The organism is Streptomyces sp. NPDC002870 (assembly GCF_042888505.1).
Lineage (GTDB): Bacteria > Actinomycetota > Actinomycetes > Streptomycetales > Streptomycetaceae > Streptomyces.
Map to the genome: position 1 here is coordinate 1 of NZ_JBIAPW010000001.1, position 55,768 is coordinate 55,768.

Sequence of the window (55,768 nt, forward strand, 5' to 3'; positions counted from 1 at the left end):
CACGAGATCCGCTCCCAGGCGTCGTCCGGAGCACCGGTCAGAACATGGTCGATGCGCCAACTCCCCGCAGTCGACTTGACCTGCTGCGACTTGGGAACCGCCAGGACATAGCCCACACCGGCCTCCTCCAGCATCCGCCGGAAGCCCCGTTCCTGCCCGTAGGCCGCATCAGCGGTCACCCAGGCGATCGGCAGCGCGGAGCCGAGCGCCCTCAACACCATCGCACGCGCCAGTTCGGGCTTCGTCGCAAAGGACCTGTCCTCAGGAATTCTCGCCGTGCGGCACCGATCCGGGTCATCGGTCCAGGACTTGGGCAGATACAGCTCCCGGTCCACCAGTGCCCGCCCCTTCGCCGAGGTATAGGCGGCGAACACGCCGATCTGGCAGTTCTCGGTGCGTCCGGCCGTCCCCGAGTATTGGCGCTGCACCCCGGCTGAGACGGTGCCTTTCTTCAGGAAGCCGGTGTCGTCCACGATCAGCACACCGTCCGGTCGGCCGAGCCGCTCGGCCACGTAGTCCTGCAGGTCGTCACGGATCTCGTCTGGATCCCACTGGCACCACGACAGCAGCCGCTGCAGGCCGTACGGGGTGGCATGGCCTGCGTGCTCGGCGAGCTGCCAGCTGTTCTTCCGGCCCACCGGGCCGAGCAGCCCGCGCACGTAGTCCTGCATCCGACGTCGTGGCTCGATGCGCCCGAACCGCTGACCCACCCGCAGCAGCAACGACTCCAACTCGGTGGCCCACAGCCCTGCTTCGATATCCGGCTCCATAGCAGGCTCAACGCACCCCGATCGGGTGGGTCACGAACCACCACCGCCCTGATGCAGCGTCAGCCCACTAGACTCGAAACAGGCACGCTGACCAGGACAAATGGAGAAGCACAACTGGAGTACTAGGAGGTGTCAGAGGTCCAGGTAGGGGCCCAGCGTGGCGGCGGTGGCCGCGCAGGAGAGGTAGTTCTTGGCGTGGTGGAACCCGTACGTGGCGTGGATCGAGTCGGTCAGGTCCAGCGCGATGCCGGTGAAGGCGCGGGCGAGGCGGGGCGGGATGGCCACCGGGTCGCCGGGGTCCGCGATGTTCACCCAGCGGGCGACACCGGGCGGGCGGATGCCGAACGGGGGCTGTGAGCCGTCGGCGGGGCCACCGGGGCGCGGAACGAGCCGGTGGAATACGGCGTGCGGGAGGGCGAGCGGGGAGCCCAGGGTGAGCAGCAATTCCACCTGCAGCTCGGGGTGGGCGTGGAGGGCCTCGTAGGTGACGACCGTGCCCAGGGAGTGGGCGATGACTACCCGAGGCCGGTGACGGGCGATGCGCGCGGCGACCTCCTCGCGGGCTGACAGCCGCACAGGGCCGTCGTCGGTGCGTAGATACGTGGCTACTTCGCGGAAGAACAGTCGGATGAAGAGCTGGGTCAGCCGGCCGTCGAGGCTGAATCTCTCGGCCACCCACGCGGCCGTGTGACGGAGAGGTGAGGTCAGCGTGCCCATGGCGACAGGCTCGGGGGCTCCCAACTCCTTTAGCCATGCCGTCAGCAGCTCCCGGGCGAGCGGGTCGTCCAAGGTGTCGGGGTCGGCCGACCCTTGGGTAGTGGGACCCGTGTTGAGGAAGGGCGCGTAATAGGCGAAGTCGAGGTCGAGGCGGTTCGGCTCAAGCCCGAGCCCGTCGGTGATGTGGCGTGTCCAGTACAGGATCTGCGTGGCGCGTACATCGTCGGTCGAGGCGCGGGGGACGTGGTACCCCACGCCATGGACGGCGACCACGGGCAGAGGCGGGGACGCAGGGTGGGTCAACGGAGTCTCCTGAGGAGCGGTTCCAAGGTGAGGACGACGACCTCGTGGTCCATGCCGAGGACGACGGTGCCGTCGGGGGGGAACTCCGCGCAGTGGGGACTGGCGGGCAGGTCGATCACGGTCAGACAGGACGCTGTGGTGAGGTCCCAGACGCGTGCAGCGTCGTCGATGCTGGTGGTGATGGCGACGGGGCGGTTGCCGAGGTGAGCGGTGGCGACCGTCAGTACGGGGCCGGTGTGCCCGGTGAGGGTGGCGGTGGTGCGGCCGGTGGTGAGGTCCCAGACGCGTGCGGTGCCGTCGCCGCTGCCAGTGATGGCGACGGGCCGGTTACGTATGCGGTGGTGACGACCGCGTGTACGCCGTAGGTGTGCCCGGTGAGGGTGGCGGTGGTGCGGCCGGTGGTGAGGTCCCACACGCGGGCCGCTTCGTCGTAGTTTCCGGTGATGGCGACGGGCCGCTGGTTGATAACGGTGGTGGCGACCGCCCGCGGACGTCCAGCTGCGTATGGCGGTTGATATTCGCCTGAGCCCATTTCTGGGGCCAGGCGGCTCGGCACCAGGCTCTCGGGCTGTCCCTCGCACGCGTGGCTCTGTCCATGAGAAGGGACTGCACTTCGACAGTGGTCCGGGAGGTGTCTGGCCGTCGGCGCCGACGCGGAATGTTCACGGGTTCGGGCAGCACCGGGCCTTCCTCGCGGGCCGCGTGTGGCGGGGTCTCAGCGCCAGTCGTCGATCACGTAGGCGTCGGGGTGGCTGTAGCCGGGTTCGTTGGGCCTGTGCATGGTCACGCCCTGCAACCAGGTGCGGAAACCGCGGTCGACCATTCGACGGTAGGCATCCGGGCGGCCCAGGTTCATCCCGGCGTCGAGTTGACCCAGTCCGCGCTCGGCGGCCAGCTGCTCGCACGCGCCAAGCAGTCGTTCGAACCGGTTGGCGGCCTCCGGGCCAGGGCGTACGGCTCCGAACTTGACGAAGCACACGTCCTCGCCGGCCTCCGACCCGGCTCCGCAATGGCAGACGGCCAAGCCATCGAGCTCTGAGCCGGCGCCCTGGAGCAGAATGGTGTCACCGAGCCCCTGCGCGCGCGTGGCCACGATCTCGCGTTCCAGGCTCAGGCCCTCGTACACGGCCCCCGTCAGTGCGCGACAGAGGGTCAGGGCGTCGGGCTGCTCGGCGGCGGGCAGCTGGCCGTACAGCACTCGGCCGGGGACTGCGGCACTGCCTGCGACCTGCTTCTTCATGATGGCTGTGAGGAATCGGGGCCAGAAACCGTAACGGCGGTAGAGCTCAAGGTGCTTGGGACTGTGCGAGAAGGTGAACAGGCCCAGGTGGCGGTTCTCCCAGGTGTCGAAGCAGTCCATGACCGGCTCCATGAGGCGCCTGCCGACGCCCTGGTCCCACAGGTCCGGACGCACGGTCAGCGGACCGAAGTACCCGACGCTGCCCCAGTTGACGGCGAAGTTCGATCCGGCGACTTCGCCCTCGACCGTCGCTGCGAAGGCCGCCTGTGGATCGGCCGCCCAGCGAGTGCGGACGTAGTCGGCGGTCCCAAAGAACGTCTTCGGCTCGGGAGCTCCGAGGAACGTCCCGAAGGCGACCCTGAAGATCTCGTCGGCCCGATCCAGGTCCGCCTCACCCAGCGGGCGGACCGACACAGGGCCCGTGCCACTCTTGCGCTCCCCTGCCGGTGGGATCATCGTTCTCTCCTTCCCGACCCCCTGTTTCATCGCACCACGTGCGTGCGTCGCAGGCGAGGCGAAAGGTCCACCGATACTCAGGGACCGAGGACCCGGCCGGTCTGCCTTGCGTGTCCGCCGGGAACTGCAGCTGTCACCAGGCCGAATACCGACCGGTCGAACAACGGCTACTACGGGTACCGAGGCCCAGGAAGGCCCGGGCGGGGAGTCATTGGACGGGTGCTGTCCGTTCTCGTGAACATCGACCTCGGCCCCGGGCGGGCGCCTCCCAGAGTGCTGAACAATCGCCGTCGTGATCCGTAAACGAAACCACACGCGTGATCTCGATGCGGGTCGGGTAGCAATGCGGTGCTTCGCTGCCGGCGAGGTGAGGGGGACAGCAGGGTGTCGGACGAGAGCCCGCCAGACGGCTGGGAGGTGCACGAGCGACGGATGTGGGAGGCGTACCGGCGCGGCGAGTCGTGCGAGGACGTGCCGGTGGTCCGCGCTGAGGTCTTGCGGTGGCTGCTCGTCGCCGCGCCTCGCCCTGTGCGGGGGAGGCTGGCCCGGCTCAGGCTGCGCGGCGCGCACATTACCGGCGTGCTGGATCTGTCTGAGGTGGTCGTCCAGGGCGCGATACGCCTACGTGCCTGCCGCTTCGACGAGGCACCTTGCTTCGACGGCGGTCAATTCAGCGTGCTGGAGCTGACGGACTGTGGCCTGCCGGGACTGACCGCGGTGGGGGCGCGGGTCGGCCAGGAGTGCGAAATCGTGGGCTGTGCGCTCGACGGCACACTGGATTTGCGCTCATTGAGCGTCGGCACCTGTCTCTTACTCGACCGCTCGACGGTGGTTGCCCCTGATGATCAGGCCGCTATCGACGCGCAATCACTCGCCGTCGAGGAAGACTTCTCGGCGGCTCAACTGGACTGCAGTGGGCCGATCTATCTCAACAGCTCCCGGGTGCAGGATGCTCTCGGCTTTCGCGGCGCGCGGATCCGCGGCGACCGAGCCTACCTCCAGGCCCCTGAACTCACTGTGGGCGGCGGCCTCTATCTCGACCGTGGCTTCGCGAACGACGGAGGGATCAACCTTTACGGGGCCTCGATCGGCGGATCTCTGCACCTGGAGGACAGCACCCTGACCGGCACGGGCGAGAGGCGAGGCGAACCGGCGCTGCAGTTGCTCTGCGCCACGGTCGGCGGCGACATCCAAGCGGGTCAGGGGCTCGTCGTGCAGGGGTGCGTCGATCTCAGGGACACCACGGTGCGCGGCACCGTCGTGCTGAAGCGGGCCCGGCTGCACCATCCGGCCGGCACGGCGCTGAAGGCCGAACGCGTTCATGACGGCGGAAACTTCAACTGCCGTGACGGCTTCGTGGCGCAGGGCACGGTGGACCTCCGCGATGCCCGGGTCGGCGGATCGGTCCTCTTCGAGGGCGCGGAGTTGACCGGCCTTGCCGCGCCTGCCCTGCGGGCGAACGGCCCACGTGTTCCGGCTGCGAGAACGAATCACCCCGGCAGTGCGGGGCCGCTGGTCCTGGAACTGCCGCTCCCTCTTGCTGGGGCTCGGGACCGCGATCCTCGTCGGCACGGTACTCGACTTCCTCCTCGACCGGGTGGCCGGCGTCAATGTGTGGACACCGGCGGCAACGACACGCCTCAGCCGCGTGTTCCTACGCGGCTTCCTGGCCCTGTCGCTCGTCCGCGCCGTCGTCCTTCGGGGCTCGCTCCAGCCAGCCGGCTACATCGGATGCAGTGACGCGGCCGATCACGAAGCGCACCAAGGTGAGGCGCTGACGCTGATCCTCAGGTACTGCCGCGTGCAGATTCTCGACTCGGACCAGCTGCAAGCTGCCTTCGGTGCAGTGCTCGCGCAGCCACTGCTCTGCGGCAGCCGCCGCCTGCTCGGGGGAGCGCACGGGGGCTCTGATCTCCCCCAGCAGTTCGCCGTCGTGCCGAAGCCGGGCACCTACTGACCAGAGATCGCCGTAGCTCGCCGCATGGGCGTACACGACGGCCAGGCCCATCCCTGAAGGCAGGAGATCACCGGCCGCCTGCTGCACCGCTTGGCGAGGTACTTCAGCCCGAGCAGTGTGGCGAGGGTCCCTGACCAAGCGCAGAGTGGAAAGTGGACCAGAGGTGTTCACGGGCGCGCGCGGACAAGAGCGCGGGTCTTTCCGCCCGTCGGCAACCGAGGAGCGGCGTTATGCCCGTCACGACCGAAGGAACAGACATCTGCCCGTTCCGGATCGAGGTTCCGGAGAACCAGCTCACCGAGCTGCGCCGCCGGGTCGAGGCGACGCGCTGGCCTTCCAAGGAGCTTGTCACCGACCGCTCCCAAGGAGTGCAACTGGCAACGCTTCAGGCGCTCTCCCGCTACTGGATGCTCGAGTACGACTGGCGCAGGTGCGAGGCGAGACTGGACGCACTGCCGCAGTTCACGACCGAGATCGACGGGGTCGAGATCCACTTCATCCACGTCAGGTCGCCGCATGAGAGCGCGTTGCCGCTGATCATGACGCACGGCTGGCCCGGCTCGGTCGTCGAGCTGCTGGAGACCGTCGGCCCGCTGACCGACCCGACCGCTCACGGCGGCTCCGCCGAGGACGCATTCCACCTGGTGCTGCCGTCCCTGCCCGGCTACGGCTTCTCGGGCGAGCCGACCGAGCTCGGCTGGGGGAACGGGCGCATCGCGAGCGCGTGGACGGAGCTGATGAACCGCCTGGAGTACCCGCGCTACGTCGCCCAGGGGGGCGACGTGGGCGCAGCCGTCACCGACGCGATGGGCCGCCAGGCACCCGCGGGGCTGCTCGGCATCCACGTGAACCTGCTCGCCGGGGCGATCGCGATCAAGGACCAACTGCCGATGGAGTCCGAGCAGGAACGCGCGGCGTTCGACGCGCTGAACGCGTTCATGACGGACGGCTTCGGCTACTTCCTGGAGCAGACCACCCGGCCGCAGACGATCGGCTACTCCCTGCTGGATTCACCCGTCGGGCTGGCTGCCTGGATGCTGGACCACGACACGGACAGCTACTACAAGATCTCCCGCGCGTTCGTCGACCGCGAGCCCGTGGGCAATCTGACCCGGGACAACATCATCGACAACATCATGATGTATTGGCTGACGGGCACCGGCGCCTCGGCGGCCCGGTGGTACTGGGAGTTCGGACGCGAGATCGCGGCCGGCCAGGCTCCTCCGCCGGTGTCGGTTCCGGTCGGCTTCACGACGTTCCCCGGCGAGATCTGGGCCGCCCCGCGCAGCTGGGTGGAGAGTGTCTACCCGAGCCCCGCGTACTTCAACGAGGTCGGCAGCGGCGGCCACTTCGCTGCCTGGGAGGAGCCGGAGCTCTTCTCCGCCGAGGTGCGGGCCGCATTCAGGCCCCTGCGCTGACGACGTCCAGTCGTGCCAAGCCGACACCGCACCCCGGCCGGTTCGAAGGCTGGGCCCGGCACGATCGGCCCGCTCCCGGTCCTGCCCGCTTCGATGCGACAGTGCCCAAGTGGAGCAATTGTCGTACGTAGGGGCATGCTGGATATGGGTCTTCAGGACGAGGGAGCCCCCTTGCCCTCAGAGTGTTGCGCTGAGGAAGGTTATGCGCGTATGCCCATCATTTCGCCGGGATTCCACGGCCGGCGGCCCGCCGACGGCAAGAAGCTTCCGCCCGGCCAGTACGAGACGTTCGACTTTCCGGTGCTTTCCGCCGGCCCGACCCCCCATGTGCCGCAGGAGGACTGGGAGCTTGCGGTCGTCACGGAGGACGGGCGGCGCCACAGCTGGGACTGGGCGGCCCTGCAGGCGCTGCCGACGGAGACTCCCACGGTCGACCTGCACTGCGTGACCAAGTGGTCGAAGTACGACACCGAATGGCGGGGCGTGTCCTTGGACGTCCTGCTCGAAGATGTCGAGACGGCGGCGGACTTCGCCCTCGTCCACTCCTACGGCGGCTACACCACCAACATCCCGCTGGAGGACCTCCTCGACGGCAAGGCATGGATCGTGCACGACTACGACGGCCAGGAGTTGGCGCCCGAGCATGGCGGCCCGGCCCGGCTTCTCGTTCCCCATCTGTACCTGTGGAAGTCCGCGAAATGGGTACGCACGATCGAGCTTCGCCTGGACGACGAACCAGGTTTTTGGGAAAGCGCCGGCTACCACAACTACGGAGACCCATGGCAAGAGCAGCGATACCGGGGCGACTAGGTGAACGTCTTCGCTGGAGAACCGCTCAGGTGGCGGACCGGCGTACGGAGTCGGCAACGGCCACCACGCTCGTCCTGAGCGTGCCGGACTGGCCCGGCCACCTGGCCGGCCAGCACGTCGATGTCCGGCTGACGGCGGAGGACGGGTACAGCACGCAGCGCAGCTACTCGATCGCGTCGGTGTCGAACGGCGAGCATGTGGAGCTCACCGTCCAGTGCGTGACCGGTGGGGAGGTCTCGCCCTATCTGGTGGACCATCTCCTGGTCGGGGGCCTCGTAGAGATCCGCGGCCCCGTTGGCGGCTGGTTCGTGTGGCAGCCCGAGCAGCCGGAGCCGGTTCTGCTGGTGGCAGGCGGCTCCGGAATCGTGCCGCTGATGTCCATGGTCCGCACCAGGGAGTCGGCCGGCAGCCGCGTCCCGTTCCGCCTGCTGTACTCCCTACGGGGTCCGGCGGACCTTCTCTACGCCGCCGAGCTGCGTAAGGGGGCGCCCGGGTTGGACACGTCGTACATCTATACCCGGGTGACACCTGACGGATGGCGTCGGCCGGCGGGCCGACTAGCACCGGAGGACCTGGCGAGAAACGGCTGGCCCCCGGAGCTCGAGCCGGCCTGCTACGTCTGCGGCCCCACCGGTTTCGTCGAGAAGGCCGCCGACTACCTGGTACTTCTCGGCCATTCCCCTGATCGCGTCCGTACAGAACGATTCGGCTAGCGGAGGGTGACATGACGGTTCCAGACGGCCACGCATTCAGCGAGCCCACCTATACGGACGGCAACGCGCTCGCAGGGCCCCTCTCCGAGATTTTCGCGGTCGATGTCACCGCCGCGTCCAGCCGGTGTGCGCACTGCAGCCGCACGGGTCCCGTCGGCGGGCTACATGTGTACGACCGCGCCCCCGGCCGCGTCGCCCGCTGCCCGGGATGCGGGGAGGTCATGATCCGCATGGTCCACGGCAATGGAGAGGTCTGGCTCGACATGAGCGGCACCGCGGCGCTTGCCATTCCCCTGGACGACCAGTGAGCAGGAGATGAGAGTGTGCGCCGCGGCGGGAAAGGATCGCCGCCGCTGTCACCGGTAAGTCCCCCGGGATCGGGTCACGTTGATGCGTTCTTCTGCGGTGTCCCGAACAGCCGGGCATAGGCCCCGTAGCTCTCACGCTCCAGGTCGTCGAGGTGAATGAAGCGCAGGGAAGCGGAGTTGATGCAATAGCGCAGTCCGCCCGCAGACCCGGGGCCGTCGGTAAACAGATGGCCGAGATGGCTGTCGGTGACTCAGCCTTCGGCGACACGGATGATCGTCTTGCCGCGGGTGCGCCGGTCAGGGGCGAACGCGTCGGGCGCTTCGGCGAGCGGCCGCACGGCCCCGACGATCGGCTTGAGCCGTCCGTCTCGGAGCCGCCGGGCGAGGTCCATGAGCCGGACGCGATCGGGTTCGACCACGAAGAAGACAGCCCACCCGTCCTTGGGCTGGACCGTGGGTGGCATCGCGACGGCGACGAGCGTGCCACCAGCGCGTACCAGCGGGGCCGACCGGTCGAGGACTTCGCCGCCGATCGCGTCGAACACCACGTCGACCTCGCCGGCGTCCTCCACTCGGTCGGTCTGCAGGTCCAGGAAGACATCCACGCCCAGACCCAGTGCCACGTCTCTGCCGGCGGCACGGCCGGTGCCGATCACCCGGGCTCCCGCATCGCGCGCGAGCTGCACCGCGATCGACCCGACGCCGCCCGCGGCGCCGTGGATCAGGACGGTCCGGCCCGTTGTGAGGCGGCCGTGGTCGAACAGGCCCTGCCACGCAGTCAGCCCGGAGATCGGCAGCGCGGCGGCCATGACGTGGTCGACGTCCGACGGGAGCGGAGCGAGGTTGCGGGCCTCCACCGCCGTGTACTCGGCCAGTGCGCCGTTGCGGGTCCAGTCGGTCAGTCCGAACACCCGCTGGCCGACGGTGAGCCCGGTCGTTCCGTAACCGAGCTCGGCGACGACACCCGACAGTTCATGTCCGGGCACGCTCGGGGTCCGGTCGTTGCCGGCGCGGTCGGTCCACGTCCCCGGCCAGTCGAGCTCCCCGCGGGTGAACCCCGCGGCATGGACCTGCACGACGACGTCGTTCTCGGCGGCGTGGGGGTAGGGCATTTCCATCAGAGAGAGTCCACCGAGGCCGGCGGCACGGTCCCGAACAGTGATGGCTTGCATGGCAGGTCCTCTCTGTGACGGAGATTTCCAGTGGAAGCGCACAGATCATTCGGGCCTGGGTTGACGTCGGAGGATGATCGCCATGCCCTGGGGGGAGAGCACATGCACGCTCGATTTCCCCACAACCGGCGCTCGTGGAAAACCCTTACCGACCGAAAGGAACATTCTGCGGAGGGTTTCGTCGTGACCGATCCCTGATCACGAGGGAGTTTCACATCGGTTGCCGCCCCACGCGCATGTCCACACAAAGACACAATCATTGCGCTGCGACACAGGCAACTTGACCAGTTCTCACAGACCCCCCTGTGGTCGCCGACGCCGAAGGTGGACAGCCGGCGGCCTTGCCGCGCCGTTGGGCTGGTGGTGTGGTCGTCGGTCGCACCCCGTGCCGCAGCCGCCGCAGAAGGCACTTGGCCAGCACCATGGACGGCGTTGCACCGCCGTGACGGCACGGTGGCAGAATCCAGGAGCGCTCCGTGACCGCCCAGCCGCCGACTGCCGATTCGCTGCTCGACCGCTACGACGACCTCCGCGCCCTCGTCGTCAACTGCACCCTCAAGCGATCGCCCGAGGTGAGCAACACCCAAGGACTCATCGACAAGAGCCGGGCGGTGATGGAGGCACAGGGAGTCCAGGTCGACGTCGTACGAGCTGTCGATCACGACATCGCGACCGGCGTATGGCCGGACATGACCGAGCACGGGTGGGAGAGCGACGAGTGGCCGGCCCTGTACGAGCGGGTGATCGCGTCCGACATCCTCGTGCTGGCGGGGCCGATCTGGCTGGGTGACAACAGCTCCGTCATGAAACAGGTCGTCGAGCGGCTGTACGCGTGCTCGGCACTGCTCAACGACCGCGGCCAGTACGCGTACTACGGGCGGGTCGGTGGGTGCCTGATCACGGGCAACGAAGACGGAGTGAAGCACTGCGCCATGAACGTCCTGTACAGCCTCCAGCATCTCGGGTACACCATTCCACCGCAGGCGGACGCGGGCTGGGTCGGTGAGGCCGGGCCCGGACCTTCGTATCTCGACCCCGGATCGGGCGGGCCGGAGAACGATTTCACCAATCGCAACACCACCTTTATGGCCTGGAACTTGATGCATCTCGCCGCCATTCTCAAGCGGGCCGACGGCATCCCCGCTCACGGAAACCAGCGCGCCGAGTGGGACGCGGGAGCCCGCTTCGACTATCCGAATCCCGAACACCGATGAGCGGGTGGGTGGGCGGCCGTGTGACGTGGATGCCGTTGCTGCCCGTCAGGGCGGGTTTGCCGGCGGCTACTCCTTCGGCGCACCGTCGTCTCCACGATCGCCCTCCCGGCGATTCTTTTCTACGTAGCGTGCTTCGTCGCTCACCACGTGTACGGCCTCCTCGAGGACAGCCAGAACCTCCGCCCCCGGGATGATCGCCGCCCCGGCGGCGTCGGCGAACACGTAGTCACCGGGACGCACCGCCACACCCGACACCACCGCGGGCCGGTTCGCCTCGAACGGGGTGACGGCGTCCCCACCCCATCGCACGGCTTCTCCACTGCAATATGCGGCGAACTCGTACTCCGGCAGCTCTGCAAAGTCACGCAGGCGACCGTCCGTCAGGATTCCGGCGAGCCCGTGGACAGCGAGCGGGGACAGCTTGACCTTGCCGCCGAGCGACGCGTCCGGGTACCCGTTGCTCGCCAGAACCAGCACCCGTCCCTGCCCCCCCTCGCGGATGGCCTCGCGGAAGAGTTCGGCGAAGTTGTAGCGCTCGGGCGGCAGAGCCTTCTGGCACGAGGGCAGATAGGAAATGGTGACGGCCGGACCGAAGAGCAGGCGATCCGGCGTGGGGCTCTTCAGATCGGTCAGATGGCATCGGTGCCGATGAAATCGCCCCATCGCGTCGACGACGTCAGCGGTGCGGACACGAACTGCCAGTTCGCGCAGCCGCGACTCTTCCTCCACCATCGGACCTCCTGCTGGCCGGAACCGTCAGGCTCGGACATGGGCCGGAGTTCGTCCCAAGTGTGTGCCGGCAGTCAGGTGCATGCTTGGCACTCTGGCCGCAGGCCGACCTGCGGCGGCGGGAACGGCGCGCAGGCAACGTCGCCGAGCTCTTCAGCAGCACTCTCCATCTTGCGCCGCACACGGAGCGACTGCTACAGGAGAACACTCGCCCGGTGCCGGTGCCGGTGCGCGCGGGCCTCGCCGCCGTCCTCCCATCAGCCCGATGGCCGCCTGCAGGCGTACGTCCGGCTCCCGACGTGTCAGTGCGACGCCGACTGCGCCGTGAGCTCGCTGGGCCGCACGGTCTGCTCGGAGCCTTAAGCTGCTCGGCAGTTGACAGCGCTTCCGTGTATGGGGTTGGCGCGTCACTGACCTGCGCAGACGGGTCGCCCCGTGGGCTCGCGGGGTGTCGGGGCGAGCCCGGGGGTGGCCGACTCCTCGACGGCCGGTTCTTCGGCAGCAGCCACAGCTTCCGCAGCTGCCCCCTGCCTCCGGGTCATCGCCACACCCACCAGCACCACAGTCATCCCCAGCACCACCCGGACGCTGAGGTCCTCGCCCAGGACGACCGCCCCCAGCAGCACGGACACCACCGGCAGCAGATAGCCGACCACGGCGGCGTTGGTCGCGCCCTCGTCGTTGATGATCCGGTAGGTGAGGTGGAAGGTGATCGCGGTGCAGAAGACGCTGAGGACGACGGCCGCGACCAGGACCGTCGGGCCGGGGTCGATCGACTCCAGGCCGCCGATCGGCACCGCGAGGGCGGTCAGTCCGCTCGCGGCGACGAGCTGGGCGGCGGAGAGCGAGATCGTGGGCGTGCCCCTGCGGACCAGGGTGCGGCCCATGTACGTGAACGCGACGGCGTAGCTGGCGGCGGCGCCCAGGATCGCGAGGGCGCCCCAGCCGGTGGCCCCGGTCGTCTGCCAGGGGGCGAAGATGACGATCGTGCCGGTGAAGCCGAGCAGAAGACCCGCCAGCCGTACGGGCCGCAGCCCGCGCTCCGAGCCGAGGGCGAGACCGAGGGTGATCGACCAGAGGGGGGTCGTGGCGTTCAGGACGCCCGCGAGCCCGGAGTCGACGGTCTGCTGGCCCATGCTGAACAGGGCGAACGGCAGGGCGTTGCAGAAGAAGGCCGCGACGACGATGTGCCGCCAGGCGGCGACGCCCCTCGGCAGCCGGTGCCCCGTCGTACAGCAGGCGACGACGAGGACGAGCGCACCGAGGACACAGCGCGCGAGCGTGACCTGGAGCGGGGACAGCCCGCGCAGCGCCAGCTCGGTCCAGAGGAAGGTCGAGCCCCACAACAGGGCGAGCACGGCCACCCGCAATCCACCCCACGGACCCCGCGTACCGCTGTTGTCGCTCATGGCGTCTCCCCCATTCTCGTCGGTGGTTTTCCCGGCGCTGTCCTACGAAGGTGCCTCAGCTAAGCTTTGAGGACAAGCAAATGGTTCTACTCATTCTGTTAAGCTGAGCTACATGCTTGATGTGAGGCGACTGCAGGTCCTGCGCGCGGTGGTCACCAGCGGCACGGTCACCGCCGCCGCGGTCCACTTGGGCTACACCCCGTCCGCCGTCAGCCAGCAGGTGGCGGCGCTGGAGAAGCAGGCCGGTACGGCGCTGCTCGAGCGGGTCGGCCGCGGGGTGCGCCCCACGGCGGCCGGGCTGCTGCTCACCGAGCACGCGGCGCTGATCGGGTCGGCGGTGGCCCAGGCGGAGACCGCGCTCGCCGACCTCCGCGCCGGACGCACCGGCCGGCTGTCGGTCCGCTACTTCGCCACGGCCGGCTCCACGCTGGTGGCGCCCGCCCTGGCCAGACTCCGCGCCGAGCACCCCGGTGTCCGCGTCGACCTCGAACTCACCGACCCGGAGGACCCGTTCCAGGGGGTGGCGCGGGGCCGGGCCGACCTGGCCGTGGTGGTCCAGGCGCAGGACCGCACAGGCGACGGCTTCCGGCTCGTCCACCTCCTCGACGACCCGTACGCGGCTGTACTGCCCCTCGGCCATCCGCTCGCCGGCAAGGAGGTGATCGACCTGCACGAGTTGTCCGGTGAGCAGTGGGTCGGCAGCGAGCCCCCCGGCCCCTGCCTCGAACCCGTCATCGACTCCTGCGCGGCGGCCGGCTTCAGCCCCGACTTCGTCATCCAGAGCGAGGACTACGCCACCGCGCAGGGCTTCGTCGCGGCCGGTCTCGGCGTCGGTCTGATGCCGCGGCTCGGGCTGCGCAACCAGCACCCCGGTGTCGTCGTGCGCCCGGTCCGCAACCCCGAGCCGGTCCGGGTGATCTCGGCCGCCGTCCGGGAGACCACCCTCGAACAGCCGGCCCTGCGCGGCCTGTTGGACGCGCTGCGGGACGCGGCCGCCACCACCGACCCGCCCGATGAGCCCCGGTCGGAATGACCGCGGTCTGCGGGATGCGGGGCCACGAGATCGTGGAGAACGGCGTCGGCGGTCTCCCCGCCCTCCAGGACCGGCTTCAACAGGACCTTGAGTAGTCCGTTCTCCTCGACCAGATTGAGCCCCCGCTGCGAGCCCGGTTCCCCAACTGCTCGGCCAGGTCCGGGTCGGCTCGGTCAGGCTCACCAACTCGGCCCCGTGCGTACGGTGTTGGAACTCTCGCGGGGCGGGTGCGTTGGTGTCCCGAAGGGGGACCGCTGGGCGTCGGATACCTCCGGCCGGCCGGGGAGAGGCCCGAATGGCCGCTCCCCTGGGGCGACACCGACTTATCACTCGTATTGTCCGAAATGAGTGTCCCAGAGAGAGGTAGATGATGAGCAACGGCTACGATGCGGCAGCGATGGCGGATGCAGGTATTGCCAAGCCTCCTGGCCCCGAATACACCGGGCGATATCTCGTCCTCCTCGACCAGGACGACCCCCAGTCCGGGCTCGCCGCCCTCGAGTCAGGTGCGGGAGTTTCTTCGGCGGAGCACATCCCAGGTGGCGACGCCGGAATCCACGCTTTCGAGCAGGGCGGAAGCGTGGTGCTGGATGACCTGGGCGTGGCCATCGTGGCTGCGGATCCCGATCAGCGTTCGGCGTTGGAGATGACCGTCGCGTCGACGCCCAGTCTTCTGGCTGCCGAGCCGGAGCGGGTGCTCCATGCGTACACGGCAAGCCTCGAGTACCTGGACGGGTACAGGCAGGGCGTGATCGACGCCGTCGGCCGCGCCAGCGGCAACGGACAACAGGGAACCGCGCTCACCTCGGCTCCTGCGGCTCCCGTATGGGCCGAGACGCAGGCGACGTGGGGACTGCAAGCCATCCTGGCGACCGAGACGGTGCATACGGGAGCCGGCATCGGCGTCGCGATTCTGGACACCGGGGTCCATCTTTCCCACCCTGATCTCGCAGGCCGGATCGCACAAACAGCATCCTTTGTGCCGGGCGAGACGGTCGAAGACGGTCACGGGCACGGAACCCACTGCGTGGGAACCTCCTGCGGCCCCCAGAGACCTGCCAGTGGGCCGCGTTACGGCGTGGCATGTGGTGCCGACATCTACGTCGGCAAGGTATTGAGCAATCAGGGCCGCGGGAGTGACGGGCAGATCCTCCAAGGAATCAACTGGGCCGTGTCCCAGAAGGCTGTACGCGTCGTATCCATGTCCCTGGGTGGAGCAGTCGCCCTCGGCGCCGGGTATTCGCGCATTTACGAGCGCGCTGCCCGCCGCGCCCTGAAGCGAGGCGTGGTCATCGTGGCCGCCGCGGGCAACGAGAGTATGCGGCCCGGATCTCTGGCGCCTGTGGGGCAACCCGCGAACTGCCCCTCCATTCTTGCGGTGGGTGCCATCGCCAAGGACTACACCATCGCTCCGTTCTCGTGTGCCGGCCTCAATCCCAATGGTGGTGCGATCGACCTGGTGGCACCGGGGGTCGATGTCCTGTCCGCCTGGCGTGGCGGGGGGTACCGTCGTCTCTCGGGTACCAGCATGGCGACTCCCCACGTCGCCGGCGTCACCGCACTGCTCTGTGAGCAGACTCCGGGCGCCACTGCTTCGGAGATCATGAGCCTGCTTCGCACGGGCGTGCGGGACCTGGGTCTCCCGGTACCTGACGGGGGCAAGGGACTGGTGCAGGCACCCTAGGGGTAGGAGAATGGCGAACCAGCTTGGAGGCCGATATGAAGTCCGTGAGCGGCGAATCACGCACCGCGAGCAGCGAGGCGTCGCGAGTCCGCGTCATCGTCGGGCTCGACGTCGACCGCTTCGACGAAGCTGCTGAGGCCGCCCGACGCGCCGGAATGATCATCGAGTCTGAGCAGCCGGAGATCGGCACCGCAGTGGGAACGGTGGCCAGGGATGCGCTAGCGGCACTGGAGGCTGCAGACGGCGTCGAAGATGTGGAGCTGGAGCGCGTCTACCAGCTGCCCGACCCTGAGGCGCCAGTGCAGTAGTTCGGCCGATGGCTCACCGCCCTACCGCAGCGGTAGGGCGGTGAGCGGCATCCGGGGCGAAGCCCGGCTGATGGTAGGCGCGAGGCCGACCAGGTTGGCTCTCGCGGCCGAGTCGCATGCGTACGGAGCGCGGCGTAGCTGACCCGGTCCACCTCACATGATCGCTGGTATCGGGCGCTGACGTCCTGCGGTCGGCCATGGTGTCTAATTACAGTCGCGCGCGGGGTGCTCAGAGACCGGTTCACATCGTCGGCTCCGCCTTGGATTCGCGCCCCCCTCAACTCCGGACGGTTGTGTATGTCTGCTTCTTCTTCCCGTCGCGATGCCGTCCGACCCATTCAGGACTCAGCCGCTTCTCCAACTGCACCACGGCATGACGATCTGTTTCTCGAGCCGCACTTCAGCATCGAGCTACCGCCCTTGGAAGAGGATGGAGACGACCTCACAACACCTCTTCCCACGCCTGCACGGCGGCGGTCGGGGGTAACGGGAGGTCGTTGACCACCGCCCCCAGCCAGGTCATGAACCGCGGTTTGCCCTCTTGGCCCGGCGCGAGGCCATGGTGGGGGCTCTGTGATCCGTGCCCGGAGCGCCCACTGATGGAGGGCCATCCCCGCAGTATGGCGGAGGTCGACCGATCCGCAGGCCGAGGTTCTACGGCACATCGGCAGTAGAACAGACTGCTTTTCCCACGACGTGCCATCTGGAGTCTGCCCGTGGGCAACCCTGAGACCGGAACGGGATGTCCTTCTCCGTTCGCCGGCAGACGTCAGGGGGGAACAGATGGGAACGGCCATCGGTGCGAATGTCGTGGTGGACGCCTTCGACAAACTCGGCGCAGCCCCTTCGATGGCACAGAGAGGAGTCTCTGAGTACGGAACTCTGGCCGGCTGGCGCGCTTCGCAGACCGCACAGGTCGCCGCTGCCGGTGCCGCGGCGATGGCGGTGCCCGGTGCACATCTGCTCGCTCTGACTGCGGACGTGGGGTTCCTGCTGCACAAGATGTCCATCTGCGCGTGGGGCATCGGATTCAAACTCGGAGCCACGGTCGACGGCAAGGACGATCTGGCCGTCATCCTCGGGCTCTGGTCAGGGGCAATGGAGCCCGACGCGCTGAGCGTGGGTTCTGCCACCGCAGGCGCCTCGGCCGGCTGGATTGTCTTCAACGCCGCCTATCCGACGTACGGCACCGCTGTCATGGCCAAGGCGCTTGCGGCCGGGGCCGGTGCGGGGGTGTCCGCAGTCGGCGCGAAGATCGCGGGAAAGAAGAGCGGGAAGCTGGCCGCGAAACTCAGTAAACCCTTCCTCCAGAAGATCGCGCAGAAGGTCGCCGTAAAGTTCTCCGCGCTGCTCGGCTCCAAGGCCGCCACCGGTGCGGTACCGGTTCTTGGGGCTCTGGCGGGTGCCGGAATCAACAGCTATTTCATCAAGAAATTCGCCGATGCCGCTGAGACTTACTACCGCTCAAAGATCCGCGCGGGTGGCTGAAGTAGACGGACTCTCGCCGGCTGGCTCCACCAAGACATCGCGGACACCGCGCACCCGGAAGCTGTGGTCGCGGATCAGGGACGTTCTGCACTGGCCCGTGAAGAACAGCTGATGTCGCCGAGGTCCCGGTGGTGATGCTGCAACGGGACCCCCTACAGCCGGCGGTGGGCCCTTCCCGGCGGCGTTCGGGAGGGGCTTGAAAAGATCAGTAAGGCCGGGTGGGCACGCTGGTGCGGTAGGCGCCCGGGGTCGCACCGGTCCAGCGGCGGAACGCTCGGATGAATGCCGCCGCGTCGGCGTACCCGAGCCGTCTGGCGATCTGGTCGACTCCGAGTCCGAGAGTGGCCAGCATCTCGACAGCGCGAGCGTGCCGCGCTCCGTCGACGAGGCGCCGGTAGGACGTGCCCTCCACCGCCAGGCGCCGGTGCAGTGTGCGTGTGGAGACGTGCAGCGCGGCTGCGGCAGCACCCATGTCGGGGATCCCGTCCGGCCACTGCATGAGCAGTTCCCGTACCCGCGCTGCGAATTCGGTGTGGGCGCGCCGGGCCAGCAGGAGGCCGCACTCGCGTTCGCACACCTGCATGGTGTGCCGGTCCGCCTGCGGCAGTGACTGCTCCAGTACCGCCGCGAGGGTGACGATCGCGTTGCGAGGCGCCCCGAAGGTGATCGGCGCGTCGGCGAACGCCTCGTACGGTGCGGGCCCTTCAGGCCGTGGGAAGCGCAGATCCAGCCGGAGGGGGGTGAAGGGCCGACCCAGGATGGTGTCCAGGATGGTCCGGATGTTGGCCATCTCCCGCTCGACGAAGAAGTGCCGGACCGGCTGGGGCACAAACCCGTCGTCCAGGACGAGGCGGACCTCGTCCCCGTCTTCCTGAAGGTGGATCCCGACCATGGTGAAGGTGAGTTCCAGGTAGCGCAGTCCCACAGCCGCCGCTTCGCGCAGCGTCGGGCTGGCGAGCAGTGCGAAGCCCCACACGCTGTACGTGCGCAGCGGAATCCGGCTGCCGACCTCCAGCCCCAGGCCGGGAGCATCGCCCGTGGCGCGGACCAGGTTCTGCGCCACGACGAGCTCCTGCCAGGCGCGGACGTGTGCGGCATCGTCGGCGAGAGCGTTCTCGTCCACACCGCTGCCGTCCAGGCACGCCAGTACGGGAACCCCGCGCTCGACCCCGACATCCACCATCGCGCGTACGCCGGCGATGCCTCGCGGGAACTGCCGCGGAGGTGTGGAGACTTCGTCGGCCGCCGCCCTGTGTCCGGAACGGCCAACAGCATGGCCGCCATTGCCAAGAACCAGCACTGCCAATCCCCCTAGCATCGGAAGGGATCGATGCGGCGAATCCCGCCGCAGGCTGCCATTCAGCCTAACCGGGATGTGCATGCGGGCCAGGGGGGCGTATGCGGTATCAGCCACGGTCACCAGGGGGACTCGGCGCGCCCCACCATCGCGTGTGCAACCGCTGTACCGGAAAGCGTTCCTGAGCATCCGAATCGCACAGGCGGAGTGATTGATGGACGACTTCAGCTCGTTGGAAGTAATGCTTGTCGACAATGAGGACCTTGTGCGCCGCGGTTTCCGGCATGCACTCGGGGAGGTGCCGGATATCACCGTGGTCGCCGACACGAGGGTCGGCGAGGAGGCATTGCGGATGGTCGAGCTGCGGCGGCCGCAGGTCGTACTCGTCGATGCCGGATACGAATTCATCCGTAAACTCGCCCAGCCTTCGGCGGCGGGAGCATCTGAAATCGAGCCAGGAATGTCTCCCGGAATCGTCGTGCTGACCAGCATCGACCTCGACAGCCATTTATTCGGGGCGCTGAAGGCCGGCGCACGTGGGTTTCTGCTCAAGAGCGCCAGTCAGGAGGAGCTGACCTCAGCCGTCCGTGCGGTCGCCCACGGCGCGGCTTTCATTTGCCCCACGATGACCCGACGGCTGATCGATCGGTTCGAGATCCTTCCGCCGCCACAGGAGCGCTCTCACGCGGTAGCCCTCGCCACCCTGAGCGGCCGGGAGACCCAAGTCCTGTCCGGTATAGCCAGGGGGAGGTCGAATCAAGAGATCGCCCACGAGCTGCATGTGACGCCCGCCACCGTGAAGTCCCATGTATCGCGCATCCTCGCCAAGCTCGAGCTGCCGAACCGGATGCACGCGGCGCTGCTGGCCCAGCGGAGCGGCCTGGTGCACTCGCCCCAGCCCGCCCCCTCTCCTCCGGGCCCGTCCCGCGCCCGTGGTCAGGCGGGTTTGGTGAAGGCGAGGACCACGTTGTGACCGCCGAAACCGAAGGAGTTCGAGATGGCCGCGGTGACCTTCGTACGCCTGGGGCTTCCCGTCACGACCTCCACCTTCACCTCGGGGTCCTTGTCGTCGAGGTTCCTGGTCGCGGGAATCACGTCGTTGAAGATGCTCAGGACCGTGAAGATGGCCTCGATCGCGCCGGCCCCGCCTATGAGATGGCCCGTGATCGACTTGGTCGCCGTCACGAGAGCATGCGGACCGATCGATTCCAGCAGTGCCGACGCCTCGATACGGTCACCGACGGGCGTACCGGGAGCGTGAGCGTTGACGTGAACGATGTCCGGCGGGCCGAGGCCGCCGGAGCGCAAGGCCTGGCGTATCGCACTGATCTGACCGTCCGCTGAAGGAGCTGTCATGGCATGCGCGTCGGAGCTCATGCCCGTACCGGCGAGCGTGGCATACACCCGCGCGCCACGAGCTCTTGCGGATTCGGTCCGTTCCAGTACGACGGCGCCCGCGCCCTCGGCCATGACGAAGCCGTCACGGGCGCTGTCGAACGGCCGCGATGCGCGCTCAGGTTCCTCATGACGGCTGGACAGGGCTCCCATGCGGGCGAAGGCCGCCATGGACAGCCGGCCGATGCACGCCTCGGTGCCGCCGGCGACAACGACATCGGCCCGCCCGGCACGCAGTATGGCGAGCCCCATGGCGATCGCCTCCGCTCCAGAGGCGCAGGCGCTGGTCGGCGCGTGGGCTCCGGCGCGGGCGCCGAGATCCAGACTGACGGCGGCGGCCGGACCGTTGGGCATGAGCATCGTCACCGCGAACGGCGACACGCGTCCCGGTCCCTTCGCCGAGGACACGTCGTGCTGGTCGACCAGCGTCTTCCCGCCGCCGAGGCCGGTGCCCATCACCACGGCCAGCCGCTCCGGCGCCACCGCGGGCGCGCCGGCGTCGGCCCATGCCTGCCGCGCCGCCACCATCGCGATCTGCTGGCAGCGGTCCATCCGTCGGGCCTCGACCCGGTCCAGTGCCTCGGTCGGTTCCTGACTCAGTCGGCCCGCCAGCCGTACGGGCAGGTCGCGGGCCCACGCTTCGTCGAGCACGGTGATCGGGGATTCGCCGGCCAGCAGCGCGGTCCAGGTGGAGTGGACGTCGGCGCCCAGCGGCGTGGTCATTCCCAGACCGGTGACCACCACGCCGGTCGTACGGACTTCCCCGTCCGGGGGGCCTGGGATATCGGGGAGCTTCGGATAACCCAAGAAGTAGTCGTCAGATGCTTCGTAGGACATCACGATTCCCTTTCGGACTCGGCTTGAATACGGGCCATTTGGCGTCCACTGGCCGTCGTCATTACGGTAGCCAGCACGAGGCGCTTTCCGTAACGGCCGGCGGGCGGAACCATGAGGGCGACCCGAGGCCGGTTGTCTTCCGTCCTACGGGTTAGTCGACACCGGCCTTCGGTAGGGGAGTTGACGCCGTCCGGCGGCGGATACCCGATATTTCTCCACCGACTTAGCATCTCTTCGAGTGGAACGACCACGACGCAAGTCCTGGCCGTCAGTGGGTATTGACGGCCAATGGCAATGGCATGGAAATGGCCGAGCCGAACAGGAGGACCACGATGTCAGAGGATGCCATCACAGAATCCCGATTCGAGCCGACGACCTTGGTCGAGCTCTGCAGGTATCGCGCCTCCAGGGAGCCCGACCGGCGGATGTTCGCCTTCCTGGAGAACGGCCTCGAAGAGTCCGACTCGCTCACCCTCGCCCAACTCGACGCCCGCGCATGGGCGATCGCCGTGCTCTTGAGCAGGCATGCACCGCCTGGCGCCCGTGCCGTGCTGAGTTACCCGCCGGGCCTGGACTTCGTCTCGGCCTTCTTCGGCTGCCTGTATGCCGGCCTGATCGCGGTACCGGCTCCTCCGGTGCTGCGCGTCGGCGTCGACGACCGCTATACGCGCTTCCGGGAAATCGTCAACAGCTGCCAGCCGGATCTGCTGCTGTCGAACGGTTCCAGGCTGAGCCGCGTCGACGCTTTGCTGAAGGACATGTCCACACCACGCCGGCCGACCTCTGTGGCGACTGACGAGATCGGTGAGACGGACGTGTACGGCTGGAATGCTCCCGACATCGACCCGGACACGATGGCGTACCTGCAGTACACCTCCGGCACGACAGGTCCGCCCCGGGGCGTTGGGCTCACCCATGGCAACGTCCTGCACAACCTCTCGCTGATCCTGGCCAACGGTTCCCGGGCCACCGACGACTTCGACCGGCAGCCGCCCGCTGTGTCCTGGCTGCCCGTGTTCCACGACATGGGGCTCATCACCGGGGTCCTGCAGCCGCTCTATGTCGGGTACGACGCCGCACTGATGCCGCCGACGGCGTTCGCCCAGCAGCCGGTCAACTGGCTGCGCGCCATATCCGACCGCCGGGCGGGCATCAGTTCGGCACCCGGCTTCGGGTACGAGCTGTGCCTGCGGCGCGTCTCCGAACAGCAGCTGCGTTCCCTCGATTTCAGCGGCTGGAAGATCGCGGTGGTCGGGGACGAGCCGGTGCGCGCGGAGATGATTGACCAGTTCAGCGACATGCTCGCCCCGTTCGGCTTCCGCCGCGAGGCGTTCTTCCCGAGTTACGGCATCGCCGAGTCCACCGTCATGCTCAGTGGCGGCCCGGTGGGGCCCGAACCGGTGATCCGCCGATTCGACGCGGTGGCGCTGGCGAAAGGCAAGGTGCAGCGAGCCGGTCGCGACGACGAGGCCCGCCGGCTGGTCGGCCTGGGCCAGTTGCACCCGTCCATGACCATCGCGGTGGTGGATCCGGTCACCGGCGAACCGTGCGCCCCGGACGAGACAGGGGAGATCCTTGCTTCCGGACCGAGTATCGGTGCCGCGTACTGGAACGCCCCGGAGGAGACGGCGAGTACGTTCAACGCCACCGTGCGCGGCCACAAGGGCCGCCGGTTCCTGCGCACCGGCAGCCTCGGCTTTGTGGACGGCGGTCAGCTCTTCGTCACCTGCCGGGTGGACGACCTCATCGTCGTGGAGGGCATGCAGCACTACCCGTACGACATCGAGGCGACCGCGGGAGGAAGCCACGCGGCCATACGGGAAGGCTGCTGCTGCGCATTCATCGTCGAGGACGGCGGACGCACGCGCCTGGTCGTCCTGGCTGAGATCAACAGCCGGTTCCGCATCGTGGCCTCCGGCCCCGCCCCGGACGCTCCGTCAGGAGCGCGCGCGACCCTCGCGGCGGATGAGGTCGAAGGAGCCGTCCGGGAGGCCGTCTTCGCCGGGCACGGCCTCCGGACCGACGAGGTCCTCCTGGTCAAGGCCGGTTCGCTGCCGTTCACCACCAGCGGCAAGCTGCAGCGCTCGCGGTGCCGCTCCAGGTACCGGGCGCGGGTGTTCGAGACGGTCTGAACCTCGCTCCATGCAGGGAGGGCGCGCGAACTACCCGCCCCCTCCTGCCGCTTTCTCTGCCTCTTCCTCCGTTTGGAGTGGTCTCATGCGAACCAGTCATCAGCACGGTGTCCGCCTGCCCGAGGGAGCGGCCGGCGAGCACGGCGTGCTTACGACGTTGATCGACCTGTGCCGCAGTCGTGCGGCAGCCGAGCCCGACCGGAAGAGTTTTGTGTTCCTGGGCGACGGTGTCGAGGAATCCGGCTCACTGACCCTGTCCGAGCTCGATCGCCGTGCCCGGGCGATCGCCGTGACACTGCTGAAGCAGGCTCCAACCGCGCGCGCACGCGCGCTGCTGAGTTACCCGCCCGGACTGGAGTTCCACGCCGCCTTCCTGGGCTGCATCTATGCGGGTCTGATCCCGGTGCCGGTAGCTCCGCTCGACGGCACGCGAGGCAATGCCAAATGGACTCGGGTGGAGTCGATCGCCGCGAGTTCCGAGTCCCGGCTGTTCCTGTCCACCGGCCCTCTTCTTGCCGCCGCGGAGCCCGTCCTCACCGGCACCGACGGGCTCGCCCGACTCGGCCGGGTGGCGACCGACGAGGTATCCCTGGACCTGGCCTCGCAGTGGACCCCGCCGCTGGCCGCCGCTGAGATGGTCGCCTACCTCCAGTACTCCTCGGGATCGACCGGAGTGCCGAGAGGCGTCGCGATCACCCACAGCAATGTGCTGCACAATCTGTCGTTGATATACGACAACACGCGCCGGCCTGCCGACGACGCCGGGCTGCCCCGCCCGTCGTCGGTGTCGTGGTTGCCGCCGCACCACAACATGGGCCTGATCTGCAACGTCCTCGACCCCCTCTTCTCCGGCCGGGACGTCACACTGCTGCCGACGATGACATTCGTACAGAGTCCGCTCACGTGGCTGCGGGCGATCTCCCGGCTCGGACGCGCGGACAGCTGCGCGCCGAACTTCGCCTACGACCTGTGCGTCCGGCGGGTCACCGACGCCCAGCGCCGTGAACTCGACCTCAGCCGTTGGGAGATGGCTCTGGTCGGAGGTGAGCCCGTCCGCGCCGATACGCTCGACCGCTTCAGCGCGGCGTTCGCAGAGGCCGGCTTCCGGCGCGAGGCGCTGTCCCCCGCGTACGGCCTCGCCGAGGCGACAGTGATGGTCACGGCCGTGCCGGTCGGCCAGGGCCCGGAAGTCCTGCGGGTGGACTCCGAGGCGCTCGCCGCCGGAAAGGTGCGCCCGGCCGCGTCGGCACAGGACAGCCGGGAGCTGGTCGGCTGCGGCCCGATCCACCCGTTGAGCACGGCTGTTGCCGTCGACCGGGAGACAGGCAAGCCCTGCGAGGAGGACGAGGTGGGCGAGATCTTCGTGTCCGGCCCGAGCGTCGCACCGGGCTACCTGAACGCTCCCGCGGAGAATGCCGAGACCTTCATGGGGACCCTTCCCGACCAGCCGGGCGAGCGGTTTCTCCGCACCGGTGACCTCGGATTTCTGCACAGCGGGGAGCTGTTCATCACCGGTCGGGCGAAGGACGTCATCATCATCGCCGGTGCGAACCACTACCCGCAGGACATCGAAGCCACCGTTGAGGCCAGCCACCCGGCAGTCCGCGAGTTCGGTACGTGCGCGGTGTCGGTCGACGATGGCGCACACGAACGGCTCATAGTGCTCGCCGAGACGACGACGGCGGCAGCCGACGGCGAGAGTGACGAGCCGGTGACTGCCCAGGAGATCAAGCGGGAGATCAGGCGCGCCGTCCATGCCGGACACCGCATCCAGGTGCACGACGTCGTGCTTCTCAAGCCGGGGACGCTGCCGCTCACGACGACCGGCAAGCTGCAGCGTCGCGACAGCCGGGACCGGTACCTGGGGGGTTCCTTCGAGGCAGCCCTCATCGAATGAAGGGGGCGGCCGGGCGGCGCCGCCCCCTGTTGAGTTCACTCGGCGGGGGCGGTGGCTGGGCGGGCGTCGGATGGGGGTGTGCGAACGGCGATGAGGGCGACGTCGTCGCTGCTGTCCTGAGCGAGGCCGGTGAGGAGCTCGTCGCAGAGGGCTCCCAGGGGCTCCTGGGCGAGGGCGGCGGCGTGCTGGCGCAGCCGGGCCGCGCCGCGGTCGAGGTCTTCAGTGCGCCGTTCGATGAGGCCGTCGGTATAGAACAGGATCGTGGCGTTCGTCGGCAGGACTTCGGTCGCGTCGGGGCGTCGTTGGCTGGGATCCACACCCAGGAGCATGCTGCGCCCGTCGGTCAGGAAGCGTGTGTCGCCTTCAGCTGTGATCAACAGCGGGGCGGGATGGCCGGCGACGGCGTACTGCAGTGCCCATGGCTGATGCTCGGCGGGCTTCTCGACCAGTGCGTATATGCAGGTCAGGGTCTGGTGTGGGTAGAGGATCCAGTTGGCCGCGTCCATGCGGGCAAGGATCTTGCCGGGCGGCTCTTTGCGGTCGCAGGCGATGCCGCGCAACATGTTGCGCATGTGGCTCATGGTGACGGTCGCCTGCAGGTCGTGGCCGGCGACGTCTCCGATGATGAGGGCCGCGGCGCCGCCGGGCAGGACGAACGCGTCGTACCAGTCGCCGCCGACCTGGGAGGTGGTGATAGCGGGCTGGTAGCGGGCGGCCAGCTCGAGCAGTCCGAGCTCGGGCAGGTCGGGCAGCAAGGAGCGCTGGATGCGCTCCCCCGTTTTCTGGACCTCGGAGTACAGACGTCCGTTGTCGACGGCGAGCGCGACGCGATGCGCCAGGTCCTCCGCCAGCGGAAGAATGTCCTCGTCCAGTGCCCCGGTACCCTCGGTGCGCGCCAGGGTCAGTGCGCCCAGGACCTGGCGGCGGGAGCGCAGGGGCGCGATCACCACCGTGTCCGCTCCCAGGCGGTCGAAGAGTTCCAGTTCCCTGGCATGCAGGGGATCGGCCGCGGCTTCTGGCGCCGAGATCGACGTGACGAGCAGCGGCCCGGCCCCCCGCAGGGCGCGGGCCAGTGAGGCAGCCGAATCCTCGGCCAAGGGTGGCAGTTCACCTTCGTACAGGCCGGGTGAGACCAGGTCGGACTCACGGTGCTCGATCACGTGCCGGCGCAGGCGGCCCTCCTCGTCGAACAGATCCACCGCGCACCAGTCCGCAAGGCCCGGCACCAGCGTGTGGCACAGGCGGCGCAGCCCCGAGTCCAGGTCGAGGGTGCTGGCCAGGGCGTCGGCGGCGTTGGTCAGCACCGTCAGCCGGTCCAGGGCCTGCTGCACCGCCCGGTCCAGCTCATGGGAGTCCGCAGCCGGCCCATCGTGCTCGTCCACATCCGAACCCATCCGGGCACCTCTTCCCCATCCGCCGGCCCGCCACAGCCGGCTCCACGGCGTCACGCTGCGCGGCCGCCGGGTCTGTCCTCATCTCCATGCTGCCGTATGGAGGGGGCTGCGGCTTGTGGCGCCGTTGTGGGTTCCGGGGAGCCCACGCACCCGAGTCCGAGCCAATCAATCGATTGGCTTCATCGACGGTGGCACCCTGCGCGTGCTGCGTTTCGGCAACGGGCCGCGCATCGCCGTGCACCGGCACGACTGGCACCGGGACGCACCTCAACAGCGCCTGACGCAGGGGCAGTCGGCTCGCAGTCAGTCCGTGGCCAGTGAGATCTCGGTCGACTTGATCAGCGCAACGACCGATGACCCGGCGGCCAGGCCCAGGTCGGTGACCGCGTCCTTCGTGATCGCGGCGGTCAGCTCGCCGCCCACCACGCCGACCTTGACGCTCGCCATCGCGCCGCCGGAGGCGACGTCGGTGACGGTGCCGGGAATCTGGTTGCGGATGCTCAGGCCCTCGACCGCGCCGGTGGCCAGCGAGACCTCGGTGGACTTCACCAGGGCGCGTACGGGGGAGCCCGCCGCGAGGCCCAGTTCCCTGACGGCCTCCAGAGTGATCGCGGCGGTGATCTCCTGGCCGCCCTCCAGCCGGACCTTGACGGCGGCCATCACCTCGCCGGGAGTGACGGCGACGACCATGCCGGGGATCTGATTGCGGATGCTCAGGCTCATGTGGCCACCGTAGCCACGGGCCCGGGCAGCGGCCGGGCAGCGCGCTTGGGGCTTCCTCCAAGGGGCCTGGCATTTGCTATGAAGCAGTTCTCTATTGCTTGTATATGCTGGCTGATACCGCCTACCTTGTCGCATATGCAGTCCTACACAATCGGCCAGGCGGCGCGTCTTCTGGGCGTCAGCCCCGACACCGCGCGCCGCTGGGCGGACGCCGGCAAGGTCGCGACCCACCGCGACGAGAGCGGCCGCCGCCTCATCGACGGCCGTGACCTGGCGGCCTTCTCGATCGAGGTCGCCCAGAGCGGCACCGGCGAGGAAGACGCCTCGTACACCTCGGCCCGCAACGCCTTCCCCGGCATTGTCACCGCGGTCAAGCTCGGCGATGTCGCCGCGCAGGTCGAGATCCAGGCCGGCCCGCACCGGCTGGTCTCCCTGCTGACCCGGGAGGCCGTCGAGGAGCTGGGGCTGGAAGTCGGCATGCAGGCCACCGCCCGCGTGAAGTCGACCAGCGTGCACATCGACCGCGTCTGACGTGTCCGAGAACCGCCCCTGCGAACCCCGTTCCCGAGGCGGACTGTTCGCACCGCGCAGCACCGCTTCACCAAGGAGTCCTCGTGTCCTACGCCTTTTCCCGGCGCCGTACCGCCGCCGCCGTCCTGACCGCGGCACTGCTCGTGCCGCTGGCCGCCTGCGGCAGTGACGACAGCAAGAAGGACAGCGCCGCGAAGGCCACCGGGGCCGCCGCCGGCGTACCGATGGCCGAGCTGACCGTGCTGGCCGCCTCCTCGCTGACCGATGTCTTCAAGACAGCCGGTGCCGCGTACGAGAAGTCCCACCCCGGCACCACGGTGAAGTTCTCCTTCGCCGGGTCCCAGGAACTGGCCGCCCAGGTCAGGCAGGGCGCCCCCGCCGACGCCCTGGTCAGCGCCGACACCAAGACCATGGACGGGCTGAAGTCCGACACCGGCGCCCCGACCGTCATCGCCAGGAACCGGCTCGTCATCGCGACCGGCAAGGGCAACCCGGAGAAGGTCGGCTCGCTGGCAGACCTCGCGGACACGAAGCTGAAGGTCGTGCTCGCCGCCCCCGAGGTGCCGGCCGGCCGCTACAGCAAGAAGATCCTGGACGCCCAGAAGATCGTCGTGAAGCCGGTCTCGCAGGAGCCCAACGTCCGCGCCGTCCTCAGCAAGGTCGAGCTCGGCGAGGCCGACGCCGGACTCGTCTACAAGACGGACGCCACGAGCGCGAAGGGCAAGATCGAGGCCGTCGAGATTCCCGACGACCAGAACGCGGTCGCCTCCTACCCGGCGGCGACGCTGAAGACGTCCAGGAACGCGGAGGCAGCTGCCGCGTTCGTGAAGTGGCTGAGCACGCCCGAGGCGCAGAAGATCCTCCGGGACGCGGGCTTCCAGCAGCCGTAACCGCCGGCAGCCGTAACAGCGGTGCGTGGGCTGCCCGGTACAGGGGGGCCGGGCAGCCCACGACCGTAACCCGACCCCAACCAGGTCCAGAGGAACACCCGAGGAACAACCCGAGGAACACCCGAGGAACAACCCGAGGAACCCCCGATGAGAGGCCCAAGCAGCCGCATGAGACGCCTACGCAGCCGCGGCACCCGCACCCCCGTCGCGCTCGCCGTACCCGCGCTGCTCGCCATCGCGCTGCTGCTGATCCCGCTCATCGGCATCCTCGTCCGCACCTCCTGGGGCGATCTCGGTACGCATCTGACCAGCCCGGGCGTCACCGAGGCGCTGAAGCTGTCGCTGCTCGTCTCGTTCTGGGCGCTCGGTCTCTCCCTGCTGCTCGGGGTGCCGCTGGCCTGGCTGCTGGCCCGCGTCGACTTCCCGGGCAAGGCGCTCGTACGTTCTCTCGTGCTGCTGCCGATGGTGCTGCCGCCCACTGTCGGTGGCGTCGCGCTCCTCCTCGGATTCGGCCGCCGGGGACTGCTCGGTCCCTGGCTGGAGGGCACCTTCGGCGTCACCCTGCCCTTCCACACCTCGGGCGCCGTCGTCGCCGCGACGTTCGTCGCCATGCCGTTTCTCGTCATCAGTCTCGAAGGCGCCCTGGCGGGGCTGCGACCGAGCTACGAGGAGACCGCGGCCTCTCTCGGAGCCTCGCCGCTGCGGGTCTTCTTCACCGTCACCCTCCCCATGGTGGCCCCCGGTCTCGTCGCCGGAGCGGCTCTCACCTGGGCACGGGCCCTGGGTGAGTTCGGCGCGACCATCACCTTCGCGGGCAATCTGCCCGGCACCACGCAGACGCTGCCCCTCCAGGTGTATCTGCTGCTCCAGGACCAGCCGGAAGCGGCAACCTCCCTGTCCCTGCTGCTGCTTGTCATCGCCATGGCGGTGCTCATCGCACTGCGCGGCCGATGGACCGGCGGGGCCCCCGGCCAGGCGGCCGGCAGGCAGCGCCCGGCGGAAGCGTCTGCCGAGCCGCCCCGCGCCGAGCCGCCCCGCGCCGAGCCGGTCAAGGCGCACAACCTCCCCGAAATGCGGGGGAGTTGGCCACTGCACGCCGAGGTCACCGGCTTCAACGAGCTCACCCTGGATGCCGAACCCGGCACCACCATCGCCGTCGTCGGTCCCAACGGCGCGGGCAAGACCACCCTGCTGCGCGCCCTCCTCGGCCTGACCCCGCGCGCCCACGCCGCACTCCGCCTCGGCGACGCCGATGTGACCGGCCTGCCCCCGCACCGCCGCGGCGTGGCCTGGGTGCCCCAGGACGGCGCGCTCTTCCCGCACTTGAGCGCGCTGGGCAACACGGCGTACGGGCTGCGCGCCCACGGCGTCCCGCGCGCCGAGGCCCGCCGTACCGCCCAGGGCTGGCTCGACCGGCTCGGCGTCGGCCACCTCGCGCACCGCAGGCCCGCCCAGCTCTCCGGCGGCCAGGCCCAGCGCGTCGCGCTGGCCCGCGCGCTGGCCGCCCGCCCCCGGCTGCTGCTCCTCGACGAACCCCTCGCCGCACTCGATCAGACCACCCGCGCCCATGTACGCCACACCCTGCGCACCCACCTCGACGGCTTCGGCGGCGTCTGCCTGATCGTCACCCACGACCCGGTGGAGGCCGTATCGCTCGCCGACCGGGTGCTCGTACTGGACGAGGGCCGCGCCCTGCAGGACGCCCCGCCCGCGGAGGTCACCCGCCACCCCCGCTCCCCGTGGGTCGCCCGGATGCTCGGCCGCAACGCCTGGCCCGGCACCGCGACGGCGGACGGCCTCGCGCTCCCCGGCGGCGGGCACCTCGTCGTCGCCGATCCGCTGCCCGTCGGCACCGAGGCCCTCGCGATCATCGCGCCGGAAGCGGTCGCCGTACACCGCGACAGGCCCGGCGGCAGTCCGCGCAATGTGTGGCCGGGCACCGTACGGGAGATCACCGCCACCGGCAGCCGCCTGCGCATCCTGATCGCTTCGCCGCAGGCGCCCGACCTCGTCGCCGAGATCACCCCGCAGGCGGCTGCCGAACTGGGCCTCGCCGACGGTACTTCCGTATGGACCAGCGTCAAGGCGACCGAGGCCGTCATCGTGACGCTGTGAGTGCTGTGCCCGCCGCACGTTCCTGAGCCCTCTGGTTGACGTACGCACTCCTGCTTCACCGCGGAAACCAGTCAATACTGAACAAAAGTCGAGTCGTTCTTTCCTTTTCTCGACAGCGTCCGGGAATGGTCGCGGTTCCGGAACTCTTGTTCCACACCTGTGGGTTGTGTAAGGGTGAGCTTCCTCATGCTTCCAGCAGGCTGATTCTGTTCAGCCGTTCGAATTCCACGGCGGTATAGACCAAGCAGGCGCGCTCCCTTTCAACTGACAGAAATGTTCCCGCTCGTTAACCCGGGCCGGACCGGAACCATGTTCAACCCCCCACCGCAATGCCCTGGATGGAAAGACGTCTATGCAGAATCCCCGTACTCCGGGTCCCGTCCCTCCTCCCCGCACCGGTCTCAGTTCCGGGGACTCCGACGAAGGTCTCGTGGCGACACTGCGGGCCGGCGGGGGGAACGACGAGGCCCGTGCCGTAGCAGCGCTGCTGGCGAGGCACTGGCAACCGGCGTTCGACTACACGTCGATCTGCACCCCTTCGGCCCAGGCGGCGTCCATGCTCGCCACGGCAGCCTCCCACAAGGTGTTGGAGAATCTGCGGCAGGCCCGGACGAGCGCGGCACTTCGTCCCCTGCTTTTGGTGACAGCCCGTCAAATCGGCAAGATGTGGGCGGCGGACGCGCGCATCACCGCGCTGCCCGAACTCCAGAATCCGGACACCGGACGCACCGTGCCTGTCGACATGTTCACTGTCCCGGAGAATCGCGGACTGATCGCGCGGGCTTTCCGGGCAATTCCGGCCCCCGCCCAATGTCTGCTCTGGCATGCCGAGGTCGAGGGCGAGGGTATATCCGTACCGGCCGGATTGCTGGCGGTCGATCCCCGTAGCGCGACGGCCCAGCTCGAAGAGGCGCGCGAAATCCTGCGGGCGGGCTGCCTGCGGGCCCATCTGGAACTCGCCCCGGACAACGAATGCCGCCACTACAACCGGCTGCTGGACGTATCCCTGCGCCGCGGCGGCCCGCTGATCCCCGACATTCAGGCGCATCTGGCGAGGTGTCAGCACTGCCGCTACGGCGCCGAACAGCTCAACCACGTCGACGGCCGGCTCGCGCTCCTGCTGGCCGAAGGCGTACTCGGCCCGGCCGCCCAGCCGTACCTCGACTCGCGGCCCGCCCGCAACAACGCCCGCTCCCGGGCGGCCAGGGAGGGCGCCGGGCACAGCGCGGTCCGCGGCGCGGTCCGCGGCGCCGGCCGTCACTCGCGGGGCGGTCGTCCCCGCTCGCTGCCCCGCGTCACCTTCCAGGGCCGCCCACTGTCGCTGTCCCAGCGCGGACAGGGGGCCGTCATCACCGGCCTCGGGATCGTCACCGGCCTGCTCGTCGTGGCGGCCGTCGTCACCGAGCTCTGGCCGGACGACGACAGTCATGCGGGACCGGCCGTCCCGAGCGGCTCCGTCACCGCGGTCCCCGCCCCCGGATCACAGCTGCCCTCCAGCCCGGCGCCGCAGCCCTCGCAGCCGTCGACGACCTCTGCCGCACTCCCCACGGGCCCGCTCAACACCCGACTGCGCAACATCGCCGCCGCCCTGTGCCTCGACATCCGCGACCGCAGGGCGCAGCTCGACGCCGAGGCGACGATGGCGCCCTGCTCCAGCGCCGTGACCCAGCAGTGGGTGTACGAGAACGACGGACTGCTGCGCAGTGCTGCCGCCCCCGAACTGTGCCTCAACTCCCATGAGCTGGACGGCGTGGCGGTCCTCGGCGCGTGCGCGGACCGGTCGGCGGACAACGCGGCTGACGTCCGCTACGACCTCACGATCCAGGGCGATGTGATTCCCCGCTGGAACGACGGACTGGCCGTCGTCCCCGCCGCGGCGGAGGCCGGAGCGCCGGTGGTGGTCAAGATACGGGACGGCTCCGAGGCGCAGCGCTGGGCCCCTGACAACGTTGCCGCCGGCTCGCCCAAGATCCGGCCGACCGCTGATTCGGGAAATCCGCCCGCAGAGGAGGTCAACACCTCCCCGTCGGGCGGCAGAATCCCGCCGTCCGGGGGCAGGGGCCCGTCGCCGGATCCGGAGACCACGGCTCCGCACGGGGACGTGCCCCATTCGAACGTCCGCCGCGCCAGCGACGGCGAGGCCGGGACCGGCCCGGACACCGCCCCGGCCGGGCCCCGGCCCGCGGCTCCGGGACAGCTGCCTGACGCGGCGGGCCGGGACCCGCAGAGTCCGATGCCCTCACTTCCCCGCCCGCGGGAGGCCGGCCACGCGGACGGGGGTGACGGGCGCGTCAGCTCATCTCGGGCATCTCTCCCTGCGTCGTCTGCAGGTCGATGACCGAGAACGCCGCGCCCTGCTGGTCAGCGACCGCCGCGAACCGGCCGAACGGACTGTCCATCGGGCCGAAGTGCAGCTGTCCGCCGCGCTCGGTGACGGTGGCCACCGCGGCGTCGCAGTCCGGCACCGCGAAGTACACATTGATGTACGGCGGAACGTCGGGCGGGAAGTCCTCGGTCATCTTCATCCGGCCCGCCACCGGATGGCCGTTGATGTTCCACACACGGAAGTCGATGTGCTCGTCGGCCATCCGCTGCACCTCGAAGGGGAAGACGGCCGGGTAGAAGGCGTCCGCCTTCGCGGTGTCGCGGGTGGTGACCTCCGCCCACGCGAACGAGCCGGCCTCGCCCGTCTTCTCGAAGCCTTCGTGGCTGCCGGCCTGCCAGGCGCTGAAGTACGCGCCGCTGGGGTCCTGGGCCGTCACCATGGTGCCGAACTCGCCGACCTCCATCGGCTCCATCGTCAGCGCACCGCCGTTGTCACGGATCTTCGCGGTCGTCGCGGCGATGTCCGGGGTGGCGAAGTAGAGATTCCAGGCGGCCGGGGTGTTTTCCATGCCCGGCATCTGCGGGGAGAGGGCGGCCACGGCCTTGCCGTCGGAGTACGCCTGTGTGTAGTAGCCGAATTCCTCCAAGCCTTCGCCGAACGTCCAGCCCAGCAGTTCGCCGTAGAAACTCTTCGCGGCTTCCAGGTCGGGGAACATCGCGTCGGCCCAGCAGGGGGTGCCTTCGGGTTGCGCGGCCATGGGAACCAAGCCTCCCGGTCGAGGAAATTCCGTCCCTCTCACGCTATTCGCGAGTACGCCCAGCCGCGCGCCGAACGGATGCACGCGGGCCCGGCGCGCGCGGGGCCGGGCTGCGGGTCGGGGCTGCGGGTCCGGGGTGGCGGGTCCGGGGTGCGAGGGGCCTCCCGGCGCGGGTCCGGGGAGCGTTCGGGCGGAGCTCTGGGGGAGGGCGGGGCGGGGGACGAGCAACCCGCACCCCGAACGCCCGCACCCCCGACGCGCAGGCCTGCCGGACGTGCTCTACGGCAACGGCAACGGGAGCGCCACCTTGACCGCGTACACCGCGACCAGTCCGTACCCGATCCGGAACGTCCACGCGCGGGCAGTGTCCGAGATCCGCCTGCCCGCCAACCCGCTGACCGCGACCAGCAGTTGTTGCCATGCCAGCGAGGCGACGAAGACCCCGCCGACGAACACCGCGCCGGCCCCGCCTCCGCTCAGGGCCGCGCCCTGAGCCGTGGTCAGGGCGGCGAAGTAAAGGGCGGTGGTGGGGTTGATGAGGGTGAGCGCGGCGAACCGGGTGAACGTCCGCACCGGTCCGGCGCCCGCGTCCGATACCGCGTCCGATCCCGCGCCCGATCTCGCATCCGACCCCGCGCCCGATCCCGCGCTCCTGCCCTCGGACCGCGTCTGCCGCAAGGCGAGCAGACCGCGACCCGCGATCACCGCCAGCACGGTGGCCGACACCAGCCGGACCCAGGCCTCCACGCCGGAGAGCGCGGAGGCGACGAGCGGCCCGAGTGCGGTCGCCACGGCGGCGTACGCGAGGTCGACGACGGCGACCGCGGCCGCCGCGGCCACCGCCCCGCGGCGGTCGCGCATGCCCTCCTGGACGAGGAGCACGCCCATCGCCCCCACGGGCATCGCCACACCCAGACCCGCCGCCGCGCCCGCCATCGCCGTCGTCCACATGCTCATGGCGTACAGCGTTGGACCCCGGCCACGGCCGGCGCGACTGATTTATGCGATCGGCGGGGGTGCCTGCCGGCTGTCTCAGCTGGCTTCGGTGAGCGGGGCGAGGGCCATCGGCTGGATCTTGCCCTCCAGCATCGCGCCGAGGCCCAGTACGGCGCAGATGTCGGGCCGGTCGGCGATGTGCACCGGCATTCCGGTGGCGTCGCGCAGCATCTGGTCCAGGCCGGGCAGCAGCGCGCTCCCGCCGACCATCATGATCCCGCGGTCGGCGAGATCGGCGACCAGGTCCGGCGGGCAGTCCCGCAGCACCTTGCCGATGCCGTCGAGCACGGAGGTGAGCGGGGTGTGGATGGCGTGCCGTACGGCGGCGGTGTCCACGCGCACCGAGCGGGCGAGGCCGGTCGCCACGTCCCGGCCGTGGATCTCGGTGGACGCCGGACCGTGGGTGTTGAGTCCGTTGCCGCTCAGCGCCAGCTGGAGGGGGCGTACGGACTGGCTGGGCAGCATCAGTTCGTGCTGGTGGCGCAGGTGCTGGATCACCGCGTGGTCGATGGCGTTGCCGCCCACCGGGATCCGCTCTGCAGTGACGATCGCCCCGAGGGAGAGCACGGCGACCTGTGTGGTCGCCGCGCCGCACACCATGATCATGGTCGCTGTGGGCTGCTCCACGGGCAGCCCGCAGCCGACGGCCGCGGCGATCAGGGTGTCGACGAGCTCGACCCTGCGGGCGCCGAGGCCGACGAGGGTCTCGACCGCGGCGCGCTCGGCGAGCGGATCGCTGTCGTGCGGGGTGCAGGCGGCGGCGCGCAGCCGCGGCTTGCGGCGCAGCTGGCGGCGGAGCTTTTCGCCGAGGAGGAGACGGAGCATCCGCTGGGCCATCTCGATGTCGACGATGGTGCCACCGGCGATGGGACGGGCGACGCGGATGTAGTCGGGCGTACGGCCCGTCATCTTCTCTGCGAGCTCGCCCACCGCGATCAGCGCGCCGGTGCGGGTGTTCACGGCGGCGACGCTCGGCTCGTCGACGACGAGCCCGGCCCCCCTCACGAAGACCCTGGTCCTCGCGGCTCCCAGGTCGACGGCGACATGGCAACGGCGCAACTGCTCAAGGCTGACGGTCACGGCAAGATCCTCCCGAGTGCGGTACTTGATGGCATCGTGCGATCGCCACGGGAGGTCCGCGCGCTGGGTGAGCCGGTCGGGGGTACGGAGCTGACGATCCGCCAGATTCGTTCGGCCGATCCGGTGAAATGCCGGCTACAGCCGCCTCTGCAGCAGTCCCCAGCAGAACTCCGCGACGCCCTGCTCGCCGTCGCGGAGGGTGAACGCCAGCTGCCATCGCGTCGGCGCCGAGCCCTCCATCGGTCTGGCCGGCGCAAACGCTCTTGCCACCTCGTCCACCGTGCACGACCACGGCACCAGGTCATCGGCCGTACGCAACTGGGGTCCCGCCGCCCCCGGGGCGCGGACCAGCCATTCGTTCCACACCGCCCCGTCGTCCGCCGCCAGCACCTCGAAGCGCAGATCCGGCCAGAGCGGTACGGGCCACAGCAGCGCGTCGCACTCGAGGTCGCCGATCCGCCGTCGTACGACCTGCTCCGGCTTCCCTAGAACCGAGCGGTAGCGGGCGAGCGCGCCGCGGCCCCTCGGCGAGCGGACCATCGCCTGCCAGCGGCGGTTGGCCTCGCGCATCTCGGCGAGGGACACGCCCAGTTCGTGGCGGGCGTCCTCGACCAGACCGGGTTGATGGTCAGCCATCCGGCGCAGCAGTACCAGTTGGAAATCGCGGGGCCCGAACGGTGCGGCAGGGGTCATGTCCGACATCCTGCCCCGCGGCCGACGGCGAACGCGCCGTCAGGCGAAGAAGCCGACTCGCAGCGGAGATGAGGATTCCACACAACATCCTCACAGAGTCATACACCTCTGGTCCCTTCGCGCCGCATAATCTGCGGGCGCCATGGATTACTGCAACCAGTGCCGTCGGCACCTCAACGGCGCTCTGGCCTGTGCCGGCTGCGGTACACCCGTTGAGGAGCTCCGGTATCAGAGCCCCATTGCGCCGCCGGCGGCGGAACACGTCCTCGAACTGGACGAGGTGTCCGAGCCGGCGGGCCATCGGCGTGCCCGCCGCCAGCCCCCTCCCCGGCGCAAGGCCGCGTCCGGCCGCAAGGCCGCGTCCGGGCGCCGGGCCCGCAAACGGCGTGGCCGCAAGGTGCTGCTCGGCACGTTCGGTCTGGTGCTCGCCGCGGGTGCGCTGAGCCTGGCCGAGCTGGCCCTGGAGAATCCGGGCGACGACGGCGCGGCCACCGCTGTCAAGGAAGAACCGGACGTCGAGACGGAGCCCGCTCCGGAGCCCACGGATGTCGATGTCACCCCCGAGGGCCCCGACCCGGTGACGGAATCGCCCGTCTCGGCGTCGAGTTCCGCACGCCCGACGGGAACCGGCACCGGCGGCCCGGGCGGCGACGGCACCGGGAAGCCGACCGCCACGAGCCGGGGCGCGGGCAGGCCTTCCGCCGCGCCCTCCGTCGGACAGCCGTCCGGCAGTACGGAGCCGTCGAACTCGGGGCAGCCGAGCACATCGGCCTCGGCCCAGCCCTCGGGACCCCCGGGACCCACGCCGACCCCGACACCCAGTGAGTCCTGCAACCAGTTCCTCTTTTGGTGCATCTAGTAGGCGACCTTCTCCGCCGCTGCCGATGACCCGGGATGCGCCATGCAGCTCGGCGGGTCAGCCGAGATCTGGCACGGCCGGAGTCTCTTCGCCCAGCATCCGCTTGAGCAGGTCCCGCAGCATCGTCCGCTCCTCGTCCGACAGTTCGGCCAGCGGCTCGCGCGCGAAGTCCAGCGATCCCCGCAGCCGGCGCGCGGTGTCGACCCCCTCCTTCGTCGGCGCGGCCAGCTTCACCCTGCGGTCGTTCGGGTCGGGCCGTCGCTCCACCAGCCCGCGGCTCTCCAGCCGGTCCACGATGCCGGTGATGTTCGACGGCTCGCACCTCAGCTTCTGTGCGACGCGGCGCATGGGCATCGGCTCCAGGGTGAGCAGTCCCAGCACTCGCGCCTGTGCGCCGGTGAGTGAGTGCTTGGCCGCGGCCTGCTCGTACTCCGCGTAGTAGCGGGCCACGACGCTGCCGATGAGCTCGACGACTTCGAGGGTCAGGGGGTCTTTGCGTGGTGTGGCCATGGCAAGCAGGATACCCGGTTACTTGACAACATGAAATATCCAGGGGCATGGTTGTTTCACATAGTGAAGCTTTTCTAGGAGGAACGAGCATGTCCGCACTCCCCGCGTCCGGCCGTGAATGGCACCTGGTCGCCCGTCCGCACGGCTGGCCCAAGGCTGAGGACTTCGCTCTGCGTGAGGCGCCGGTGACCGAGCCGGGCGAGGGTCGCATCCTCGTACGCAATCTGTACTTCTCGGTCGACCCGTACATGCGTGGCCGGATGAACGACGTGAAGTCGTACACTCCGCCCTTCAAGCTCGACCACCCCATGGAGGGCGGCGCCGTCGGTGAGGTCATCGCCTCGGAAGCCGAGGGCTTCGCGGTCGGTGACCACGTCCTGCACGGGCTCGGCTGGCGGGAGTACGCCGAGGTGCCCGCGAAGCACGCCACCAAGGTCGACCCCTCACTCGCCCCGCTCTCCGCCTACCTCGGCGTGCTGGGCATGACCGGTCTGACGGCCTACGCCGGGCTCTTCGACGTCGCCTCCTTCAAGGAGGGCGACGCGGTCTTCGTCTCCGGCGCGGCCGGCGCGGTGGGCAGCCAGGTCGGCCAGATGGCAAGGATCAAGGGCGCCTCTCGCGTCATCGGCTCGGCCGGCTCGGACGAGAAGGTCAAGCTTCTGGTCGAGGAGTACGGCTTCGACGCGGCGTTCAACTACAAGAACGGCCCCGTCGCGCAGCAGCTGAAGGAGGCGGCCCCCGACGGCATCGACGTCTACTTCGACAACGTCGGCGGGGAACACCTGGAGGCCGCGATCTCCTCGCTCAACCTGCACGGCCGCGCGACCATCTGCGGCATGATCGCCCAGTACAACGACACCGAGCCGACCCCGGGACCGCGCAATCTCGCCCTGCTCATCGGCAAGCGGCTGCGCCTGCAGGGCATGCTCGTGGGCGATCATGCCGCGCTCCAGCCGGAGTTCGTCCGTGAGGTCGCGGGCTGGATCGCCTCCGGTGAGCTCAAGTACAACGAGACCGTGGTCGAGGGCATCGAGAACGGCTTCGACGCGTTCCTCGGTCTGCTGCGCGGGGAGAACACCGGAAAGATGGTCGTTTCGCTGGCCCGCTAGGATCGGCCTCAGCCACCGCGGTCGTGGGCGCGAGCCGGGGTGAACCATCAGAGAGCTTTTTCATGGCCATTCAGCAGTCCGACGTCCTGTACACCGCTGCCGCCACCGCGGAGAACGGCCGTGACGGCCGTGTCGCCACCCACGACGGCAGGCTCGACCTGGTCGTCAACCCGCCGAAGGAGATGGGCGGTTCAGGCGCGGGCACCAATCCGGAGCAGCTCTTCGCCGTCGGCTACAGCGCCTGCTTCCAGGGGGCGCTGAGTGTCGTCGCCCGCAAGGAGAACGCCGACCTTTCCGGCTCGACGGTCACCGCCGAGGTCGGCATAGGCAAGAACGACGAGGGCTTCGGGATCATCGTCAAGATCTCCGCGAACATCCCGAACTTGGACGCCGCCACCGCCAAGGACCTGCTCGAGAAGGCCCACCAGGTCTGCCCGTACTCCAAGGCGACCCGCGGCAACATCACGGTCGACCTCGCCGTCTGACCGGCACGGCGTCCATACGGCGTCCATACGGCGTACACGAGGGCCGCACCCCCGCCCGGGGGTGCGGCTCTCGCTGCGTACTCAGCGGGTGACCAGCGTCGGCGTCCGCCGGGCTAGGACCCCACGCCGGCGCTCCGGCACCCCGATAAGCTGTATCCATGCGTGATCTTGGGGTGGGCTTCGGCTACTTGATGAAAGGCCAGCGCTGGGTCGGCGGGCACGGCAAGTGGTTCGGCTTCGGGCTGCTGCCGGGGCTGGTGACCCTGGTGCTGTACGCTGCCGCGCTGGTCGGTCTCGGCTACGGCGCCGACGACTTCACCGCCTGGTCGACTCCCTTCGCCGACGACTGGTCCTCGCCCTGGCAGGGCCTGTTCCGCGGCTTCCTGACCGCGCTGGTCTTCTCCTTCGGGCTGTTCCTGGCGGTGATCACCTTCACCGCGGTGACGCTGCTGGTCGGCCAGCCCTTCTACGAGTCTCTGTCCGAGCAGGTCGACCGCACCGAGGGCGGCCACGTCCCCGAGTCCGGCCTGCCGCTCTGGCGGGAGCTGTGGATCTCCGCGCGCGACTCGCTGCGGGTCCTGGCGCGGGTCGTGCTCTACGGCGTACTGCTCTTCGCACTCGGCTTCATTCCGGTCATCGGCCAGACTGTCGTCCCCGTCATAGGTTTCTGCGTCTCGGGCTTCTTCCTCGCGGAGGAGCTCACCGCGGTCGCCCTCCAGCGGCGCGGCGTCGAGCTCAAGGAGCGTCTTGGGCTGCTGCGGGGCCGTCGCTTGCTGACCCTCGGCTTCGGCGTGCCGCTCACGCTGGCGTTCCTCGTCCCGTTCGTGGCCGTGTTCCTGATGCCGGGGGCGGTGGCCGGGGCGACGCTGATGGTGCGGGACCTGGTGGCGCCCGACCCGGAGCCCGAGCCGGCGAGTCCGGCGCGGTACACCATGCACAAGGACTAGGTCCGGAAGTCGGGCTCCGCCAGGGCGAGGCCGGGAGCCGCGCCGCCCACCGGTGCGGCAGCGGCCGCCTCCACGTCAAAGGGCGGCGGGTGGGGGTACGCCCCGCCGCGGGCGGCCCCCCGGGGCTCTCAGCCCGACGTCTCCGCCGCCACGCGGATGATCGCCCGCACCTGCCCGATGATGTCCACCCGGTTCCGCACGAACTCCGGGTCCGTGATCTCCGTCGTGTTCCCCGCCCCGAACTGCAGCACCGGCGTATGCACATGACCCCCCGGAATCTCCAGCCCCAACCGGTCCCGCAGCAGCGTCGCCCGGTACGCGATCTCGTTCGAGAGGTAGTTGCCGCCGCCGCCCGCGCGCGCCGTCGATCCGGGCGTCGGGCCCCCGGGGCTGACCACCGGCGTGGTGGCGCCCGGCGGGATCTCCGTCACCGTCGTGTTGTCGTACACCGGGAAGCGCCCCGTCTGCGCCGCCACAATCGCCTCGTACGGAAGCGTCGTCGTCGTCCACTGCGGCTGCGACGCCGGATCGGTCACCGGCACCGTCTCCGTACGCGAGAGGTTCTCGTTGTCCCCGAACCCGCCCCGCCACGCGCCGTTGAAGCGCTCGATGTCGACACGGCCCACCCGCCCCTGGCTCACCGTGGTGAACAGGTCGGCTTTCGGCAGCTGCGTACGCAGCGTCCGCTCCACCGTGCCGTCCGCGAAGTCCTGCCAGCGCACGGGGAAGACGGCCGTCTCGACCCTGGCGGGCCCTTCCGCCGTGCGGATCCAGGTGCCGTCCAGCGCCAGCGCAGTCGCCCCGGACGGGTTGCTTATTCGGATGTCGCGGTCCAGCGTGAAGGGGTCGAAGCCCGTCATCACGATCCGCTTGAAGCCTCGTCCCGCGGGGAGGTCCATCGAGTCCTGGCCGCGCGAGGAGCGCTCGAGGCGGTCGAGGAGCCGCGCACGTTCCGCGTCCGTGAGGCCGAACTCCGGCTGCCACTGGCGCAGTTCGCGGGTCATCCCGAGCCGGGCCCAGTACAGCGGCCGGTCGTCGTCCCGGCTCAGATCGCCCCGCGCAGGGCCGCGGCCCTGCGCCCGGTCCACCGCCCGGTCCCACAGCTGCGCGCCCTGCCGTGCGGCAGCCTGCTCGGCCTGCCGGAAGGACCGCGCCGACTTCAGCGCCTGCCCGAACCGCGGTGCCACGGTGTCGAATCCGCTGCGCCGCAGGATCTCCTGGGGCACCGCCTTGTCGAACCGCTGCTCCTCGACAGTGAACTCGGCGGCCATCGGCGAAGCAGGCGCAGGCGCTGGCGCTGGCGCAGGCGCTGGAGCGGCCGTGGCGAGCGGGGAGCCGGTGAGGGCGAGTGCGACGAGGGCGACGCCAACTACGTCCAGGCGGACGCGTATTCGGGACACGGTAATCCTTCCGTCGGGTGGCGGAAGTATCGCGTCCTGGCCGCGCCCCTGGCTACGGCGTCACACACGCCGCTCCGGCCCCAACAGCCACCGTCCGGCAGCCGAGGGCAGCACAGGACGCGGGGATCCGGGGCGCAAAGCCCCGGTTCACGCCCGCGGTGGCTTCGCCGCCGTCACGTTGCGGTACGCGATCTCCGCCAGCCGCTGCTGCCCGTTCTTGCTCGGGTGGAACCAGTCCCAGCGGCTCAACTGCTCGCCTTCGAACCGGTACTCGAAGACCGCCCCGCCGTCGTACCGGCAGCGCAGATCCTTCCCGCAGACGTCCTTGAGCACCTCGTTGTACGCCACGACCCGCTCATGCACCCGGTCCCGCCGCGTTTGCGCCTTCGCGCTCCCGTCCTCCGCGTTGCCCAGCATGGAGGCGCAGATGCCCAGCTTCCAGATCTGCCGGCCCAGTGGATTGCCGCGCCCGGTCGACCAGAGCCGCTTGAGATCCGGCACGCTCGACACGTACATCTGAGCCTTCGGCGCGCTGCGCCGTAACTGCCGCACCGCCGCCGCGAAGGAACTCCGGAACTCCTCGACCGGAGTCATCCGCTCCGCCGTGTCTGCGCAGGCGTCGTTCGCGCCGACCATCACCGTCACCAGCTCGGGCCTCTTGGCCGCCGCCTGCGTCATCTGCTCGGCCAGGTCCGCCACATCGGCCCCCGAGCGGGCGAAGTTCCAACTGCGCTCCGTAACCGCGGGCTCCCCGATCAGCCGCAGCGCCAGGCTCCGCACCGTCGCGTCCGTGCCGGTCGCCCAGGACACCTCCGGACAGTCGGAGAACACCACACAGGCGTCGAAGCCGCGGGTGATGGAGTCGCCGACGGCGGCGATGGAGTCGGGGCTGCGGTCCCAGACGGGGGTGGGGCTGGGGGACGGCCGCGGCTTGGCGGGGGAGCCGTTGCCCCGCGTGTCCGACGCGGAGTCACATCCCGTCAGGGCGCCGGTCGCGAGGAGGACCACTGCCGTCAGCGCTGCCGCCGCGCTGCGCGAGAAGCGGCGCTTCCGGCTCGTTTCCCCCATGCCCAGATCCCCTCCGTATCACCTGTACGTGACGTCCTGCCGAGTGAAAGCTTGGTGCGTACGGGCTCCCGGACCGACATTACGTCACCCCTCGGCCACCTACTCACGGTAGCTTTTCCCCGTCGACCCAGAGGCGTCGTGCCCATCGGCTCCGGTAAATTACATCACGTCACATACTGTCCCTTTTGTGGAGTTTGACTCCCGATGCTGTTTACTGAGGCCGCTGGGAAGGCGATCCTCGTCCCACACTGGAGGTCCCGGTGACGACACGTGGCGTTCTGTACGTTCACTCCGCGCCGCGCGCGCTGTGCCCGCACGTCGAATGGGCGGTGGCGGGTGTTCTTGGTGTGCGGGTCCAGCTCGACTGGATCCGCCAGCCCGCATCGCCCGGCACCTGGAGAGCCGAGTTCTCCTGGCAGGGCGAGGTGGGCACGGCCTCCAAACTCGCCTCGGCGCTGCGCGGCTGGCAGATGCTGCGCTTCGAGGTGACCGCAGAGCCCTGCCCCACGGCGGAGGGCGAGCGCTACAGCGCCACGCCCGGCCTCGGCATCTTTCACGCCGTCACCGGGATCCACGGCGACATCCTGATCCCGGAGGACCGGCTGCGCGCCGCGCTGGCGCGCTCGGCGCAGGGTGAGACGGACCTCGAGGCGGAGATCTCGAAGCTGCTGGGCAAGCCGTGGGACGACGAACTGGAGCCGTTCCGGTACGCAGGGGAGGGCGCGCCGGTCCGCTGGCTCCACCAGGTCGTCTGACGTACGCGAGAGGCACACCCGAAAGGGCCCCCACCGCGCGGTGGGGGCCCTTTCGCGTACGAACAGAAACTCAGCCGGATCAGCCGGATCAGACGGTCCGGAACGCCAGGACCACGTTGTGGCCGCCGAAGCCGAACGAGTTGTTGATCGCCGCGATCGTGCCCTGCGGCAGCTCGCGGGGCTCGCCGCGCACGACGTCCGCGTCGACCTCCTCGTCGAGGTCGTCGACGTTGATGGTCGGCGGGGCCGTGCGGTGGTACAGCGCCAGCACCGTCGCGACCGTCTCGATGCCGCCCGCGCCGCCCAGCAGATGGCCCGTCATCGACTTCGTGGCGGAGACCGCGACATGGTCGAGCTCGTCGCCCAGGACCTTGCGCAGGGCCTTGATCTCGGCGACGTCACCCTGTGGGGTGGACGTCGCGTGCGCGTTGAGGTGCACCACTTCGGACGGCTTGAGGTCCGTCGAGTCGAGCAGGTTCTGCAGCGCGGACGCGATGCCGCGGCCGCTCGGCTCGGGCTGCGCGATGTGGTGGCTGTCCGCGGACAGGCCCTGGCCCAGCACCTCGCAGTAGACCTTCGCGCCGCGCCGCGCGGCGTGCTCGGCCGACTCGAGGATGACGACGCCCGCGCCCTCGCCGAGCACAAAGCCGTCACGGGCCTTGTCGTACGGGCGAGAGGCCTTCTCGGGCTCGTCGTTGTTCTTCGACATGGCCATCATGTTGGCGAACGCCGCGACGGGCAGGGGGTGGATCGCCGCCTCGGTGCCGCCCGCGACGACCACATCGGCACGGCCGGTGCGGATCATCTCGACGGCGTAGCCGATGGCCTCGGCGCCGGACGCGCACGCGGAGACCGGAGTGTGCACGCCCGCCTGGGCGTTCACCTCGAGGCCGACGTTGGCGGACGGGCCGTTCGGCATCAGCATCGGAACGGTGTGCGGGGAGACGCGGCGTCCGCCCTTCTCCTTGAGCACGTCGTACTGGTCGAGCAGAGTCGTTACGCCACCGATGCCGGAGGCGATGACCGTGCCCAGACGCTCGGGCAGGATCTTCTCGTCCTCGCCCGCAGGAGCGGTGTAGCCGGCGTCGGCCCAGGCCTCGCGCGCGGCGATCAGTGCGAACTGCGCCGAGCGGTCCAGCTTGCGGGCCAGCGGGCGCGGCAGGACCTCGCTCGGGTCGACCGCCGCGGGCGCGGCGATCCGGACCGGGAGGTCGGCGAAGCGCTCGCTGTCGAGGGGCTTCACCCCGGAGCGCCCGGCGAGCAGACCCTCCCAGGTCGATGCGCTGTCGCCACCCAACGGTGTGGTTGCGCCGATACCGGTGACGACCACGGTGCGATTGGTCGAGCTCACAGGAATTCTTTCTCCACGTGTAGGGGGGTGCTGAATTGTCACGGCGCCACCGTCAGGTGGCGACAAACGCGTTCAGGCTCAGGCCTGGTGCTTCGCGATGTAGTCCGCGGCGTCGCCGACGGTCTTCAGGTTCTTGACGTCGTCGTCCGGGATCTTGACGTCGAAGCGCTCTTCGGCGGCGACGACGACCTCGACCATGGACAGCGAGTCGACGTCCAGGTCGTCGGTGAAGGACTTGTCCAGCTGGACGTCCTCGACCGGGATGCCGGCGATCTCGTTGACGATCTCCGCGAGACCGGTGACGATCTCTTCCTGAGTGGCGGCCATGTGGCGCTCCTTCGATTTTCTATCAGAGGGTGTGGCGTCCGGAAGATCCGGTTGCTTAGGGGAGGGTAACGACCGTCGCGGCGTAGACGAGACCCGCCCCGAAGCCGATGACGAGCGCGGTGTCACCGCTCTTCGCCTGTCCGGTCGCCAGGAGCCGCTCCATGGCGAGCGGGATCGAGGCGGCCGAAGTGTTGCCGGTGGTCTCCACGTCACGAGCGACCACGACGTGCTCCGGCAGCTTCAGAGTCTTCACCATCGAATCGATGATCCGCATATTGGCCTGGTGCGGAATGAAGACGTCCAGGTCGTCCGAGCTGATTCCGGCCGCGTCCAGCGCCTGCTGGGCGACCTTCGCCATCTCGAACACGGCCCAGCGGAAGACCGCCTGGCCCTCCTGCGTGATCGCCGGAAACTTATCGACCTTGCCCTCGCGGTAGTCGTCCCACGGCACGGTCTGCTTGATGGTGTCGGACTTGTCGCCCTCGGAACCCCACACGGTCGGGCCGATCTGCGGCTCGTTGGCGGGGCCCACGACGACCGCGCCCGCGCCGTCGCCGAACAGGAAGGCCGTCGCACGGTCCTCGAGGTCGGTCAGATCGCTCAGCCGCTCGACGCCGATGACGAGCACGTACTCGGCGGAGCCCTCGACGACCATGCCCTTGGCGAGGGTCAGTCCGTAGCCGAAGCCCGCGCAGCCCGCGGAGATGTCGAACGCGGCCGGCTTGACCGCGCCGATCTTGTCCGCGATCTCGGTGGCGATGGCCGGGGTCTGCTTGAAGTGCGAGACGGTGGAGACGATCACGCCGCTGATCTGCTGCGGGCTGATCCCGGCGTCGGCGATCGCCTTGCCGGCCGCCTCGACGGACATCGCGCTCACGGTCTCCTCGGGGGAGGCCCAATGGCGGGTGGCGATGCCCGAACGGGAGCGGATCCACTCGTCGGAGGAGTCGATCGTCTCGAGGATCACCTCGTTCGGCACGATCCGGGTCGGGCGGTAGCCGCCGACACCCATGATGCGTGCGTACGGGGCGCCCTGGCTGGGCTTGATCTTCGACATGCTCTACGGCTCCTTGTCAGGAAGAGTGCTCGGCGACGAGCGTGCGGGCCGCGTCGAGGTCGTCGGGGGTCTTGAGCGCGAGGGTCTGCACGCCCGGCAGAGCGCGCTTGGCGAGGCCGGTGAGCGTGCCGCCGGGGCAGACCTCGATCAGACCGGTGACGCCCCGCTCCTTGAAGGTCTCCATGCACAGGTCCCAGCGGACCGGGTTGGCGACCTGGCCGACCAGCCGGGCGATGACCTCGTCACCGGTGGAGACGACGCGGCCGTCCTTGTTCGAGATGTACGACACGACCGGGTCGGAGACCGTGAGTTCCGCGGCGGCTTCCTGGAGGGTCGCGACCGCGGGCGCCATGTGGTGCGTGTGGAACGCGCCGGCCACCTTCAGAGCGATCACGCGTGCCTTCTCCGGCTTCTCCTCGGCCAGCACGGCGAGTTGCTCGGCGGTGCCCGCGGCGACGATCTGGCCGGCGCCGTTGACATTGGCCGGGGTCAGGCCGAGCTTTTCGAGGTGGGCGAGAACCTGCTCGGGGTCGCCGCCGAGAACGGCCGCCATGCCGGTCTCGGTGACCGCGGCGGCCTCGGCCATCGCCAGTCCGCGCGTTCGTACGAAACCGAGCGCGGCGGCGTCGTCGACGACGCCCGCGAACGCGGCCGCGGTGATCTCACCGACGCTGTGGCCCGCGACGGCGCCGGGCTGCACAGCACCGAGCGCGTCGGCCGACAGCAGGCCGGCGGCGACCAGCAGCGGCTGTGCCACAGCGGTGTCGCGGATCTCGTCCGCGTCGGCCTTCGTGCCGTAGTGGGCAAGGTCGAGCCCGATGGCGTCGGACCAGGCCGCGATGCGGTCGGAGGCGCCGGGGAGGTCGAGCCATGGAGTCAGGAAGCCGGGCGTCTGAGCGCCTTGGCCGGGAGCGACGAGTACGAGCACCCTCACACTCTCTCTTGTGGACGGCTCAAACCGCCCGTGAGGACAGGGACCAAGAACCGTCAGGGGAATTGTTAGTCTTCGACAAAAGTCTAGGACTGCGAATCCCCGTCGGCCAGACGCCCCAGGATCAGCGCGATTCGCAGAGTGAACGCGGAGCGCACATCGGAGGGTGACCAGCCGGTGACGTCGGTCACACGTCGCAGCCGGTAGCGCACGGTGTTGGGGTGCACGAACAGCATCCGTGCGGCGCCCTCGAGACTGCTTGCCTGCTCCAGATAGACGCTCAGAGTTTCCAGTAGCGCCGACCCCGCTTCTTCCAGCGGTCTGTAGATCTCCTCCACCAACTGCTCACGCGCGGCAGGGTCCGAGGCGATCGCGCGCTCCGGCAGCAGATCGTCCGCGAGCACCGGGCGTGGCGCGTCCTGCCACGCCGTGCACGCCTTGAGCCCGGCGGCAGCGGCCTGCGCCGACCTGGTCGCGGCGAGCAGGTCGGGGACGATGGGGCCCGCGACCACGGGTCCGGCCGCATAAGGCCCGATCAGCCCCTTGGCGACCTTCAGCGGGTTGTCGCTGCCGCCGGCGATGACGACGAGCCGGTCGCCGAGAACTCCGGTGAGGACCTGGAGCTTGGCGTGTCGGGCGGCACGGCGGATCGCCTCGACGGTCAGTTCGCTGTCGCCGTCGGGCGCGGTGCCGAGGATGACGCAGACATGCTCCGGCGAATTCCAGCCGAGTGCGGCGGCGCGGGAGACCGCGCCCTCGTCGGCCTCGCCGGACAGCACGGCGTTCACGACGAGGGATTCCAGGCGGGCGTCCCAGGCGCCGCGTGCCTCTGCGGCCTGCGCGTACACCTGGGCGGTGGCGAAAGCGATCTCGCGCGCGTAGACGAGCAGGGCCTCGCGCAGCACGGACTCGTCGCCGGGGGCGGCCACTTCCTCGATCGCCGACTCCATCACCTCGATGGTGGTCCGCACCATCTCGACGGTCTGGCGCAAGGTGATCGCCCGGGTCAGCTCGCGCGGAGCCGTACCGAAGACATCGGTCGAGATCGCCTGGGGCGTCTCCGGATGCCGGAACCACTCGGTGAAAGCGGCGATGCCGGCCTGGGCGACCAGACCGATCCACGACCGGTTCTCCGGGGGCATCGCCCGGTACCAGGGCAGCGTCTCGTCCATGCGTGCGATGGCGTTCGCGGCGAGCCGGCCGGAGGACTGCTCCAGGCGGCGCAGGGTCGCGGGATGTGGGTGGGGGACGTTCGCTGCAGGTTCGGGCACGGGACAAGACTGCCTTATCAGGACGGGTGCACGGGGTGGCGGGGGGCCTCCTTCCTCATGGTGCCTTCGCATCCCCGGGCCTCGGGGTCGCCAGCTTCGGGGCGCCCGCGCCGGACTCCGCCCGGCGAACGGGCCTGCCGCGGCAGACTCCGCGCGGGTCTACGGTGGACCCGTGATTGACGTACGGCGCTCCGCCGACCGCTTCCGCGGCGGCGACCCCGCCTCGGGCATCGAGTCCCTGCACGCGTTCTCCTTCGGGCGCCACTACGACCCCGACAACCTCCGCTTCGGCGCGATCCTCGCCTGCAACGAGGAACGCCTCGAGCCGGGCGCGGGCTTCGACGAGCATCCGCACAGCCACACCGAGATCGTCACCTGGGTCGTCCAGGGCGAGCTCACCCACCGCGACTCGGCGGGCCACGCGACGGTGGTCCGGCCCGGGGACGTGCAGCGGCTCAGCTCGGCGGGCGGGGTGCGGCATGTGGAGCGCAACGACGGGGAAGCGCCGCTGGTCTTCGTACAGATGTGGCTCGAGCCGCTGTCACCTGGCGGCGACCCTTCGTACGAGATCGTGCGCGGCATCGCGGACTCGACGCCGTACGCGCTGCCCGAGGCGGGCGCGATGCTCCACGTCCGCCGCCTCGCCCCGGGCGAACGCACGGCGGTGCCGGACGCGGCGGCTGTGTACGTCCATGTGGTACGGGGCGAAGTGCGGCTGGCAGACGCGGAGTTGGGGCCGGGCGACTCGGTACGGATCGTGGACGCGGAGGGCCTGGAGCTGGCGGCGTCGGAGGCTGCCGAGGTCCTGCTCTGGGAGCTGAACGAGGCGAATTCACGCCCCGCCGGCGTTTGAGGCGCAAGGGAGGGTCGGGGCGGAGCCCCGGTTCACCCTCGGCGCAGCTCGGCGAGCACCGCGTCCGTGAACGGCGGCCACGCCTCGATGGCCCACTGACCGAAGGCCCGGTCCGTGAGTGCCACGCACGCGGCCCGCGCGTCGGGGTCGATCCACAGGAACGTGCCCGACTGGCCGAAGTGGCCGAAGGTGCGCGGCGAGGACGAACTGCCCGTCCAGTGCGGGGACTTGGCGTCCCGGATCTCGAAGCCGAGTCCCCAGTCGTTGGGCTTCTGGTGCCCGTAGCCCGGGAGGATCCCGGACAGGCCGGGGTGCACGACCGTCATCGCCTCCAGCACCGTGCGGGCGTCAAGGAGACGCGGGGCCTGCACCTCCGCGGCGAAGCGCACCAGGTCGTCGACCGACGAGACGCCGTCTTTCGCCGGCGAGCCGTCCAGCGTGGTCGCCGTCATGCCCAGCGGCTCGAGCACCGCCTGGTGCAGATACTCCGCGAAAGGGATCTCCGTCGCCTTGGCGATGTGGTCGGCGAGCACTTCGAAGCCCGCGTTGGAGTACAGCCGGCGGGTGCCGGGCGGGGCCGTCACACGGTGCTCGTCGAAGGCCAGGCCCGAGGTGTGGGCGAGCAGATGACGGACCGTCGAGCCCTCGGGGCCCGCCGGCTCGTCTAGTTCGACCGCCCCCTCCTCGTACGCCACGAGCGCCGCGTACGCCGCGAGCGGCTTGGTGACGGAGGCGAGCGGGAAGCGGTGCGAGGTGGGGCCGTACGAACCGGCGACCGTGCCGTCCGCTCGTACGACGGCGGCCGCCGCGGTCGGTACCGGCCAGTTCTCGATCATCGCCAGGCTCTGCATGCGTACGAGCCTAAAGGGTCAGTCTCATCGCGGGATCGGGGGTGCGGACGAAGCCGAGCGAGGTGTACAGCGGCTCGCCGTCCAAGGAGGCGCGCAGGTCGATCCTGGGTACGCCGCGCTCGCGGAACCAGGCCAGCAGCGCCTCCAGGCAGGCGCGGGAGTAGCCGCGCCGGCGCATATCCGGGTCGGTGGCCACGCTCAACACGTATCCGGACGTGCCGTGCGGATTGCCCGGGCCGCCCAGCCGGTGATCGATCGTGCCGACGGCGCAGGCCGCCAGGCCGCCGGGGCGCTCGACGACGAACGCCGTCAGGTCGCCGACCGGCTCGGCGAGCTTCTTGCGCAGGGTTTCTGCGGCGGCGGACTGCCAGCTGACGTCGGGATTCGGACCGTGACACGAGTCCAGCATGACCTTGCGGAGGCGTACCAGCTCTTCGGCGTCCTGTGGGGTGGCGCGGCGGGCGAGGCTCATGCCACCGCAGGCTATTGGGGGGCGTACGAAAACTGCCATCGGTTTCTGCTTGCTTGGAGTGCACTCCAGGGTTCTAGCGTTGAGGGCATGACGCTGATCGAGACCAAGGCGGACCGGACGGGCATCTGCGCCACGGCGCCCCGCGCGCATCCCCGCCCCGAGGGGCAGGACCGCTACACGATCAGCGAGGTCGTCGCCTTCACCGGCCTCACCGCGCACACCCTGCGCTGGTACGAGCGGATCGGGCTGATGCCGCACGTCGACCGGTCGCACACCGGACAGCGGCGCTTCACCAACCGTGACCTGGACTGGCTCGCCTTCGTCGGCAAGCTGCGGCTGACCGGGATGCCGGTCGCTGACATGGTCCGCTACGCAGAGCTGGTGCGGGAGGGCGAGCACACCTTCGAGGCACGGCAGGAGCTGCTGGAGCAGACGCGGCGCGACGTCAGGTCGCGTATCGCGGAGCTCCAGGACACGCTCGCCGTGCTCGACCACAAGATCGGCTTTTATGCGGACGCCCGGCGGGCGTCGGAGAGGCTCTGAACCTGATGGCTGAATCCTTTACGAGTGGTAGCAAGATCGCACAGGTGCGGCTCGGGAGCGGCGGACCGCTGGTCGGCGTGCAGGGCCTTGGCTGCATGGGCATGAGCGAGTTCTACGGTGAGACCGACCTGGCGGCTGCACGGGACACCCTGGAGGCGGCGCTGGAGGCGGGCGTCACGCTCTTCGACACCGCGGACGTGTACGGACGCGGGGCGAACGAGGAGTTCCTCGCGCCGTTCGTCGGAGCGCACCGCGACGAGATCACGCTGGCGACGAAGTTCGCCATAGAGCGGAACGACGACCCGCACTACCGGGGCATCCGCAACGACCGCGCGTACATCCGGCAGGCCGTCGAGGACAGTCTGCGGCGGCTGAAGACCGATGTCATCGACCTGTACTACATGCACCGCCGCGACCCGGCCGTGCCGTTCGCCGAATCCGTCGGCGCGATGGCCGAGCTGGTCGAGCAGGGCAAGGTCAGGCACCTCGGGCTGAGCGAGGTCACCGGCGCGGAACTGCGCGAGGCGCACGCGGTGCACCCCATCGCCGCGCTGCAGTCGGAGTGGTCGCTGTTCAGCCGGGACGTGGAACGCAGCGCGGTGGGCGCGGCGGCGGAGCTCGGTGTCGCCTTCGTGCCGTACTCGCCGCTCGGCCGGGGCTTTCTGACCGGCGCGTTCACGGACGCCGCCAAGGAGCTGTCGCAGGACGACTTCCGCCAGTACCAGCCGCGCTTCACCGGTGACAACGCCAAGGCGAACGCGGCGCTGCTGGAACCGCTCCACAAGATCGCGGCGGCGCACGGGGCGACGGCCGCGCAGGTCGCCCTCGCCTGGGTGCACCAGCAGGCCGATGTGCACTCGCTCGCCGTGGTCCCGATCCCCGGCACCCGCAAGACCAGCCGACTGCTGGAGAACGTCGGCGCGACCAGGCTGACGCTGACCGCCGACGAGCTGGCGGCGCTGGAGCCGATCGCCGGGCTGGTGGCGGGGGACAGGTACCCGGACATGTCGTCGACCTCGGCGGCCCGCGAGTAGCCGGTACGCAGAGAACGGGCCGGCGAAGGCGGACAACGCCCCGCCGGCCCGGCCGGCTCTGCCTACCGGTCCTCCCCGGAAGCCCGGCCGCGGGTGGCTCTCCCCGCGGTCTCGCCCGGGTGGTCCGCCCGGAAGGCCCGCCCCGCAGGCCCTCACAGCTCCGAGAGCAGCTCCGCCTTCTTCGTGCTGAACTCCTCGTCCGTCACCAGACCCGCCTGGTGCAGCTCCCCGAGGTGCCGAATCCGTTCCGCGATGTCGGCCGGGTCGCGCCGCCCCGCCCGCAGCGCCGGTACGGGCGCCGGACCGGTGTTCCGTACGGATTCGAGCACCGCGGCCGCGAACGGCAGCGACTCGTGCACCGGCCCGTACCTCAGCCCGAACAGCACCGCGGCCGGGTCCTGGTCCACCTGCGCGGGCCCGGCGCCCTCTTCGCCGGGTTCGTCGCCGTGCCGCAGCAGCCGCAGATACCCGTCGAACGCCTCCGGCGAGCGCCACTCGACCCCGCTCAGCTCCCCGACCGGGAAACTCTGGTCGCCCGCCTTCCACTTGGCGGACGACGCGCCCGTCCAGGACCAGCGGAAGGCGACGTGCGAGCCGTCGAAGGAGGCCTTCCCGTCGTACGCCTTGAAGCCCAGCGGCGCCTCGGGCGCGGCCACGGCGTACCGCTCGGCGGGCTTGTCCGCGTCCGCGGGGAGCAGGCCCCGCAGTTCGTCGGCGTAGTACTCGGCGAGCGTCTCCCGTTCCGCGGGCAGCACAAGACGGTACGGGTCGCAGCCCTCCTTCAACTGCCCGGCCGCGGCCTCCATCAGCGGGTCCGCGCCGGGTCTGGGCACGGCGTGCAGCACCACCGTGCCGCGCTTGCCCGGGGAGAGTGTCACCGACTCCAACGCCTCGTGGGGGATACGGCGTTCGCGAAGCGTCTGGAACAGCTTCGGCGTGCGGAGCCCCCGTTCGAAGCGGATGAGCACGGAGTCGGTCTCGAACTCCCAGGTGGCTTGAATTCCGGCCAGCACATCACCCATACGCCTCATCGTAGGCGGCGTGCGCCCGCGCGTCTGCATCGGTGCGAGGCCCGATCCACGACGCTCTACGCGCGTCAGGCCGCCTCGTTGCCGTAAATACCACTGCGGCATGTGTCATCTTCGCTCGCGCAGCTCACGCTGCGGTACGAACCGACCCCTATCTCCGCGAAGTTGCTGATGCTCTCCGTACCCGGCTCGAAATAGCCGGCGTGGCCGACCGCGCCTGCCGCGGAGAGCACCCGCGCCCCGAACTGCGGTGTCACCGGGTCCTCGCCGTGCCCGAGACCGCCGACTTCGAGATGCGGTACCCCCTGGATCCAGTCGTCGCTGTCCCGCATCGCCCAGACCCGGGCGCGTGCTTGGAGTCCGGCGACGTTCTGGGCGCGCATGCCGGGGCTGCCGGCCACCGCTATGTCGTCGACCCGGTCGGGCAGTTGGCGGGCCGCGACTCCGCAGACGACGGAGCCGTAACTGTGGCAGAACAGCGCGACCCTGGAGTCGCCGGGCAGCGCGTTCGTGAGCGCGGTCAGCCGGACCGCGCCGCTCTCGGCGAGGCGGCCGATGGCCGAGTCCATGCCGACGCCGACGGGCGCGGTGTAGTCGGCCCAGGCGATGACGGCGGTACGCGTACCAGGGGATGCGGCCCGCTCTGCGGCGTACAGCGACTGCGCCATGCCGAGGGGCGCGGTGTACTTGCGGGCGGTCCTCTGGAAGGTGAGCAGATTGGTGTCGACGCCGGGGACGATCACCGAGACGCGCTGGGCGCGGCCGAGGTCGCCGAGCACCTCGGCGACCTTGCCGGACCCGGACGGGTCGAAGGCGAGGATCTGCCGGTCGGCGCTCATCAGCGCCTTGAAGCGGTGCATACGGCGGACGGCCTCGCGTTGGCCGTCCGCGGTGAGGTTGGGGTCGGTCACGCGCTTGCGCTCGAGCTCGAGTGAGTGTGCGAGGGCCGTGCGGTTGGCGCGGTAGCGCAGGGTGACCGGGGCGCCGTTGAGATTGCCGACGACGAGCGGGTAGCGGTCGGCGAGCCGGGCCCGCTGGGCACTGCCGAGCGAGCCGAAGAAGGCGGCCAGCCGATGCGGCGCGGAATCGGTCCCCGGTAGCGCCCGCGCCCCTATCCGGGCCTTGGTCCAGCCGGCCAGCTCCGCCTCGAGAGCGTTACGGGGACCGCCCTGATGTCGTACGGCGGTCCAGCCGGTGGTCGCCAGCATGATGAACACGACCGCGAGGGCGAGCAGGGTGCGCCAAGCGGTAAGGGTGGGGGAGGAGTCGAAGGAAGTCACTGCGGGACACCCTAGGAGACGCGCGAGGGGGCTCGCGAAGACCGTGAGAGAGATCACGTGTTCCCGGGGGGATGGGGGGAAGACCGTCACATTCCGTGCGCGAGGGGGGTACGCTCCGGCGCGAAGACGCGGTGTCGTCCAGGACGGCTCGGCCGCAATCGCCGGGTCCGCCGACGTGTTGATCGCCGGGTCCGCCTACGCGCTGTCCGAACGGGGCAGCCCGCTCGTCGCCCTGCTGACCAAGCGCGGCGCGAACGCCGAGCCGGGTGCGGGCGCGGCCCACATCTGACGCCCGTACGTCACGCGCTGACGTCAACCGCGCGCGTACAACAGCCCCGCCGGGCCCGCCCGGCGGGGCTGTCACCTATCCGGGTGATCTGCGCCGTACCCCCTTCCCCGACCCGTCCGCCGCAGGTCAGGGTGCGGTCAACTGATCAGCAAGTGACCAGTGCGACACGGGGGTTGACCGATATGCGCAAGATCGTCACGGCCGCATTCCTGGCCGCAGCAGTACTGGCTCCGCAGACGGCGACCGCCGCGCAGCCCCGTCTCGGGGAGTGCGCGGCGGGCGAGCTCTGTCTCTGGGAGAAGGGGAACTTCCAGGGCGTCCGCCAGGCCCATGAACTGTCCGGCACCGACATCGAGAGCTGTGTGCCGCTGCCGCCGGGCACCACCGCACAGTCGCTGGCCAACCGGACCGGGCGGCCCGTCACCACGTACCAGTCGGCGGAGTGCGAGGAGACGGGTGAGTTCGACACCTACCCGGGCGGCGGCACCTGGGTGCCCCAATCGCCGTACGGAGTAAGGGCGTTCAAGATCTGGGAGAGCTAGGGGGAGAGCCGGGA

54 protein-coding genes and 1 pseudogene are annotated in these 55,768 nt (G+C 69.8%); 27 read left to right on the forward strand and 28 right to left on the reverse strand.

What is annotated here, in order from left to right; genetic code table 11:
* The 4 genes from ACFYWY_RS00005 to ACFYWY_RS00020 form a co-directional block, all read right to left on the reverse strand.
* Nucleotides 1-770 (reverse strand): IS701 family transposase (locus ACFYWY_RS00005; protein WP_389177083.1); only part of this gene is annotated, 770 nt, incomplete at its 3' end.
* A gap of 132 nt (nt 771-902) precedes the next feature.
* On the reverse strand, nt 903-1,790 hold the full coding sequence (locus tag ACFYWY_RS00010) for a serine peptidase (protein WP_389177086.1): 888 nt from the start codon (nt 1,788-1,790) through the stop codon (nt 903-905).
* Nucleotides 1,787-2,203: a hypothetical protein gene (locus ACFYWY_RS00015; RefSeq protein ID WP_389177089.1), complete on the reverse strand. Its 417-nt coding sequence runs from the start codon at nt 2,201-2,203 to the stop codon at nt 1,787-1,789. Before ACFYWY_RS00015 ends, ACFYWY_RS00010 begins: the two co-directional genes overlap by 4 nt.
* A gap of 302 nt (nt 2,204-2,505) precedes the next feature.
* Nucleotides 2,506-3,486 (reverse strand): GNAT family N-acetyltransferase, encoded by a 981-nt coding sequence (locus ACFYWY_RS00020; protein ID WP_389177092.1) that lies wholly within the window; start codon nt 3,484-3,486, stop codon nt 2,506-2,508.
* Between the two features lie 384 nt (nt 3,487-3,870).
* On the opposite strand from ACFYWY_RS00020, the gene ACFYWY_RS00025 reads away from it, so the two are divergent.
* From ACFYWY_RS00025 to ACFYWY_RS00050, 6 genes are all read left to right on the forward strand, one after another.
* Nucleotides 3,871-5,226: a hypothetical protein gene (locus ACFYWY_RS00025; protein WP_389177094.1), complete on the forward strand. Its 1,356-nt coding sequence runs from the start codon at nt 3,871-3,873 to the stop codon at nt 5,224-5,226.
* A 61-nt stretch (nt 5,227-5,287) separates the two neighbouring features.
* Nucleotides 5,288-5,443 carry a hypothetical protein gene (locus ACFYWY_RS00030; RefSeq protein WP_389177097.1) on the forward strand — a complete coding sequence of 52 codons (156 nt, stop codon included), beginning with the start codon at nt 5,288-5,290 and terminating at the stop codon, nt 5,441-5,443.
* A 230-nt stretch (nt 5,444-5,673) separates the two neighbouring features.
* Complete coding sequence (locus ACFYWY_RS00035; RefSeq protein ID WP_389177100.1) at nt 5,674-6,861, forward strand: epoxide hydrolase family protein; 1,188 nt, start codon at nt 5,674-5,676, stop codon at nt 6,859-6,861.
* Nucleotides 6,862-7,071: 210 nt separating this feature from the next.
* Complete coding sequence (locus tag ACFYWY_RS00040) at nt 7,072-7,671, forward strand: molybdopterin-dependent oxidoreductase (RefSeq protein WP_389177103.1); 600 nt, start codon at nt 7,072-7,074, stop codon at nt 7,669-7,671.
* Nucleotides 7,641-8,384: a ferredoxin reductase gene (locus ACFYWY_RS00045; RefSeq protein WP_389177106.1), complete on the forward strand. Its 744-nt coding sequence runs from the start codon at nt 7,641-7,643 to the stop codon at nt 8,382-8,384. The genes ACFYWY_RS00040 and ACFYWY_RS00045 overlap by 31 nt, the downstream gene beginning before the upstream one ends.
* An 11-nt stretch (nt 8,385-8,395) precedes the next feature.
* On the forward strand, nt 8,396-8,692 hold the full coding sequence (locus ACFYWY_RS00050) for a DUF6510 family protein (RefSeq protein WP_389177109.1): 297 nt from the start codon (nt 8,396-8,398) through the stop codon (nt 8,690-8,692).
* Between the two features lie 74 nt (nt 8,693-8,766).
* Here the strand turns inward: ACFYWY_RS00050 and ACFYWY_RS00055 are convergent.
* A pseudogene (locus ACFYWY_RS00055) lies at nt 8,767-8,937 on the reverse strand (peptide-methionine (R)-S-oxide reductase); the annotation flags it as partial.
* A 6-nt stretch (nt 8,938-8,943) separates the two neighbouring features.
* Complete coding sequence (locus tag ACFYWY_RS00060) at nt 8,944-9,864, reverse strand: NADP-dependent oxidoreductase (protein WP_389177112.1); 921 nt, start codon at nt 9,862-9,864, stop codon at nt 8,944-8,946.
* A gap of 476 nt (nt 9,865-10,340) precedes the next feature.
* Here ACFYWY_RS00060 and ACFYWY_RS00065 point away from each other — a divergent pair, with 476 nt between their 5' ends.
* Nucleotides 10,341-11,078 carry a flavodoxin family protein gene (locus ACFYWY_RS00065; RefSeq protein ID WP_389177115.1) on the forward strand — a complete coding sequence of 246 codons (738 nt, stop codon included), beginning with the start codon at nt 10,341-10,343 and terminating at the stop codon, nt 11,076-11,078.
* A gap of 66 nt (nt 11,079-11,144) precedes the next feature.
* Here the strand turns inward: ACFYWY_RS00065 and ACFYWY_RS00070 are convergent, their stop codons facing one another.
* A complete protein-coding gene (locus ACFYWY_RS00070) occupies nt 11,145-11,810 on the reverse strand; it encodes an RraA family protein (RefSeq protein WP_389177118.1) in 666 nt (221 codons plus the stop codon).
* Between the two features lie 404 nt (nt 11,811-12,214).
* Nucleotides 12,215-13,216 (reverse strand): DMT family transporter, encoded by a 1,002-nt coding sequence (locus ACFYWY_RS00075; protein WP_389177120.1) that lies wholly within the window; start codon nt 13,214-13,216, stop codon nt 12,215-12,217.
* A 112-nt stretch (nt 13,217-13,328) separates the two neighbouring features.
* On the opposite strand from ACFYWY_RS00075, the gene ACFYWY_RS00080 reads away from it, so the two are divergent.
* The 4 genes from ACFYWY_RS00080 (at nt 13,329) to ACFYWY_RS00095 (ending at nt 17,729) form a co-directional block, all read left to right on the forward strand.
* A complete protein-coding gene (locus tag ACFYWY_RS00080; RefSeq protein WP_389177123.1) occupies nt 13,329-14,249 on the forward strand; it encodes a LysR family transcriptional regulator in 921 nt (306 codons plus the stop codon).
* A 367-nt stretch (nt 14,250-14,616) separates the two neighbouring features.
* Complete coding sequence (locus ACFYWY_RS00085) at nt 14,617-15,933, forward strand: S8 family serine peptidase (RefSeq protein WP_389177126.1); 1,317 nt, start codon at nt 14,617-14,619, stop codon at nt 15,931-15,933.
* 35 nt (nt 15,934-15,968) lie between these two features.
* Nucleotides 15,969-16,241 (forward strand): hypothetical protein, encoded by a 273-nt coding sequence (locus ACFYWY_RS00090; protein ID WP_389177129.1) that lies wholly within the window; start codon nt 15,969-15,971, stop codon nt 16,239-16,241.
* A 783-nt stretch (nt 16,242-17,024) separates the two neighbouring features.
* Nucleotides 17,025-17,729: a hypothetical protein gene (locus ACFYWY_RS00095; RefSeq protein WP_389177132.1), complete on the forward strand. Its 705-nt coding sequence runs from the start codon at nt 17,025-17,027 to the stop codon at nt 17,727-17,729.
* Nucleotides 17,730-17,934: 205 nt separating this feature from the next.
* Here ACFYWY_RS00095 and ACFYWY_RS00100 read toward each other — a convergent pair whose 3' ends face one another.
* Nucleotides 17,935-18,912 carry an AraC family transcriptional regulator gene (locus tag ACFYWY_RS00100; RefSeq protein ID WP_389177135.1) on the reverse strand — a complete coding sequence of 326 codons (978 nt, stop codon included), beginning with the start codon at nt 18,910-18,912 and terminating at the stop codon, nt 17,935-17,937.
* 328 nt (nt 18,913-19,240) lie between these two features.
* Between ACFYWY_RS00100 and ACFYWY_RS00105 the strand changes: the two genes are divergently transcribed.
* Nucleotides 19,241-19,999, forward strand: coding sequence for a LuxR C-terminal-related transcriptional regulator (locus ACFYWY_RS00105; protein ID WP_389177138.1), 759 nt, complete (start codon nt 19,241-19,243; stop codon nt 19,997-19,999).
* Here ACFYWY_RS00105 and ACFYWY_RS00110 read toward each other — a convergent pair.
* Nucleotides 19,963-21,258 carry a beta-ketoacyl-[acyl-carrier-protein] synthase family protein gene (locus ACFYWY_RS00110; protein ID WP_389177140.1) on the reverse strand — a complete coding sequence of 432 codons (1,296 nt, stop codon included), beginning with the start codon at nt 21,256-21,258 and terminating at the stop codon, nt 19,963-19,965. The two genes, ACFYWY_RS00105 and ACFYWY_RS00110, sit on opposite strands and share 37 nt — an antisense overlap.
* A gap of 332 nt (nt 21,259-21,590) precedes the next feature.
* Here ACFYWY_RS00110 and ACFYWY_RS00115 point away from each other — a divergent pair, with 332 nt between their 5' ends.
* Together ACFYWY_RS00115 and ACFYWY_RS00120 are read left to right on the forward strand one after the other, a co-directional pair.
* On the forward strand, nt 21,591-23,390 hold the full coding sequence (locus tag ACFYWY_RS00115) for a fatty acyl-AMP ligase (protein ID WP_389177143.1): 1,800 nt from the start codon (nt 21,591-21,593) through the stop codon (nt 23,388-23,390).
* A gap of 85 nt (nt 23,391-23,475) precedes the next feature.
* Nucleotides 23,476-25,287 carry a fatty acyl-AMP ligase gene (locus tag ACFYWY_RS00120; protein ID WP_389177146.1) on the forward strand — a complete coding sequence of 604 codons (1,812 nt, stop codon included), beginning with the start codon at nt 23,476-23,478 and terminating at the stop codon, nt 25,285-25,287.
* A 35-nt stretch (nt 25,288-25,322) separates the two neighbouring features.
* On the opposite strand, the gene ACFYWY_RS00125 is transcribed toward ACFYWY_RS00120, so the two are convergent.
* Both ACFYWY_RS00125 and ACFYWY_RS00130 read right to left on the reverse strand, forming a co-directional pair.
* The gene (locus ACFYWY_RS00125; RefSeq protein ID WP_389177149.1) at nt 25,323-26,681 is read right to left on the reverse strand and encodes a PP2C family protein-serine/threonine phosphatase; all 1,359 of its coding nucleotides are present in this window, start codon (nt 26,679-26,681) and stop codon (nt 25,323-25,325) included.
* Nucleotides 26,682-26,984: 303 nt separating this feature from the next.
* Complete coding sequence (locus ACFYWY_RS00130; RefSeq protein ID WP_389177152.1) at nt 26,985-27,404, reverse strand: molybdopterin-binding protein; 420 nt, start codon at nt 27,402-27,404, stop codon at nt 26,985-26,987.
* A 135-nt stretch (nt 27,405-27,539) separates the two neighbouring features.
* On the opposite strand from ACFYWY_RS00130, the gene ACFYWY_RS00135 reads away from it, so the two are divergent.
* The 4 genes from ACFYWY_RS00135 (at nt 27,540) to ACFYWY_RS00150 (ending at nt 33,278) form a co-directional block, all read left to right on the forward strand.
* Nucleotides 27,540-27,935 carry a molybdopterin-binding protein gene (locus tag ACFYWY_RS00135; protein ID WP_389177155.1) on the forward strand — a complete coding sequence of 132 codons (396 nt, stop codon included), beginning with the start codon at nt 27,540-27,542 and terminating at the stop codon, nt 27,933-27,935.
* An 83-nt stretch (nt 27,936-28,018) separates the two neighbouring features.
* On the forward strand, nt 28,019-28,825 hold the full coding sequence (gene modA / locus ACFYWY_RS00140) for a molybdate ABC transporter substrate-binding protein (protein ID WP_389177158.1): 807 nt from the start codon (nt 28,019-28,021) through the stop codon (nt 28,823-28,825).
* A 168-nt stretch (nt 28,826-28,993) separates the two neighbouring features.
* Complete coding sequence (locus tag ACFYWY_RS00145; protein WP_389177161.1) at nt 28,994-30,940, forward strand: ABC transporter permease; 1,947 nt, start codon at nt 28,994-28,996, stop codon at nt 30,938-30,940.
* 430 nt (nt 30,941-31,370) lie between these two features.
* Entirely contained in the window at nt 31,371-33,278 is a 1,908-nt protein-coding gene (locus tag ACFYWY_RS00150) for a ricin-type beta-trefoil lectin domain protein (protein ID WP_389177164.1), read from the forward strand.
* Here the strand turns inward: ACFYWY_RS00150 and ACFYWY_RS00155 are convergent.
* From ACFYWY_RS00155 to ACFYWY_RS00170, 4 genes are all read right to left on the reverse strand, one after another.
* The gene (locus tag ACFYWY_RS00155) at nt 33,232-34,023 is read right to left on the reverse strand and encodes a VOC family protein (protein ID WP_389177167.1); all 792 of its coding nucleotides are present in this window, start codon (nt 34,021-34,023) and stop codon (nt 33,232-33,234) included. The two genes, ACFYWY_RS00150 and ACFYWY_RS00155, sit on opposite strands and share 47 nt — an antisense overlap.
* 279 nt (nt 34,024-34,302) lie before the next feature.
* A complete protein-coding gene (locus tag ACFYWY_RS00160) occupies nt 34,303-34,980 on the reverse strand; it encodes a hypothetical protein (protein WP_389177170.1) in 678 nt (225 codons plus the stop codon).
* Between the two features lie 75 nt (nt 34,981-35,055).
* Nucleotides 35,056-36,099, reverse strand: a complete 1,044-nt coding sequence (locus ACFYWY_RS00165) for a rod shape-determining protein (protein WP_389177173.1) — start codon at nt 36,097-36,099, stop codon at nt 35,056-35,058.
* Between the two features lie 135 nt (nt 36,100-36,234).
* Complete coding sequence (locus ACFYWY_RS00170) at nt 36,235-36,792, reverse strand: hypothetical protein (protein WP_389177176.1); 558 nt, start codon at nt 36,790-36,792, stop codon at nt 36,235-36,237.
* A 142-nt stretch (nt 36,793-36,934) separates the two neighbouring features.
* On the opposite strand from ACFYWY_RS00170, the gene ACFYWY_RS00175 reads away from it, so the two are divergent.
* Complete coding sequence (locus tag ACFYWY_RS00175) at nt 36,935-37,651, forward strand: hypothetical protein (protein ID WP_389177179.1); 717 nt, start codon at nt 36,935-36,937, stop codon at nt 37,649-37,651.
* A 57-nt stretch (nt 37,652-37,708) separates the two neighbouring features.
* Here the strand turns inward: ACFYWY_RS00175 and ACFYWY_RS00180 are convergent, their stop codons facing one another.
* Entirely contained in the window at nt 37,709-38,161 is a 453-nt protein-coding gene (locus ACFYWY_RS00180; protein WP_389177182.1) for a MarR family winged helix-turn-helix transcriptional regulator, read from the reverse strand.
* Nucleotides 38,162-38,250: 89 nt separating this feature from the next.
* Here ACFYWY_RS00180 and ACFYWY_RS00185 point away from each other — a divergent pair, with 89 nt between their 5' ends.
* From ACFYWY_RS00185 to ACFYWY_RS00195, 3 genes are all read left to right on the forward strand, one after another.
* A complete protein-coding gene (locus ACFYWY_RS00185) occupies nt 38,251-39,270 on the forward strand; it encodes an NADP-dependent oxidoreductase (RefSeq protein WP_389177185.1) in 1,020 nt (339 codons plus the stop codon).
* Nucleotides 39,271-39,332: 62 nt separating this feature from the next.
* On the forward strand, nt 39,333-39,755 hold the full coding sequence (locus ACFYWY_RS00190; protein WP_389177188.1) for an organic hydroperoxide resistance protein: 423 nt from the start codon (nt 39,333-39,335) through the stop codon (nt 39,753-39,755).
* Between the two features lie 158 nt (nt 39,756-39,913).
* Complete coding sequence (locus ACFYWY_RS00195; RefSeq protein ID WP_389177191.1) at nt 39,914-40,702, forward strand: EI24 domain-containing protein; 789 nt, start codon at nt 39,914-39,916, stop codon at nt 40,700-40,702.
* 128 nt (nt 40,703-40,830) lie between these two features.
* Here the strand turns inward: ACFYWY_RS00195 and ACFYWY_RS00200 are convergent, their stop codons facing one another.
* On the reverse strand, nt 40,831-42,102 hold the full coding sequence (locus tag ACFYWY_RS00200) for a pyroglutamyl peptidase (RefSeq protein WP_389177194.1): 1,272 nt from the start codon (nt 42,100-42,102) through the stop codon (nt 40,831-40,833).
* 147 nt (nt 42,103-42,249) lie between these two features.
* Nucleotides 42,250-43,170 carry an SGNH/GDSL hydrolase family protein gene (locus ACFYWY_RS00205; protein ID WP_389177197.1) on the reverse strand — a complete coding sequence of 307 codons (921 nt, stop codon included), beginning with the start codon at nt 43,168-43,170 and terminating at the stop codon, nt 42,250-42,252.
* Nucleotides 43,171-43,430: 260 nt separating this feature from the next.
* Between ACFYWY_RS00205 and ACFYWY_RS00210 the strand changes: the two genes are divergently transcribed.
* Nucleotides 43,431-43,925: a DUF3145 domain-containing protein gene (locus ACFYWY_RS00210; protein ID WP_389177200.1), complete on the forward strand. Its 495-nt coding sequence runs from the start codon at nt 43,431-43,433 to the stop codon at nt 43,923-43,925.
* 88 nt (nt 43,926-44,013) lie between these two features.
* Here ACFYWY_RS00210 and fabF read toward each other — a convergent pair whose 3' ends face one another.
* The 5 genes from fabF to ACFYWY_RS00235 form a co-directional block, all read right to left on the reverse strand.
* Nucleotides 44,014-45,276 carry a beta-ketoacyl-ACP synthase II gene (gene fabF / locus ACFYWY_RS00215; protein WP_389177203.1) on the reverse strand — a complete coding sequence of 421 codons (1,263 nt, stop codon included), beginning with the start codon at nt 45,274-45,276 and terminating at the stop codon, nt 44,014-44,016.
* A 78-nt stretch (nt 45,277-45,354) separates the two neighbouring features.
* Nucleotides 45,355-45,603 carry an acyl carrier protein gene (locus tag ACFYWY_RS00220; protein WP_078077492.1) on the reverse strand — a complete coding sequence of 83 codons (249 nt, stop codon included), beginning with the start codon at nt 45,601-45,603 and terminating at the stop codon, nt 45,355-45,357.
* 55 nt (nt 45,604-45,658) lie between these two features.
* Nucleotides 45,659-46,660 (reverse strand): ketoacyl-ACP synthase III, encoded by a 1,002-nt coding sequence (locus ACFYWY_RS00225; protein ID WP_389177206.1) that lies wholly within the window; start codon nt 46,658-46,660, stop codon nt 45,659-45,661.
* A 16-nt stretch (nt 46,661-46,676) separates the two neighbouring features.
* Entirely contained in the window at nt 46,677-47,588 is a 912-nt protein-coding gene (locus tag ACFYWY_RS00230) for an ACP S-malonyltransferase (RefSeq protein ID WP_389177209.1), read from the reverse strand.
* A gap of 89 nt (nt 47,589-47,677) precedes the next feature.
* The gene (locus tag ACFYWY_RS00235) at nt 47,678-48,862 is read right to left on the reverse strand and encodes a PucR family transcriptional regulator (RefSeq protein WP_389177212.1); all 1,185 of its coding nucleotides are present in this window, start codon (nt 48,860-48,862) and stop codon (nt 47,678-47,680) included.
* Between the two features lie 172 nt (nt 48,863-49,034).
* On the opposite strand from ACFYWY_RS00235, the gene ACFYWY_RS00240 reads away from it, so the two are divergent.
* On the forward strand, nt 49,035-49,715 hold the full coding sequence (locus tag ACFYWY_RS00240) for a pirin family protein (protein ID WP_389177215.1): 681 nt from the start codon (nt 49,035-49,037) through the stop codon (nt 49,713-49,715).
* Nucleotides 49,716-49,747: 32 nt separating this feature from the next.
* On the opposite strand, the gene ACFYWY_RS00245 is transcribed toward ACFYWY_RS00240, so the two are convergent.
* The gene (locus ACFYWY_RS00245) at nt 49,748-50,566 is read right to left on the reverse strand and encodes a serine hydrolase domain-containing protein (RefSeq protein ID WP_389177218.1); all 819 of its coding nucleotides are present in this window, start codon (nt 50,564-50,566) and stop codon (nt 49,748-49,750) included.
* A gap of 10 nt (nt 50,567-50,576) precedes the next feature.
* Nucleotides 50,577-51,038, reverse strand: a complete 462-nt coding sequence (locus tag ACFYWY_RS00250; RefSeq protein ID WP_389177221.1) for a GNAT family N-acetyltransferase — start codon at nt 51,036-51,038, stop codon at nt 50,577-50,579.
* 87 nt (nt 51,039-51,125) lie between these two features.
* On the opposite strand from ACFYWY_RS00250, the gene ACFYWY_RS00255 reads away from it, so the two are divergent.
* Both ACFYWY_RS00255 and ACFYWY_RS00260 read left to right on the forward strand, forming a co-directional pair.
* Nucleotides 51,126-51,581: a MerR family transcriptional regulator gene (locus tag ACFYWY_RS00255; protein ID WP_389177224.1), complete on the forward strand. Its 456-nt coding sequence runs from the start codon at nt 51,126-51,128 to the stop codon at nt 51,579-51,581.
* A gap of 5 nt (nt 51,582-51,586) precedes the next feature.
* Nucleotides 51,587-52,615 (forward strand): aldo/keto reductase, encoded by a 1,029-nt coding sequence (locus tag ACFYWY_RS00260; protein ID WP_389177227.1) that lies wholly within the window; start codon nt 51,587-51,589, stop codon nt 52,613-52,615.
* Between the two features lie 152 nt (nt 52,616-52,767).
* Here ACFYWY_RS00260 and ACFYWY_RS00265 read toward each other — a convergent pair whose 3' ends face one another.
* Together ACFYWY_RS00265 and ACFYWY_RS00270 are read right to left on the reverse strand one after the other, a co-directional pair.
* Entirely contained in the window at nt 52,768-53,637 is an 870-nt protein-coding gene (locus ACFYWY_RS00265; RefSeq protein WP_389177230.1) for a DUF4429 domain-containing protein, read from the reverse strand.
* A 74-nt stretch (nt 53,638-53,711) separates the two neighbouring features.
* Complete coding sequence (locus tag ACFYWY_RS00270; RefSeq protein ID WP_389177233.1) at nt 53,712-54,923, reverse strand: alpha/beta hydrolase; 1,212 nt, start codon at nt 54,921-54,923, stop codon at nt 53,712-53,714.
* Between the two features lie 471 nt (nt 54,924-55,394).
* On the opposite strand from ACFYWY_RS00270, the gene ACFYWY_RS00275 reads away from it, so the two are divergent.
* Nucleotides 55,395-55,754: a peptidase inhibitor family I36 protein gene (locus tag ACFYWY_RS00275; protein WP_389177236.1), complete on the forward strand. Its 360-nt coding sequence runs from the start codon at nt 55,395-55,397 to the stop codon at nt 55,752-55,754.
* The last annotated feature ends 14 nt before the right edge of the window (nt 55,755-55,768 follow it).

Coding starts and splice junctions, on each gene's coding strand:
- ACFYWY_RS00080 (WP_389177123.1), top strand. CDS start 13,329: ATGCTTGATGTGAGGCGACTGCAGGTCCTGCGCGCGGTGGTCACCAGC.
- ACFYWY_RS00115 (WP_389177143.1), top strand. CDS start 21,591: ATGTCAGAGGATGCCATCACAGAATCCCGATTCGAGCCGACGACCTTG.
- ACFYWY_RS00045 (WP_389177106.1), top strand. CDS start 7,641: ATGGCAAGAGCAGCGATACCGGGGCGACTAGGTGAACGTCTTCGCTGG.
- ACFYWY_RS00145 (WP_389177161.1), top strand. CDS start 28,994: ATGAGACGCCTACGCAGCCGCGGCACCCGCACCCCCGTCGCGCTCGCC.
- ACFYWY_RS00220 (WP_078077492.1), bottom strand. CDS start 45,603: ATGGCCGCCACTCAGGAAGAGATCGTCACCGGTCTCGCGGAGATCGTC.
- ACFYWY_RS00070 (WP_389177118.1), bottom strand. CDS start 11,810: ATGGTGGAGGAAGAGTCGCGGCTGCGCGAACTGGCAGTTCGTGTCCGC.
- ACFYWY_RS00075 (WP_389177120.1), bottom strand. CDS start 13,216: ATGAGCGACAACAGCGGTACGCGGGGTCCGTGGGGTGGATTGCGGGTG.
- ACFYWY_RS00100 (WP_389177135.1), bottom strand. CDS start 18,912: ATGGTGGATGTCGGGGTCGAGCGCGGGGTTCCCGTACTGGCGTGCCTG.
- ACFYWY_RS00110 (WP_389177140.1), bottom strand. CDS start 21,258: ATGTCCTACGAAGCATCTGACGACTACTTCTTGGGTTATCCGAAGCTC.
- ACFYWY_RS00245 (WP_389177218.1), bottom strand. CDS start 50,566: ATGCAGAGCCTGGCGATGATCGAGAACTGGCCGGTACCGACCGCGGCG.
- ACFYWY_RS00050 (WP_389177109.1), top strand. CDS start 8,396: ATGACGGTTCCAGACGGCCACGCATTCAGCGAGCCCACCTATACGGAC.
- ACFYWY_RS00265 (WP_389177230.1), bottom strand. CDS start 53,637: ATGGGTGATGTGCTGGCCGGAATTCAAGCCACCTGGGAGTTCGAGACC.
- ACFYWY_RS00225 (WP_389177206.1), bottom strand. CDS start 46,660: ATGTCGAAGATCAAGCCCAGCCAGGGCGCCCCGTACGCACGCATCATG.
- ACFYWY_RS00125 (WP_389177149.1), bottom strand. CDS start 26,681: ATGGGTTCGGATGTGGACGAGCACGATGGGCCGGCTGCGGACTCCCAT.
- ACFYWY_RS00255 (WP_389177224.1), top strand. CDS start 51,126: ATGACGCTGATCGAGACCAAGGCGGACCGGACGGGCATCTGCGCCACG.
- ACFYWY_RS00260 (WP_389177227.1), top strand. CDS start 51,587: ATGGCTGAATCCTTTACGAGTGGTAGCAAGATCGCACAGGTGCGGCTC.
- ACFYWY_RS00170 (WP_389177176.1), bottom strand. CDS start 36,792: ATGACCCCTGCCGCACCGTTCGGGCCCCGCGATTTCCAACTGGTACTG.
- ACFYWY_RS00205 (WP_389177197.1), bottom strand. CDS start 43,170: ATGGGGGAAACGAGCCGGAAGCGCCGCTTCTCGCGCAGCGCGGCGGCA.
- ACFYWY_RS00095 (WP_389177132.1), top strand. CDS start 17,025: ATGGGAACGGCCATCGGTGCGAATGTCGTGGTGGACGCCTTCGACAAA.
- ACFYWY_RS00105 (WP_389177138.1), top strand. CDS start 19,241: ATGGACGACTTCAGCTCGTTGGAAGTAATGCTTGTCGACAATGAGGAC.
- ACFYWY_RS00180 (WP_389177182.1), bottom strand. CDS start 38,161: ATGGCCACACCACGCAAAGACCCCCTGACCCTCGAAGTCGTCGAGCTC.
- ACFYWY_RS00120 (WP_389177146.1), top strand. CDS start 23,476: ATGCGAACCAGTCATCAGCACGGTGTCCGCCTGCCCGAGGGAGCGGCC.
- ACFYWY_RS00190 (WP_389177188.1), top strand. CDS start 39,333: ATGGCCATTCAGCAGTCCGACGTCCTGTACACCGCTGCCGCCACCGCG.
- ACFYWY_RS00130 (WP_389177152.1), bottom strand. CDS start 27,404: ATGAGCCTGAGCATCCGCAATCAGATCCCCGGCATGGTCGTCGCCGTC.
- ACFYWY_RS00020 (WP_389177092.1), bottom strand. CDS start 3,486: ATGATCCCACCGGCAGGGGAGCGCAAGAGTGGCACGGGCCCTGTGTCG.
- ACFYWY_RS00195 (WP_389177191.1), top strand. CDS start 39,914: ATGCGTGATCTTGGGGTGGGCTTCGGCTACTTGATGAAAGGCCAGCGC.
- ACFYWY_RS00175 (WP_389177179.1), top strand. CDS start 36,935: ATGGATTACTGCAACCAGTGCCGTCGGCACCTCAACGGCGCTCTGGCC.
- ACFYWY_RS00060 (WP_389177112.1), bottom strand. CDS start 9,864: ATGCAAGCCATCACTGTTCGGGACCGTGCCGCCGGCCTCGGTGGACTC.
- ACFYWY_RS00275 (WP_389177236.1), top strand. CDS start 55,395: ATGCGCAAGATCGTCACGGCCGCATTCCTGGCCGCAGCAGTACTGGCT.
- ACFYWY_RS00040 (WP_389177103.1), top strand. CDS start 7,072: ATGCCCATCATTTCGCCGGGATTCCACGGCCGGCGGCCCGCCGACGGC.
- ACFYWY_RS00250 (WP_389177221.1), bottom strand. CDS start 51,038: ATGAGCCTCGCCCGCCGCGCCACCCCACAGGACGCCGAAGAGCTGGTA.
- ACFYWY_RS00090 (WP_389177129.1), top strand. CDS start 15,969: ATGAAGTCCGTGAGCGGCGAATCACGCACCGCGAGCAGCGAGGCGTCG.
- ACFYWY_RS00185 (WP_389177185.1), top strand. CDS start 38,251: ATGTCCGCACTCCCCGCGTCCGGCCGTGAATGGCACCTGGTCGCCCGT.
- ACFYWY_RS00155 (WP_389177167.1), bottom strand. CDS start 34,023: ATGGCCGCGCAACCCGAAGGCACCCCCTGCTGGGCCGACGCGATGTTC.
- ACFYWY_RS00135 (WP_389177155.1), top strand. CDS start 27,540: ATGCAGTCCTACACAATCGGCCAGGCGGCGCGTCTTCTGGGCGTCAGC.
- ACFYWY_RS00085 (WP_389177126.1), top strand. CDS start 14,617: ATGATGAGCAACGGCTACGATGCGGCAGCGATGGCGGATGCAGGTATT.
- ACFYWY_RS00035 (WP_389177100.1), top strand. CDS start 5,674: ATGCCCGTCACGACCGAAGGAACAGACATCTGCCCGTTCCGGATCGAG.
- ACFYWY_RS00160 (WP_389177170.1), bottom strand. CDS start 34,980: ATGAGCATGTGGACGACGGCGATGGCGGGCGCGGCGGCGGGTCTGGGT.